At 26.6% G+C, this 57,671-nt stretch carries 65 protein-coding genes (2 of these 65 cut by a window edge); 7 read left to right on the top strand and 58 right to left on the bottom strand.

The window, feature by feature from the left end; all coding sequences use genetic code 11:
- The 29 genes from ABVS04_RS05775 to ABVS04_RS05635 all read right to left on the bottom strand — a co-directional run.
- On the bottom strand, positions 1–1,364 hold the 5' portion of the coding sequence (locus ABVS04_RS05775; protein ID WP_368029716.1) for a BatD family protein. It extends 100 nt beyond the left edge of the window; the window shows 1,364 of its 1,464 coding nt (coding positions 1–1,364); the start codon lies at positions 1,362–1,364; its stop codon lies beyond the left edge, outside the window.
- A 1-nt stretch (position 1,365) separates the two neighbouring features.
- A complete protein-coding gene (gene flhA, locus ABVS04_RS05770) occupies positions 1,366–3,477 on the bottom strand; it encodes a flagellar biosynthesis protein FlhA (protein ID WP_368029715.1) in 2,112 nt (703 codons plus the stop codon).
- 126 nt (positions 3,478–3,603) lie between these two features.
- Positions 3,604–4,908, bottom strand: a complete 1,305-nt coding sequence (fliI, locus tag ABVS04_RS05765) for a flagellar protein export ATPase FliI (protein ID WP_368029714.1) — start codon at positions 4,906–4,908, stop codon at positions 3,604–3,606.
- Entirely contained in the window at positions 4,908–6,902 is a 1,995-nt protein-coding gene (locus tag ABVS04_RS05760; protein WP_368029713.1) for a tetratricopeptide repeat protein, read from the bottom strand. The genes fliI and ABVS04_RS05760 overlap by 1 nt, the downstream gene beginning before the upstream one ends.
- Positions 6,903–6,905: 3 nt before the next feature.
- On the bottom strand, positions 6,906–7,955 hold the full coding sequence (flhB, locus tag ABVS04_RS05755) for a flagellar biosynthesis protein FlhB (RefSeq protein ID WP_368029712.1): 1,050 nt from the start codon (positions 7,953–7,955) through the stop codon (positions 6,906–6,908).
- 15 nt (positions 7,956–7,970) lie between these two features.
- Positions 7,971–8,720, bottom strand: coding sequence for a flagellar biosynthetic protein FliR (locus ABVS04_RS05750; protein WP_368029711.1), 750 nt, complete (start codon positions 8,718–8,720; stop codon positions 7,971–7,973).
- Complete coding sequence (locus ABVS04_RS05745) at positions 8,720–11,272, bottom strand: flagellar hook-length control protein FliK (protein ID WP_368029710.1); 2,553 nt, start codon at positions 11,270–11,272, stop codon at positions 8,720–8,722. Before ABVS04_RS05745 ends, ABVS04_RS05750 begins: the two co-directional genes overlap by 1 nt.
- Before the next feature lie 6 nt (positions 11,273–11,278).
- Positions 11,279–11,740, bottom strand: coding sequence for a flagellar basal body rod protein FlgC (gene flgC, locus ABVS04_RS05740; protein WP_368029709.1), 462 nt, complete (start codon positions 11,738–11,740; stop codon positions 11,279–11,281).
- 12 nt (positions 11,741–11,752) lie between these two features.
- On the bottom strand, positions 11,753–12,049 hold the full coding sequence (fliE, locus tag ABVS04_RS05735; RefSeq protein WP_368029708.1) for a flagellar hook-basal body complex protein FliE: 297 nt from the start codon (positions 12,047–12,049) through the stop codon (positions 11,753–11,755).
- 10 nt (positions 12,050–12,059) lie between these two features.
- A complete protein-coding gene (locus ABVS04_RS05730) occupies positions 12,060–12,392 on the bottom strand; it encodes a hypothetical protein (RefSeq protein ID WP_368029707.1) in 333 nt (110 codons plus the stop codon).
- A 72-nt stretch (positions 12,393–12,464) separates the two neighbouring features.
- Complete coding sequence (locus tag ABVS04_RS05725) at positions 12,465–13,283, bottom strand: P-loop NTPase (protein ID WP_368029706.1); 819 nt, start codon at positions 13,281–13,283, stop codon at positions 12,465–12,467.
- Between the two features lie 4 nt (positions 13,284–13,287).
- Positions 13,288–14,439 carry a flagellar biosynthesis protein FlhF gene (flhF, locus tag ABVS04_RS05720; protein ID WP_368029705.1) on the bottom strand — a complete coding sequence of 384 codons (1,152 nt, stop codon included), beginning with the start codon at positions 14,437–14,439 and terminating at the stop codon, positions 13,288–13,290.
- Positions 14,436–14,831 (bottom strand): hypothetical protein, encoded by a 396-nt coding sequence (locus ABVS04_RS05715; RefSeq protein ID WP_368029704.1) that lies wholly within the window; start codon positions 14,829–14,831, stop codon positions 14,436–14,438. Before ABVS04_RS05715 ends, flhF begins: the two co-directional genes overlap by 4 nt.
- The gene (locus tag ABVS04_RS05710) at positions 14,815–15,192 is read right to left on the bottom strand and encodes a hypothetical protein (RefSeq protein ID WP_368029703.1); all 378 of its coding nucleotides are present in this window, start codon (positions 15,190–15,192) and stop codon (positions 14,815–14,817) included. The genes ABVS04_RS05715 and ABVS04_RS05710 overlap by 17 nt, the downstream gene beginning before the upstream one ends.
- 11 nt (positions 15,193–15,203) lie before the next feature.
- Positions 15,204–15,509 (bottom strand): rod-binding protein, encoded by a 306-nt coding sequence (locus ABVS04_RS05705; protein ID WP_368029702.1) that lies wholly within the window; start codon positions 15,507–15,509, stop codon positions 15,204–15,206.
- A gap of 2 nt (positions 15,510–15,511) precedes the next feature.
- Positions 15,512–16,288 carry a flagellar motor protein MotB gene (locus ABVS04_RS05700; RefSeq protein ID WP_368029701.1) on the bottom strand — a complete coding sequence of 259 codons (777 nt, stop codon included), beginning with the start codon at positions 16,286–16,288 and terminating at the stop codon, positions 15,512–15,514.
- A gap of 9 nt (positions 16,289–16,297) precedes the next feature.
- Positions 16,298–17,053 (bottom strand): motility protein A, encoded by a 756-nt coding sequence (locus ABVS04_RS05695; protein WP_368029700.1) that lies wholly within the window; start codon positions 17,051–17,053, stop codon positions 16,298–16,300.
- A gap of 3 nt (positions 17,054–17,056) precedes the next feature.
- On the bottom strand, positions 17,057–17,944 hold the full coding sequence (locus tag ABVS04_RS05690; protein WP_368029699.1) for a FliM/FliN family flagellar motor switch protein: 888 nt from the start codon (positions 17,942–17,944) through the stop codon (positions 17,057–17,059).
- A gap of 10 nt (positions 17,945–17,954) precedes the next feature.
- On the bottom strand, positions 17,955–18,266 hold the full coding sequence (locus ABVS04_RS05685; protein ID WP_368029698.1) for a flagellin: 312 nt from the start codon (positions 18,264–18,266) through the stop codon (positions 17,955–17,957).
- 75 nt (positions 18,267–18,341) lie between these two features.
- Positions 18,342–20,339 carry a tetratricopeptide repeat protein gene (locus ABVS04_RS05680; RefSeq protein ID WP_368029697.1) on the bottom strand — a complete coding sequence of 666 codons (1,998 nt, stop codon included), beginning with the start codon at positions 20,337–20,339 and terminating at the stop codon, positions 18,342–18,344.
- A gap of 13 nt (positions 20,340–20,352) precedes the next feature.
- The gene (locus ABVS04_RS05675) at positions 20,353–20,682 is read right to left on the bottom strand and encodes a hypothetical protein (protein WP_368029696.1); all 330 of its coding nucleotides are present in this window, start codon (positions 20,680–20,682) and stop codon (positions 20,353–20,355) included.
- Between the two features lie 127 nt (positions 20,683–20,809).
- The gene (locus ABVS04_RS05670; protein WP_368029695.1) at positions 20,810–21,097 is read right to left on the bottom strand and encodes a FliM/FliN family flagellar motor switch protein; all 288 of its coding nucleotides are present in this window, start codon (positions 21,095–21,097) and stop codon (positions 20,810–20,812) included.
- Between the two features lie 73 nt (positions 21,098–21,170).
- Entirely contained in the window at positions 21,171–21,830 is a 660-nt protein-coding gene (locus ABVS04_RS05665) for a FliH/SctL family protein (protein ID WP_368029694.1), read from the bottom strand.
- On the bottom strand, positions 21,830–22,834 hold the full coding sequence (fliG, locus tag ABVS04_RS05660; RefSeq protein WP_368029693.1) for a flagellar motor switch protein FliG: 1,005 nt from the start codon (positions 22,832–22,834) through the stop codon (positions 21,830–21,832). The genes ABVS04_RS05665 and fliG overlap by 1 nt, the downstream gene beginning before the upstream one ends.
- Positions 22,835–22,864: 30 nt before the next feature.
- Positions 22,865–24,586, bottom strand: coding sequence for a flagellar basal-body MS-ring/collar protein FliF (gene fliF / locus ABVS04_RS05655; protein ID WP_368029692.1), 1,722 nt, complete (start codon positions 24,584–24,586; stop codon positions 22,865–22,867).
- A gap of 17 nt (positions 24,587–24,603) precedes the next feature.
- On the bottom strand, positions 24,604–25,011 hold the full coding sequence (gene flgB, locus ABVS04_RS05650) for a flagellar basal body rod protein FlgB (protein WP_368029691.1): 408 nt from the start codon (positions 25,009–25,011) through the stop codon (positions 24,604–24,606).
- Positions 25,011–25,730 carry a flagellar hook-basal body protein gene (locus ABVS04_RS05645; RefSeq protein ID WP_368029690.1) on the bottom strand — a complete coding sequence of 240 codons (720 nt, stop codon included), beginning with the start codon at positions 25,728–25,730 and terminating at the stop codon, positions 25,011–25,013. The genes flgB and ABVS04_RS05645 overlap by 1 nt, the downstream gene beginning before the upstream one ends.
- Before the next feature lie 3 nt (positions 25,731–25,733).
- Complete coding sequence (locus ABVS04_RS05640) at positions 25,734–26,816, bottom strand: hypothetical protein (protein WP_368029689.1); 1,083 nt, start codon at positions 26,814–26,816, stop codon at positions 25,734–25,736.
- A 14-nt stretch (positions 26,817–26,830) separates the two neighbouring features.
- Complete coding sequence (locus ABVS04_RS05635) at positions 26,831–27,202, bottom strand: response regulator (RefSeq protein WP_368029688.1); 372 nt, start codon at positions 27,200–27,202, stop codon at positions 26,831–26,833.
- Between the two features lie 160 nt (positions 27,203–27,362).
- Between ABVS04_RS05635 and flgG the strand changes: the two genes are divergently transcribed.
- Genes flgG through ABVS04_RS05620 form a run of 3 tightly spaced genes read left to right on the top strand, consistent with a single transcriptional unit; the run spans position 27,363 to position 29,532 of the window.
- Positions 27,363–28,151 carry a flagellar basal-body rod protein FlgG gene (gene flgG, locus ABVS04_RS05630; protein WP_368029687.1) on the top strand — a complete coding sequence of 263 codons (789 nt, stop codon included), beginning with the start codon at positions 27,363–27,365 and terminating at the stop codon, positions 28,149–28,151.
- A 15-nt stretch (positions 28,152–28,166) separates the two neighbouring features.
- Positions 28,167–28,541, top strand: coding sequence for a hypothetical protein (locus tag ABVS04_RS05625; protein WP_368029686.1), 375 nt, complete (start codon positions 28,167–28,169; stop codon positions 28,539–28,541).
- 10 nt (positions 28,542–28,551) lie between these two features.
- Positions 28,552–29,532, top strand: a complete 981-nt coding sequence (locus ABVS04_RS05620) for a hypothetical protein (RefSeq protein WP_368029685.1) — start codon at positions 28,552–28,554, stop codon at positions 29,530–29,532.
- Positions 29,533–29,566: 34 nt separating this feature from the next.
- On the opposite strand, the gene rimM is transcribed toward ABVS04_RS05620, so the two are convergent.
- The 19 genes from rimM to rpsL form a co-directional block, all read right to left on the bottom strand.
- Entirely contained in the window at positions 29,567–30,100 is a 534-nt protein-coding gene (rimM, locus tag ABVS04_RS05615; protein ID WP_368029684.1) for a ribosome maturation factor RimM, read from the bottom strand.
- A 6-nt stretch (positions 30,101–30,106) separates the two neighbouring features.
- Positions 30,107–30,346, bottom strand: coding sequence for a KH domain-containing protein (locus tag ABVS04_RS05610; RefSeq protein ID WP_368029683.1), 240 nt, complete (start codon positions 30,344–30,346; stop codon positions 30,107–30,109).
- A 17-nt stretch (positions 30,347–30,363) separates the two neighbouring features.
- On the bottom strand, positions 30,364–30,591 hold the full coding sequence (gene rpsP / locus ABVS04_RS05605) for a 30S ribosomal protein S16 (protein ID WP_026803962.1): 228 nt from the start codon (positions 30,589–30,591) through the stop codon (positions 30,364–30,366).
- Between the two features lie 87 nt (positions 30,592–30,678).
- Positions 30,679–32,031 carry a signal recognition particle protein gene (ffh, locus tag ABVS04_RS05600; protein WP_368029682.1) on the bottom strand — a complete coding sequence of 451 codons (1,353 nt, stop codon included), beginning with the start codon at positions 32,029–32,031 and terminating at the stop codon, positions 30,679–30,681.
- Between the two features lie 151 nt (positions 32,032–32,182).
- Positions 32,183–32,941 carry a pseudouridine synthase family protein gene (locus tag ABVS04_RS05595; protein WP_368029681.1) on the bottom strand — a complete coding sequence of 253 codons (759 nt, stop codon included), beginning with the start codon at positions 32,939–32,941 and terminating at the stop codon, positions 32,183–32,185.
- Positions 32,932–34,080, bottom strand: coding sequence for a lipid IV(A) 3-deoxy-D-manno-octulosonic acid transferase (gene waaA, locus ABVS04_RS05590; protein WP_368029680.1), 1,149 nt, complete (start codon positions 34,078–34,080; stop codon positions 32,932–32,934). The genes ABVS04_RS05595 and waaA overlap by 10 nt, the downstream gene beginning before the upstream one ends.
- A 2-nt stretch (positions 34,081–34,082) precedes the next feature.
- Complete coding sequence (locus ABVS04_RS05585; protein ID WP_368029679.1) at positions 34,083–34,805, bottom strand: zinc ribbon domain-containing protein; 723 nt, start codon at positions 34,803–34,805, stop codon at positions 34,083–34,085.
- Positions 34,798–35,553: a Nif3-like dinuclear metal center hexameric protein gene (locus ABVS04_RS05580; RefSeq protein WP_368029678.1), complete on the bottom strand. Its 756-nt coding sequence runs from the start codon at positions 35,551–35,553 to the stop codon at positions 34,798–34,800. Before ABVS04_RS05580 ends, ABVS04_RS05585 begins: the two co-directional genes overlap by 8 nt.
- Before the next feature lie 9 nt (positions 35,554–35,562).
- The gene (glyQ, locus tag ABVS04_RS05575; protein ID WP_368029677.1) at positions 35,563–36,501 is read right to left on the bottom strand and encodes a glycine--tRNA ligase subunit alpha; all 939 of its coding nucleotides are present in this window, start codon (positions 36,499–36,501) and stop codon (positions 35,563–35,565) included.
- Positions 36,502–36,735 (bottom strand): glutaredoxin family protein, encoded by a 234-nt coding sequence (locus ABVS04_RS05570; RefSeq protein ID WP_368029676.1) that lies wholly within the window; start codon positions 36,733–36,735, stop codon positions 36,502–36,504.
- A complete protein-coding gene (purE, locus tag ABVS04_RS05565; protein ID WP_368029675.1) occupies positions 36,735–37,229 on the bottom strand; it encodes a 5-(carboxyamino)imidazole ribonucleotide mutase in 495 nt (164 codons plus the stop codon). The genes ABVS04_RS05570 and purE overlap by 1 nt, the downstream gene beginning before the upstream one ends.
- 36 nt (positions 37,230–37,265) lie before the next feature.
- The gene (locus ABVS04_RS05560) at positions 37,266–38,528 is read right to left on the bottom strand and encodes a glycosyltransferase family 9 protein (RefSeq protein ID WP_368029674.1); all 1,263 of its coding nucleotides are present in this window, start codon (positions 38,526–38,528) and stop codon (positions 37,266–37,268) included.
- Positions 38,529–38,545: 17 nt separating this feature from the next.
- Positions 38,546–39,832 (bottom strand): peptidase U32 family protein, encoded by a 1,287-nt coding sequence (locus ABVS04_RS05555; RefSeq protein WP_368029673.1) that lies wholly within the window; start codon positions 39,830–39,832, stop codon positions 38,546–38,548.
- Between the two features lie 121 nt (positions 39,833–39,953).
- On the bottom strand, positions 39,954–42,866 hold the full coding sequence (locus ABVS04_RS05550; RefSeq protein WP_368029672.1) for a cache domain-containing protein: 2,913 nt from the start codon (positions 42,864–42,866) through the stop codon (positions 39,954–39,956).
- Positions 42,867–43,023: 157 nt separating this feature from the next.
- Complete coding sequence (locus tag ABVS04_RS05545) at positions 43,024–44,553, bottom strand: AAA family ATPase (protein WP_368029671.1); 1,530 nt, start codon at positions 44,551–44,553, stop codon at positions 43,024–43,026.
- A 3-nt stretch (positions 44,554–44,556) separates the two neighbouring features.
- Positions 44,557–45,423, bottom strand: a complete 867-nt coding sequence (locus tag ABVS04_RS05540; RefSeq protein WP_368029670.1) for an NAD(+)/NADH kinase — start codon at positions 45,421–45,423, stop codon at positions 44,557–44,559.
- Between the two features lie 173 nt (positions 45,424–45,596).
- Positions 45,597–47,702 (bottom strand): elongation factor G, encoded by a 2,106-nt coding sequence (fusA, locus tag ABVS04_RS05535; protein ID WP_368029669.1) that lies wholly within the window; start codon positions 47,700–47,702, stop codon positions 45,597–45,599.
- 9 nt (positions 47,703–47,711) lie between these two features.
- Positions 47,712–48,179, bottom strand: a complete 468-nt coding sequence (gene rpsG, locus ABVS04_RS05530; protein ID WP_172127417.1) for a 30S ribosomal protein S7 — start codon at positions 48,177–48,179, stop codon at positions 47,712–47,714.
- Positions 48,180–48,190: 11 nt separating this feature from the next.
- Positions 48,191–48,574 (bottom strand): 30S ribosomal protein S12, encoded by a 384-nt coding sequence (gene rpsL / locus ABVS04_RS05525; RefSeq protein WP_172127419.1) that lies wholly within the window; start codon positions 48,572–48,574, stop codon positions 48,191–48,193.
- A 281-nt stretch (positions 48,575–48,855) separates the two neighbouring features.
- On the opposite strand from rpsL, the gene ABVS04_RS05520 reads away from it, so the two are divergent.
- Positions 48,856–50,001 (top strand): MFS transporter, encoded by a 1,146-nt coding sequence (locus ABVS04_RS05520; RefSeq protein WP_368029668.1) that lies wholly within the window; start codon positions 48,856–48,858, stop codon positions 49,999–50,001.
- Positions 50,002–50,024: 23 nt separating this feature from the next.
- Here the strand turns inward: ABVS04_RS05520 and ABVS04_RS05515 are convergent, their stop codons facing one another.
- The 3 genes from ABVS04_RS05515 to ABVS04_RS05505 are packed head-to-tail and all read right to left on the bottom strand — an operon-like array spanning position 50,025 to position 51,579.
- Positions 50,025–50,216: a YwbE family protein gene (locus ABVS04_RS05515; RefSeq protein ID WP_368029667.1), complete on the bottom strand. Its 192-nt coding sequence runs from the start codon at positions 50,214–50,216 to the stop codon at positions 50,025–50,027.
- Positions 50,216–50,716: a hypothetical protein gene (locus ABVS04_RS05510; RefSeq protein WP_368029666.1), complete on the bottom strand. Its 501-nt coding sequence runs from the start codon at positions 50,714–50,716 to the stop codon at positions 50,216–50,218. The genes ABVS04_RS05515 and ABVS04_RS05510 overlap by 1 nt, the downstream gene beginning before the upstream one ends.
- 47 nt (positions 50,717–50,763) lie before the next feature.
- Positions 50,764–51,579: a DUF2971 domain-containing protein gene (locus tag ABVS04_RS05505; RefSeq protein ID WP_368029665.1), complete on the bottom strand. Its 816-nt coding sequence runs from the start codon at positions 51,577–51,579 to the stop codon at positions 50,764–50,766.
- Between the two features lie 196 nt (positions 51,580–51,775).
- Here ABVS04_RS05505 and ABVS04_RS05500 point away from each other — a divergent pair, with 196 nt between their 5' ends.
- On the top strand, positions 51,776–52,372 hold the full coding sequence (locus ABVS04_RS05500; RefSeq protein WP_368029664.1) for a hypothetical protein: 597 nt from the start codon (positions 51,776–51,778) through the stop codon (positions 52,370–52,372).
- Between the two features lies 1 nt (position 52,373).
- Positions 52,374–52,640 carry a hypothetical protein gene (locus tag ABVS04_RS05495; protein ID WP_368029663.1) on the top strand — a complete coding sequence of 89 codons (267 nt, stop codon included), beginning with the start codon at positions 52,374–52,376 and terminating at the stop codon, positions 52,638–52,640.
- An 81-nt stretch (positions 52,641–52,721) separates the two neighbouring features.
- Here the strand turns inward: ABVS04_RS05495 and ABVS04_RS05490 are convergent, their stop codons facing one another.
- The 3 genes from ABVS04_RS05490 to ABVS04_RS05480 form a co-directional block, all read right to left on the bottom strand.
- Positions 52,722–53,084, bottom strand: a complete 363-nt coding sequence (locus ABVS04_RS05490; protein ID WP_368029662.1) for a type II toxin-antitoxin system HigA family antitoxin — start codon at positions 53,082–53,084, stop codon at positions 52,722–52,724.
- Positions 53,085–53,086: 2 nt separating this feature from the next.
- Positions 53,087–53,380, bottom strand: coding sequence for a type II toxin-antitoxin system HigB family toxin (locus ABVS04_RS05485; RefSeq protein WP_368029661.1), 294 nt, complete (start codon positions 53,378–53,380; stop codon positions 53,087–53,089).
- A gap of 130 nt (positions 53,381–53,510) precedes the next feature.
- The gene (locus ABVS04_RS05480; RefSeq protein ID WP_368029660.1) at positions 53,511–54,386 is read right to left on the bottom strand and encodes a hypothetical protein; all 876 of its coding nucleotides are present in this window, start codon (positions 54,384–54,386) and stop codon (positions 53,511–53,513) included.
- Between the two features lie 255 nt (positions 54,387–54,641).
- On the opposite strand from ABVS04_RS05480, the gene ABVS04_RS05475 reads away from it, so the two are divergent.
- Positions 54,642–54,959, top strand: a complete 318-nt coding sequence (locus tag ABVS04_RS05475; RefSeq protein ID WP_368029659.1) for a hypothetical protein — start codon at positions 54,642–54,644, stop codon at positions 54,957–54,959.
- Positions 54,960–55,003: 44 nt separating this feature from the next.
- On the opposite strand, the gene ABVS04_RS05470 is transcribed toward ABVS04_RS05475, so the two are convergent.
- The 4 genes from ABVS04_RS05470 to rpoC form a co-directional block, all read right to left on the bottom strand.
- Positions 55,004–56,221, bottom strand: coding sequence for a tyrosine-type recombinase/integrase (locus ABVS04_RS05470; RefSeq protein WP_368029658.1), 1,218 nt, complete (start codon positions 56,219–56,221; stop codon positions 55,004–55,006).
- Positions 56,222–56,374: 153 nt separating this feature from the next.
- Positions 56,375–56,662: a YciI family protein gene (locus ABVS04_RS05465; protein WP_368029657.1), complete on the bottom strand. Its 288-nt coding sequence runs from the start codon at positions 56,660–56,662 to the stop codon at positions 56,375–56,377.
- Between the two features lie 75 nt (positions 56,663–56,737).
- Positions 56,738–56,866: a hypothetical protein gene (locus ABVS04_RS05460; RefSeq protein ID WP_368029656.1), complete on the bottom strand. Its 129-nt coding sequence runs from the start codon at positions 56,864–56,866 to the stop codon at positions 56,738–56,740.
- Positions 56,867–57,172: 306 nt separating this feature from the next.
- A protein-coding gene (gene rpoC, locus ABVS04_RS05455) for a DNA-directed RNA polymerase subunit beta' (RefSeq protein WP_368029655.1) crosses the window boundary here: on the bottom strand, positions 57,173–57,671 show its final stretch. It continues 4,025 nt past the right edge of the window; 499 of the gene's 4,524 nt are visible here — the last part of the coding sequence; its start codon lies off the right edge, out of view; its stop codon occupies positions 57,173–57,175.

Here is a 57,671-nt window from a genome sequence, read left to right as displayed (position 1 = left end):
TCTATTTTTAAATAAACAGCTAATGTTTTTAGTAATTCATCTTTTGTTTTTGACTCTTTAACTTTTTTTACTAAAGGTTTATCTTCTTGTTTTTTTCTTTTTGAAGTTATAACATAAAAATATAAACTTATTATTAATAAAGAAAAAACTATCCCTAAAAAGAAGAAAATAACTCTATCTAAAGTTGAAGTTTTTTCAATAACTTTTATTATCTCTTTAGTATCTTCTTCTGGTATTATTTTTTTAGTTGCTTTTTCTAATACTACATCTTTTTTTATTTCTTCATCTAAAATTTGAATGTCAAAGCTATTTGTCTGTTTGGATATTGTTTTAGATAAAGTTTTATCAAAATAATCAATTTTAACACTTGGAATTGTAAAAGATTTATTTGCAATAATTGAAAATACTTTTTCCCATCCCCCAAGATATTCATCATTTGAAATTTGTGTTTTAATAATTGGTTTATTTTCATAAATTGTAACTTCATCTATAGGAATTTTAATATCATGAATATCATCTATATTTCCTTTTCCTTTAATACTTAATTTAAAAGAAACTGCTTCACCTTTTTTTACTGTTTGCTTATCAACAGAAGCATTTATATCAAATTCTCCAATTAAATTAATATTTGCAGGTAAACTTTTAATATTAAAGTTTAATTCATTTGAATATATTTTTTTATTTCTCGTTGATGAGAAAATCGAATAAGAGTTATTATCCATAATTTTAGCATTGATTCCAAGTGGTTCAATTTTCCGATCACCTTCTTTTAATGCAAACATTAAAAATTTTATTTCAAAAACAGTAAAATCACCATCTTCATATTTTTTAGAATTATCAATTTGTTTATACCAAAAATTCTCAAAATTTGGTTTATCAAAAGATAAATCAAGAATATCAATATCTTTTTTATATTTAAAAGTCATTGTTAAAATAAAATTCTCGCCAATATATAAATCATTCTTATTTGTTTTTATACTAAAATCAAAAAAATTAGATTGTGTTTTTAAAGCTTTTTGGATACTTATTTTCTCTTCATTTGTTTTATAACTTTTTCCATCAATTATTGTTTCAAAAGAAGGCAAAATAAAATCTTTTGTTGGATAAAAAGAATAAGTTTTTTTTATTTGTTTTGTTATATTTCCATTTATAATATTTGTGGAGTTTGAACTTGCAACTTCCTGAACAATTTGGCCATCTATTAATGATATATTTGGAAAAGTTATATCATTTCCATATGCTTCTAAAACAAAAATAAAGGCTTCATTTTTAACTAAAGTATGAGAAGGAAGATATAGTTTTACATCTGCAAATAATGTGCTTACAAATAAAAAAAATAAACTTATAAATTTAAATATTTTCATCTTAAAACTCTAAGGTACCTTCAATAGCAAAGTTTGCCTTTGAATCAAGTTCTGCATGGGATAAAACTGAAACTTGCAAACCAAATTTTTCATAAATTTCAGAAATTCGTTTTCTTAATATTGGATCTACAACCATAGTGATTTTTGAAAAACCTTTTACTTCAATAGTATCAAGAAGTTTTTTTGTTTTTGTAACTAAATTATTAATTTCTGCAATTGAAAGCATTAATTGAGATACTCCATGATGTTCTTGAATTTTTCCTATAAATTGCTGTTCTAACTCTGGTTTAATAGTAATAATATGTAAAACACCATCAGTATCTTTAAATTTTTGAGTAATAAGTCTATAAAGTTTAGCTCTTACATGCTCCAATAATACCTCAGGAGCTTTTGTAAATTCTGCAATATCTGCCACTGCTTCAATGATTGTTAGCATATCTATAATAGGGATTTTCTCATGTAATAAATCTCTACATACTTTTAATAAAGATCCATAAGAAGTAACCTTCATAGCCTCTTCAATAACAATTGGGAAATCTTTTTTCAATCTATCTATAATATCAACAATATCTTGTCTAGTAATAATATCTTCAGCATGTTTTTTAATAATTTCTGAGATATGAGTTGAAATAATTGTTGGAGCATCAACAACAGTGAAACCTTTCATTAAAGCTTCTTCTTTTAAAGTTGAAGCAATCCAAGTTGCATCTAAATTGAATACAGGTTCTTTTACTTTTAAACCTACTAGTTTTTCATTAGCTAATCCACCCATTGCAAGAAGTTTATCAACTTCAACTTTTCCTTTTACAAGTGGGATTCTTTTCAAATATAATTGATATTCATTTGCAGCTAGATTTGAATCATCTGAGATTCTAATTTGGGGAATTACAAATCCTAATTCACTTGCAATTGTTTTTCTAATAGCTTTAATTTTATCTAATAACTCTGAATTTCCTTGAACCAATTGTAAAAGTCTTATTCCCAATTTTAATTCTAAAACTTCAAGTTTCATTATAGTTTCAATTGTTTTATTTTCATCAGGAACAGCCATACTTTTCTTTTTATCTTTTAAAGTAGAAACATTTTCATCAATTTTTACTTTTTGCTCTTGTGGTTTAAAGAATCTAGTAATTGCATTATCTTTTTCAGCTTCAATCATGCTTATTACATACCCAATAAACATCATTAATAAACCCATTATCATCAAGATTCCAGTAGGAAAACCTGGAATAAATCCAAAAAGAATCATTCCAATACCAACTAAAATTAAAGAACGACTATCTTTAACAAGTTGAGCAACAGATTGATTTGCAAACTTATCTTCATCCATATTTGAACGTGTAATAATAATAGCTGTTGCAGTTGATAAAATTAAAGCTGGAAGTTGTGCTACTAATCCATCCCCAATAGTTAAAATTGTATATATTTCTCCTGATTGAGCAACTGTCATATCATGTTGAAAAAGACCTATTAAAAGTCCTCCAATAAGATTTACCATAGTGATAATAATACCAGCAACAGCATCACCTTTTACGAACTTAGATGATCCATCCATAGCTCCATAAAAGTTGGCTTCAGAAATTAAAGATTTTCTTCGTTGTTGAGCCTGCTTATCATCAATAAATCCTGCATTTAAATCAGCATCAATGGCCATTTGCTTACCAGGCATTGAATCAAGTGTAAATCTTGCAGTTACCTCAGCAACCCTTGTTGCACCCTTAGTTACAACCATAAAATTAATTAATACCAAAATAACAAATACGATAATACCAATTACCATATTTCCACCAACAACAAATTCCCCAAAAGCTGCAATTATAGAACTAACAGCCTCAGGTCCATTATGACCTTCACTTAAGATTGATCTGGTTGTTGCAATATTCAAAGAAAGCCTAAAAAGTGCGAGTATTAGGATAATTGTAGGAAATGTAGTTAAATCAGATGGTTTTTGAATATATAAAGATATCAATAAAATTAGCAATGATAAAGATAAAGATATAACTAAGAAAAAGTCTAGCATTCCTTTTGGTAAAGGAACAATTATAATTGCTAATATTGAAACAAATAATGCAACAACAATTAAATCTTTTGAGAATATTTTTTTAAAATTCATTTATTACTTATTATTTTATTAGTTAATTAAAAAAATCAACTAATTGTAGCTGATTTTTTTTTCTTTGATGTTTTAATACAAAAGTTTTTTTATTAATGATGCTAATTATTTGTTGTCTTAAATTAATCATTGTAAAACCTTTTTAAACATAGCAACAGTTTCATTAAAACCTATAATCTTTTGAGTATCTTGAGTAAGAAAATCTCTTATCTTCTCTTTTTTTGCCATTGCATTATCAAGTTCAGAATCCATACCTGGCTTATAAGCACCAACTCTTACTAGAACTTCATTCTCTTTTATCAAAGATAATACTCTTTTTAACTTTAAAAAGTCATTATAATGCTCTTTATCAACAACCTTGTCCATAACTCTTGATGCTGATTTTAAAAGGTTTATAGGTGGATAAAAGCCTTGTTCTGTTAATTCTCTTGTAAGAACAATATGTCCATCAAGGATAGATCTACTTTGATCAGCAATTGGATCATTCATATCATCACCATCTACTAAAACTGTAAAAAAAGCTGTAATGGAACCTTTTTTATTATTTCCTGCCCTCTCCATTAATTGTGGTAATAAAGCAAATACAGAAGGTGGATAACCACGACTAACAGGTGGTTCTCCTGTACTTAATCCTATTTCTCTTTGTGCCATAGCGAATCTTGTTACTGAATCCATCATTAATAATACATCATGACCTTTATCCCTAAAAAATTCTGCAATTGCCATTGCTGTAAAAGCTCCATATTTTCTCATTAATGCAGACTCATCAGAAGTAGCTGCAATAATTACTGTATTTTCTAAATTATTATCTAAATTATAGTGTATAAACTCGGGGATTTCTCTTCCTCTTTCCCCAATTAATGCAACTACTTTTATTTGAGCCTCACAACCTCGGACAATCATTCCCATTAAAGTAGATTTACCAACTCCTGAACCTGCAAAGATTCCAACTTTTTGACCTTTTCCACTTGTTAACATTGAATCTATTGATTTAACACCTGTTGCAAATTTCTCATCAATAATACCTCTTTCTAATGCAGGCATTGAAACTTTATTAATTGGAGCGTTTTGTTCTAAATCTTTAATTTTACCTTTAGAATCAATTGGCTCACCTAAGGCATTTACAACTCTTCCTAGAAGTCCATATCCACATTTAACTGATAAGCCATCTTTTTGTAAATATACCTTATCATGTATTCTAAAGCCATCAATAAATGAAAAGGGTACAATTGTAAAAGATGAATCATTAATGGAAGCTACCATTCCTAAAACTGAACCTAGATGCAAAACCGATTCGATTCTTACAATATCACCAACAGCTACTTCAAGACCTGTTGCATTTAATGTTGTTGTTGATATATTTACAATTCGTCCAAAAGCAATTGAAAGATTTGTTGAATCAATATTATTTAATATTTTATCTATATCCATTACATCTCATCGCACATTTTTTTATACAAACTATCAACACTATCTTTCACTTCTTTACATTTTAAAACATACTCATCTTTTTTAGATTTATTTCCTAAACTATCATATAAATTTAAAATATCGTAATATATTTTAACTTCATCGTTTGCTTTTATTTTTCTTGTATTTTTAAGAGCCTCAAGAAGATAATCAATAGATTTTTGTTTGTTATCTAACTCTTTTTCTTGTTTAGATAATTCAAGTTCTACAAAAGGCGAATAAATAAAAGCTTTTACTGCTTTTTGTTTGTCATATAATTTTTTTAATATAATATTTGCATTTGTTTTATCATTGTTTTGTAATAAATAAAAGTAGTAATCATTGTAAAAATCAATAATTATTGGATTTGATTCATTTGATTTTATAAAATCAGGATTTAATTGAGTATAAGAGAAGAATTTCTCCATATCAATACTATTTCCTTTAGATTTTAATATTTGATATCTATATAAAAACTCTTTTGAAAGAACATTAATATCATTTACCATTTCAACCTTTGCTGAATAATCTAAGGCTTCATCTTTTAAATTTAGAGAAAAAGCCATTCTTTCCAAATATAAATATATATTTGCATCCCTAGTTTTATTAAAAGTATCTTTTATTTGTAAATATGCTCTTTCATATGGTGCTTCGACTAAACATTCAAAAAAAGTATATTTAGTACTTTCATCTTCTATTAATTTTTCTAGTGTTTCATTTCTTGAAGTTTTTAATATATCATTTAATTCAAAACATTTTCCTTGAGCTAAATAATCTTTAATTAGTTCAATATTTATTTCATCAAAAATCTCATTAATAGTTTTATAACCAAATCTCTTAGTAATTTCATTTGAGATCTTTTTGTAAACTTTTTCAGTTTTCATTATTAATTCAAACTTTTTATCTGTTTTATAATTCATTAGTTCTTGTAATAATGCTTTCTGCTGCATTGCTTCACTCTCTAAATATTTTGCTGCAACAACACTTGGCGTTAAAAATCCTTGTCTCATTAAAATTTCATCAATATACATTTTTGCATTTTGAGCATGTATTCCTTGAGGAAAATCATTTATTATATCTTTATATAAATCTTTTGCTTTTTCTAAATAATAATTAGTTTTGTCATACATCAACATATATGTATTTGCTAGTTTATATTTAAAATCTTCAATTGAATCTTCTTTAGTTGTTCTTAATAGTAGTTCTTTTAAAATTTCTGAAGCATGTTCTGGCATTCCAGCATCTATGAGTTTATTTATTTTCTTATTAGCTAAATAAGAATCATTTGCATAAAATTCTATATTTGTTTTTAAAACTTGTGATATTAATTCGTTTGCTTTATCTAATTTTCCATCTAAAATATAAATATCAAAAAGTTCATCTGCAACCAATGTCGCTACTACTTTATCATGAGTTACTGTTAAGATTTCATATAAATATTTTATTGCTCTTGGATAATCTTTTTGATATTTATAAACTTTTGCAAGAGAAATTTTACCATATGTTTTTGTTACTTCGTCATCAAAATTATCAATAATTATTTGAGAAAAATATTTAGCATCATTTATTTTATTTGTATTAAGTTTTAACTCAACCAAAAGCATATATGCCTTTGCTAAATCTCCTTGATTTATAGAAGATGCATTAATAGCTGACTCAAGTTCTCTCTCTGCATCAATAATCAATCTTTTTGATTGCTTTTTTAAAGACAATTCAGCATACAAAATATTGATATCTGATGTTAATACTTTTATTTTATTTTTTTCTTTAAAACTTTTTATTTCCGCATAAGCTTCATCTATTTTATCATCACGAGCAAGATTTCTAGCATTTTGTAAAATATCAAAACCATCTGAAATAGATTGTTTTCTTTGTTCAGATATTTGCGTTCCAGATGAATCTATAAAGCTATAATAAAAATCTTTTTTTGCATATAAAATATTTATTAATAAAAATAGTGTTATAAATAATTTCAACTTTTACCTTTTTCTTTTTAATTCATATACATAAGAGAAAATCTCAGCCATTGCTTTATAAAATTCACTTGGTATTGCTTTATCAATATCTATTTGATCATATAAAGATCTTGCGAGTGCTGGGTTTTCTATTATTGGTATTTTATTTTCTTTTGCTACATCTTTGATTTTAAGTGCTAAGAAATCTATACCTTTAGCAACTATTTTTGGTGCTGTATCAACTTTATTATCATATTTTAATGCAACTGCGTAATGAGTTGGATTTGTAATAACAACATCTGCTTCAGGAACTGAACTCATCATTCTTTTTTGCGCCATTTGCATTTGAATTCTTCTAATTCGACCTTTAACTTGAGGATCTCCCTCCATATTTTTATATTCATCTTTAATTTCTTGTTTACTCATTCTTAAAGATTTCATATAATAATGTCTAGAAAAATAAAAATCTATTATAGCAAAAATAATAATAATTAGCAGAATAGTAAAAATAAAATAAACTGCTAGTTCAAGCATAGATGAAATAGTAGCTCCAGTTTCCTGATTCATCATTGCTAAAAATTCTTTATTAGTCAATAAAAATAGTATACACATAACAGTTATAATCACTATTAATTTTAAAGTTAACTTAAAAGCTTCAATCAACTTCTTAAAACCAAAAATATTTCCAAAACCTTTTATTGGATCTAGCTTTTGCAAGTCAAATTTTAAAGGAATTGCAACTAAACCAAATTGTGTAAAATTACTAGCAAATACTAGAACAACTATCAATATAAATAATGGTGCAAGTGCTTTTAAAAGTGTCATTACAACACTATAAGTTATTGAATAATAAACAGTTGAATCCAATTCTTGACCTATGAATCCATAACAAAACATCATCAATTTTTTAATTTCCATAGTTGAAAAAGATGAAAAGAATAATAAATAAATAGATCCAAAAAATAAAATAGCTGCTCCTGTCACTTCCATTGATTTAGAAACATTTCCTTCTTTTTTTGCATCTTCTATTTTTTTGGAGGTGGGTTCTTCGGTTTTTTCTTCTTCATCAGCCATTTTTAACTATCCTAATTATTGAAATTTATCTATAAAATAATTCGTAAATGCTTCAGTAAATGTTTCCATTCCTAAAATTAGAAATATAAAGATTAATGCAAATTTTAACTGAAAAGTAATTACAAAAGGAGAAAATGAAGGCATAGATCTTGTACCATATCCATAATATATATCTAAAATAAATCCAATAAAAAATAAAGGAAAAGCAAAAGCAAAAGCAAAAGCAAACATTCTTTTCACTTCATTAATTGCTAATTGTATTCCATCATAGGAAAAAATATCAAAAGTTCCTAAATTTATCATTGTAAAACTTTTTACCAAAATAACTAAAGTCATTTCATACATACCTGTTTGAAAAAACAACATCAAGGCTATCCAAAAAAGAAGTTTTGCAATTAAACCTTCTTGCGCACCTGTGGTTGGATCAAACATAGCTGCCATTGATAAAGCAGTTGAGTATTCTACAAATTCACCTATTATTTTCACGGCAGAAAAAATTATATTAATTAGCATTGAAGCAACTAAACCAAGAGTAATTTCAGAAACCAATGCCATTATAAAATTATCTTGATTTATTGTACTTGATATCTCAACTAAAGGAAAAATAAATATTGTAATATAAAAAGCAAATGCTATTCTAATAGTTGGACTAATTGCTGCATGACCAAAAACAGGCATAAAAGCTACAAAAGCCAATATTCTAGCAAGTAAGAGAAGAAATTGAAATAAAACTTCTTCATTTAATAAAGATAAAAAAGCTTCCATTACATATAGTCTATACTTTTTTCTTCTGTGTCTTTATTTTCTTCTTTTAATTCTAATATTGATTGAGTATCTATTTGTTGTTCAAATTTATTTTGATTACCTTGGTTGCCTTGATTGTTTTGGTTACTTGATTGATTATTGTTTTCATTTGATGAAGAAAAATTAAGATTAAACTTTGTATTCTCATCAAAACTTTTATTTAATGAAGTTTTTAAAACATTTTGATTATCAATTAATGCATCTAAAGTAGTATTGTTAGAAACATTCATACTAATTGACAATGAATTATTTTTATCATTTTTCATTAAAATTGCAATGCTACCCAACTCTAAAGGATTTAAATTAATTTTAAATACTGTAACAGGCGGTTTATAGTTTTCATACATTTGTCTTGCAATATCTGACATCATAGTTGACATTTGCTGTCTTGCACCTATTATTTTTGATTGAATATTATATGATAATGGTGAATTTACATTTACAACTGTATCATCTGAGATTTTTAAAGTATCATCAAGCAAAGCACTACTAGCTTCTACTGATTTTGTAATTAAATTCTTTACGTCTACATCAACAATATTTTTACTTATCAATAAACTATCTAGAATAGCTTTTTTTGCAACTAAATCAAGAGTCTGCTTAACAGGTTTTTCTACTGTTATTTCTGTTTCACTAAGTTGATCTACACTAATATCTTCTAAACCTAAATCTAGCATTTGAGCACTTGTTTTAACATCTTTTATATTTGATGCATCTTTTAATAAATTTACCGCTTCATTTTTATTAAAAAGATTTTGTGTATTTATAGAATTTTTTTGAGTGCTTAAATATATATTTGAAATAAAATCTTTTGATGCACTTTCTCTTTGAATAATATCAATTTTATCTGGTAAAATAGATTCAATATTTTCACTATTTTTTTGAATTAATTGATCCATTAGAGATTTTGCTTGTGTATTTTTTGAAGATATAATACTTTCATCCAAATTTAAAGTATCACTTAATGGAATTGAAATAGTATTTGAAATACCTATTTTATTTACATTTGAAATATTCTCTTCCGAAATTTTACTATTATTTATTTCTGAATTTTTGTCAAAATCTATTCCTATATCATCTATATTAGATTCCATATTAATTTCTGTATTAATTTTTTCATTATTTTCAAAAGAGATTATTTTTTCTTCTACTTCATTTTTTGTTTTTTCGATTTTTACTTTTTCTTCATCTAATACTGGTACTTTTGCAACAAGAGATATATTTGATATATTTTTATTTTCAATATCTATTTTTTTATTTGGATTTATAAGTGAACTGTCACTATTTTTATTCTGATCTTTGTCTTGATAAACTAAATTTTTATCTAAAATATTTAATTCTTCTTGATTTACTATTTTTATTTCTTTTACTGAACTAAAAGTTTCTTTTGCTTTTACTATTTCTTCTTTTTGATCAGTACTTAGTAAATTTATTTTTAAATCACTAGTTATTTCTTCTATATTATCTACATTTTGTGTTGAAGTTATCTTCTTATCTAAACTTTTTAATTGTTCTTGATCTATGTTTTTTACTTCTTTTTTTGCCTCTAAAACCAGCCTGTCTAACAGTGAGCTTGTACTTGATATTTTCTCTTCTTTTAAAGTATTAGTATTTTTACTATTTAAATCTTTTGCTAAATCCAAATCTTTTTGTGTTTCTTCTTTATCTCCAACACCCGTTTTTACATCACTTTTTGTTTGTTCTAGTTTTGATTCTGGATTTATTTCTTCTATATTATTTAAATTTACTGTTATGGTTGTGTTTGATTTATTATCTAAACTTTCTAATTCTTTTTGATTAATTATATTTATTTCTTGATTTAAATCAGATTGCGATGTTTTTTTATTATCTATCAAATTTAAAGGATTCTTTATTTTTTCTTTTTCTTCTATATCACTATTTATTTCTTCAGTATTATTTAAATTTTGTGTTGAATTTGTTTTATTATCTAAACTTTTTGATTCTTCTTGATTTGAAGTCTTTATTTCTACATTATTTACAGTTTTAATCAAATCATTAGCTTTTAGTTCTGATTTTAGATCACTAGTTATTTCTTCAGTATTATTTAAATTTTGCGTTGAAACTATTTTATTATCTAAACTTTTTAATTGTTCTTGATTTACAGTTTTTACTTCTTTTTTTGCTTCTAAAACCAATCTATCTAACAGTGAGCTTGTACTTGATATTTTCTCTTCTTTTAAAACACTAGTATCTTTACTATTTAAGTCTTTTTTTAAATCTATCTTTGTTTCTTCTTCATTTTGCAATAAATCTGAATTATCTTCTTTTTTTTCAATATCTATTTTTACATCACTTTTTGTTTGTTCTAGTTTTGATTTTGGATTTATTTCTTCTGTATTATTTAAGTTTGCTGTAGTATCTGATTTATTACCACTTAATAAAGAATCAAAAAGTGAAGGTTTATCTTTAATTACTTGACTTTCAGAAGCAGAAGTTAAACTATCTGAATCTAAAGATTTAGTTGGTTTTAAGAAATCAATTATATTTGACATGACAGACTACATATTTAATATATCTAAAGTTTTAGAATCAATATTTTTATGAGTATTAAACGAAGCAACATTTGCTTCATATGATCTCGTAGCCTCTATTAAATCAACCATTTCAATTACAGGATTTATATCAGGATATGCAACATATCCCTGCTCATTGGCATCAGGATGTGCTGGTTCATATCTCATTACTGGTTTTGCGTCTGATTGGATTATTGATTTTACACCAACTCCTCTTAATGAAATATCTGAATTAGCGTTATTTGTAGCTTGAACGTCATTAGAATTTGTTTTTTTACCACTTGCTAATAAAACATCTTCAAAGACTACTTGTTGCTTTTTATAAGGTCCACCCTCAGCTGTATGTGTAGTTTTTGCATTAGCAATATTTGCACTCACAACATTAATTCTAGTTCTTTGAGCACTCATTCCTGATGATGATACATTATATCCGTCAAAAAAACCCATAATTAATCCTTTCTAGATTGACATTTTCATTACTTCTTTATAAGCGTTTAATGCCTTATTTTTTACTTCTAATGCTAATTTTAGAGATAATTCAGCTTCTTCAATTTTTTGTACAGCTTCCTGAAGATTAGTAACTTTTCCTGAAGCTATACTTTCCATAGAATTATATCCTTCTACTTGATCATTATTTACCTCAGAAATAGCATCATTTAACATACTTTGAAATGATTTTGTACTCTCGTCTTCAACTTTATTAACATTAGTTAAGCCTAATGTACTTAGAGAATTACCTATTGAAGATATATTCAAAATTTACTCCTTAATTAGCTTTCTTTAAATTTTTATTAACATCTATTACTTCTTTAACACTCAGCTCATTCAACATAACTTGTATTTTTTCTTCATTATATTTAAAGTCAAATTCACTTCTTTTATTATCAAGACTAAATAGACTAATTATTAAAGATAACATAATGTTACTCATACCTTTTAAAATTATCGTTATTAATATTGTACCTAAAATCATCTCAAAAGGAGTAAAGAGTTCTGCATTAACTACAAAAAATATTAAAGTTGCAAAAAAACCTGTTGCAATATATAGTCTAAAAATTCCACTGTTTATTACAGTTTGGGAGAATCGCTCTATTATCATAATATAGCTATCTTTGTAACATTACGATTGGAAAAAATAACTAAACTTACTTTTTGCACTTTAGAACAAACCTTAATGAATATTTTTTAATAACTTATCTATAATCATCTGTAATTGTTTTGTTGTTTCATCAGATGAAAACTCATTGGCAAATAATTTTCTAAGTCGACCAGTTGTAGAAATATTTGCAGAACTTGAAACGTTTCCTATATATTCTACCATAAAATCTTCATTTAAGCTATTTTTTTTTCCTAAATTCATTAAAGAATTAGCGATGGTTTCGCCAATTTGATAATTTCTTGTATGATTAAAACACACCATCAATTTATTTTTATTAAAAGATAACATCTTCATCAAAGAATAAACATCAGTTAGCGCGCTAGGATCAGTTGTTGTAACTGCTAATATATTATCAGAAATAGATAAGAATTCTCTTACATAATCATTAAGTCCAGCTCCCGTATCTATTAACAAAATATCAAACTGATTTAAAGAAATAATATCTTTTACAACTCGTGAAAAAATAAAACTATTTGTATTTGTTGTATATTGATAACCACTTTTTCCTGCAATTAAATATACATTTTCATAAATAGTTTTTGTAATTATCTCATCTAAAGTTTTTATACCATCGATATATTCAAAAAGTGTGTTTTGTGGTTTTAAGTCAAATAATACTTGCATATTAGCTAAGCCAATATCAGCATCTAAAACAGCAACTTTAAAGCCTCTACGAGAGAGTAAAAAAGCCATATTAGCAGTAAAGGTCGATTTTCCAACACCACCTTTTCCTGATGTAATTGTTATAAGTTTTGTTTTAGAGTAGTTTTTTTTTACTCTATTAGTCAAACTTATTAATTTACTAGCTTGAGAAGAAATAGCATCAAACAAAACTCTATCTCCTAATACATTGATGATTCATAAAGCAATCTATTAAAAAAGTAGAATCAGATACTATTAAGTCATCTGGTACATTTTGTCCGATTGAAAAATATGTTATTGATTTTTTTGTTTTATGAGCAAATGAAATTAAATTTCCAAAACTTCGTGTTTCATCTAATTTTGTAAATGTTAGATAATCAATATTTAATCTTGAATAATTTTTATAAATTTCTAATAAATCACTATGTTTTACATTTGCAGGTAAAACTAAAATCTTTTCAATGGGTAATTCTTCAACTCTTTTTTGATATTCATTGATAAGCTCTATTTTATCAACATCGTATTGACTAGAACCTGCTGTATCTATAAATATATAATTACAATCTTTTAATCTTAAAAGTGCTTCAGATAAACCTTCAGGCTTTTTTACAATTTCCAAAGGTAATCTCATAATATTTGTATAAGCTTGTAATTGCTCAATAGCACCTACCCTAAATGAATCAAGTGTTACAATTCCTACTTTATAGTTTTGACCTAGTTTATAAGCATAACGAGCTGCTAATTTTGAGATAGTAGTAGTTTTTCCAACACCTGTTGGTCCAACCATCATGATAATTTTTCTTTGATGTTTTCTTAATGGGACTTCATGTTTGATTGGTATTACTCTTCTCAGAATCAATTTAAAAAAATCATTTACTTTTTTTGGATTTGATTTTAAGGCAATTGGCAACTGTTTTATAGTTTTTTTCATAATTGTATATGTCATCTCTTGATCAAATTCATTTAACTCAAAAGTATTATACATAGATGCAAACTCAGGTGGAATTGTTAAATCATAAAGTTGGCTTTTTGGATTCCATATTGATTTTTGAACTTGCTCTAGTACCCCTTGCATTTTTAGAATTTCTTCTTTGAAATCATATACATGTGTTTTCATTTGCGAAGAATCTTCACTTGCTTTACTTATTGCAGATTTTGTGTAGATTAAGTTTTTCTTTTTATCTTCATCTTCAATTGCAACAACTACTTCATACATACTTTTGCCGTTACTTCTAGAATCAGATATTTTTTTTGTAGAAATTACAATTGCTTCTTCACCACATTCATCTTGAGCAAGTCGCAAAGCAATAGTTGGCGTTTCTCCTAAAAAAGAGAGCATATTCATTTTATTCTTCCATCTTTATATATTTGCTCAATTGATCCATCCAAATTCTTTATTCGAATAAACTCATCATTTTCATATATAATTTTTCCTTTTTTCTCAATTTTTACACCGCCAAAATTGAAAACAACTCCTGTATCTTTATAATCTTTTACATCTTTTTGACAAATAATAGTATTTTTATTTATAAAATGAGTAGTTACATAATCTTTATTTTGTATATCACTAAGTTTTAAAGGTACACATGCTTTTGATATATCATTAACATTTTGCACTCTAAATTTAGAGATATCTATTTTTTCCTCAAAATTAATTGATTCTTTTGCTATTAATACACTAATAGCAAAACTATTTACAGATAATAATAAACATAAGAAACTAAACCTTAATATCAAAAAGTTGTCCTCCCTTTACTGCTGTGATTTCAGAAACTAAATCTTTATACATTTTTTGAACAGGTAATACTATAGAAGCCAATTTTTTATTCAACACATAAAGTTCTTTTAAATCAACCTCAAGGGTATCTACACTTTGTCTGTATATATTAACATCTTTTCCCTCTTGAAGTAAAGCCATTAATTCCTTATTTAATTGCATTTTTAAAACCATTATTTCATCAATCATAGAATGTTTTTGATCATTTCTTTTTAAAAGTTCTTCGTGTTTAGCTTCTTTTATATCTAAGATATCTTGATTAATAGAACTTTTAAGTTGATCAACTAAATCAGTCATATCCTTAACTATATTTTCTATCATAAGAACTCCCTTTATTTATTGTTTTTGGTTAAAAATTCATACAACATAGAACTAATACCCAAGCTACCTGTTGAGTTGTCTGCTACTGCTTGTATATACATACTTTTAATAATATCAGATCCAGTACCCTCACCTGCTATATTTGATGAACGCAAGGAAACATCAAGTGTTTGATTTAAAAAGTATGACTCAAAATCATCACATACTTGTTTTAGTTGTTTTTCATCTTTGTTTTTAAGTTCAGCACTTTTAACATTTTCAAACTTATTTGTTTGTAACATATCTTTATTGATTAAATTGCTAGTATTTATTTCCATTGTTACTCCAATCTATCAAAGAAATTCTCTTCACTTAAAATATCTTGTTGATTATTTTCAGAAAAGAATCTCATTTCAACTCTTCTATTATCTGCTGCTACATCACTTTTTGGATGAAAAGATCCATATGCAGAAACTTTAAGAATTGCTGGATCAATTCTATTTTTTATCAACTCTTTTACAACAGATATTGATCTAAGTGCTGATATATCCCAAGAATCTCTAGGAATTGTTGTACTTTGAATTCTATTTGTATCTGTATGCCCAATTATTTCAATATTAAAAGTTTGTGGCATAGTTCTAATAACCCTTGCAATTTTTGAAATAAATATTTTTGCACTTTGATTTGTTAACTCATATTGTCCATCATCAAACATTATAGTGGAAGGGATATCTAAAACAAATTCATTTTTCCCTTTTTCCATTTTAATTTCTTGACTTTCAATACTTTGACTTGAATTAACTTCTTCAACTATTTGTGAAACATCTTGAGCCGTACTATCAAAATCACTTTCATTTGATGAATTATCTTCTTGAGTTGAAGAGTCATTATTTTGAGTAGAATAAGCATCACTTTGAGTTTCAACATCAGTGGAAGCATCAATAAAACCCATTGCTTTTTTCATAATATCAAAATACTCTTCAACTTTTTTCTTATCCATTACTGCCATTGAAAGCAAAAGAATAAAAAAAGTTAGAAGTAAAGACATTAAATCCCCAAACTGTACCAACCAACCAGGTAAGCATTTAGGGCATTCAGGACATTTATTTTTTGCCATTATTTTACTTTATTCATTAGGTTCAACTAAAATTGCATTTAGTTGCATTTTTATATTACCTATAGATTCCTCAGCAGCAATCATTGTTGCTCCTTGAATAATAACTTCACAAGCAGTAACTTCAACATTATGTTTTTGAGATAACTTACTTTCAAATATTCCTGCAAATAATGTTCCAGTAAGTGCTCCATACATTGTTGTAAGTAATGCAACAGCCATTGCAGGACCAACAGCAGCTGGATCTGAAAGGTTTGCAAGCATCGCAACAAGCCCTACAAGAGTACCAATCATTCCCATAGCACCCGCAGTTCCTCCAATATTTCCAAATATTGAAATCATTACACTATGTCTTTTATTCATATGCTCTAACTTTAATTCCATTAAAGGCTGTAATACATCAGGTTTGGTTCCATCAACAAGCAGTTGAAATGCTTCTTTAAAAAATGGATTTGTTTCTTGAAGAACTTTCTGCTCAATTTGCATTACACCATGTTTTTTTATTTCTGTGGCGTAAAAAACAATTTTTTCTACTAATTCATTTAAGGGTTCAACCTTAACATTATTCATAGCAACTTTTATTGCCGGAACAACTCTTTTTAAATCAGCAGCCTCAAATTGCCCTGCTGTTACAGCAATAGTACCTCCAAAAACAATAACTACAGATGGAATATCTATATAAGGACCAAATCCTACTCCACCTAAAATTATTGCTAGAGCTACTAATCCCCATCCAGCTCCCAATCCGCCTGCGGTAGTTTTATCCATAAATTACAATCCTATTTGATTTAATCTAAAATCTTCATTTCCGATTTTTTTTATTTTAAGTCCAAATTTACCTTCAACAATTACAGCTTCACCTTCACCAATTTTAACACCATTTACTAAAATTTCTAAAGGTTCATTTACCATTTGTTCTAATTCAATTATTTCTCCGACATCCCATCTTAATATGTCTTTCAAAAGAACAACTTTTGTACCAAGTCTCACACTTAATTTTAATTTTACATTATATAATAATTCAAGATTTTTAGGCGCTTGAATTATAGGAGATGAAGACATTGAAGTATTAGTTGGAACATTTACAGAAGAAATAGCTGGACTAGAACTTGGTTTTGTAAATGAATCTTCTTCTAATCCAATTCCAGTAATTGAAGAAAAAAATGGTAAGATAAATTCATCAAAACATACAAGTATAGGTAATTTTTCACTATCTAAAGAAAGAATAAACTCAAAAGTATTACTTTTCGAAGATAATACTGATCCATCTATTATTTTTGAACTTTTAATTTCTGATTTAATAGAAGTAATATCAGCTAAACCTTGTGCATTAACTGAAGTACAAAAACTTCCGCAAATATTTGAAATTATTTCATTAATAGCATCAGTTATTTCATCATCAATATGTTCTTTTAAATCACCCATTCCACCAAGCATTAAATATTCAAATTTAGTTGCACTTAGTGTTGGAACAAAAAAAATCACTTCAGAAGAGACACCTTTTATATCAAATTTAACTATACATTCAACAAGTTGAGTTGAGTCAAAACTATCATTTGATAATTTTACTACTGCTTCAACTTGAGAATTCTTTGATAATAATTGCTCTAAAGTATTTGAAAGTTCGTCTTTAAATATGTTTGATAAATCTGATGCCAATTAAACTACCTTATTCATTTCTTAGTGCTAATTCTTGTAAAAAATATGCTTTCATTTTCATCATATCTTCTGTTGGATATTTATATTCTGCTTCACTTTTTGTAATTTTAACAAAAAAATCTTTTGAATCTTTGTTATAACCAAATTTAACATTATCTAATATAACCTCATTTTTACTAGCAGCAGCATCAGGGCTTAAAGCTTTTTTATATTCATCTTCTGGATCTACTTTATTCTTTTCATCCAGATTACTTATTTTTGATAACTTTTCAATATTATTCGTTTTTGCATTGTCTATTTCTGCAACTCTACCAATTTCCATAGTATCCTCCTAAAAATAACAAATTTAAGTTATTATAGCAGAATAAAATTAAATTATTTAGATTTTAAAATTAAACTATAGAGATTCTAAATACTCATCAAAGCCAATTAATTTAAAATCTATTAGTGAATCTAAATATGGATTATTTAAAAATTGTTTTGCACTTGAAATTTTAAGCTCCTGAATAAGTTGTACCGCTGTTAAAAAATCTGCATCTTGATCATTCAAAATTGCTTTTATCAAAGATATTTGAAGTGATGCATCATTATATCTTCCTGCTTCTAATAATGCAGCAACCATCAAATACATTGTATATTTATCTTCAAGCTTATATTCACTTTGTAAATATTCTAAAGTTTTGATTGTTTCATCAGGAGAACCTAAATGTAAATCACTTAAAGCTTTAGTTCTAAGATAAGAGGGTGATTTGCCACCTGAAATTCTTAAATCAGCATTTGTTAGAATTCCTAAAGCCTTTAATATATCAATATAATACCTAGTAATAACCAAAGGTCCTTCTAAAAAATTATCATTTAAAGTAAGAGGAATAGAATCTTGTAATCTTGCAAAATAAGAAAAATCATTTTCATTCTCTTTTCTTTGAACTAATCTAATCAAAAAAGTCAATGGATCTTTAAAATGCTCATCCAATAGCATATGATTTGAAATATCTTTATTTTCATTCATAATTTTTAAAAAATCGATAGCTTTATAAAATATAGTAGATTCATAATTTAAAGGTTTATCTGAAAAAGTATATAATGAATTAATAAATAGTTTATAAATTTCTTTACCAAAATAATTATATAAACCATTATCATTTTTTATTGTTGTTTCAATATATTCTTTGTCTTGAATTTTTATATTTAATCTATTAGCTGTAATAAGATACATTGTTGAATACAATTTATTACCAGGATTTAATTTATACGCTTTTTCAAAATATTTAAAAGCATTATTAAAATCATTAATTTGTGCACAAGATAATGCTAAATTATAAAAGATATATGACTTTGTATCTTTTGTCAACATTTTCTTTAATTCTACAACTCTAATAATTGGATCTGCTTTAACTATATCTAAAAATTTTGCATTATATTCAACCATTTCCTCAAGGTTAACAATACTTTCTTTTTGATTATATATAAATCCTTTTTGACTATCATAAATTATTTCTTGTGAATCGGAAAAAATAAAAGGTGCAAAATAATAAATAAAATCTATTTTTCTTGATTGATCAAATTTCAATACTGAATTTAAATATTGCTTAGAAGTATATTTGTTTTGATTAAAAAATATTTCTAATGGTAATTCAATATTTGATTTAAATGTATTTTTTCTTGTATTAATTTCATCTAAAGTTTCTTTCAATTGCTCTAAATTATTCAATTTCAAATTAGTAAAACTCGTAAACCATAATATTTTATCAATTGTATTTGGATTTACGTTATCATTTTTTGCTTTTTTTAATAATAGATTTGCTTTTTCATAATCTTTTAACTTTATATAAATTAATGCTTTTTTTAAATCCATAGCATAATCCATAGTTTCCAATACAGATAATGCATTTTCATACTCTTTTAAAATTATGTAAGTATCAGCAAGCATTCTTTTACTATGTTCTGATAAGTCTGTAAATTTTTTTGATATTTTAACAATAGTATCAAGATACTTATTATCTTTTGATATTTGATAGAGATAAAAACATGCAGACATATATGAGAAAGTATGGATTTTTGAATTTTCTTCTTTTTCATAAATTTTATTTAAATAAACTATCGAATTATCAATAGAGTTTAATTTGTAATAGGCAATACCAATATTTAAATAAGAAGGGATTTCTAAAATTTTTGCTGTTTTTTTAAAAAGCTCAATTGCTTCATTATATTCATTTTTACTAAGATGTAATACAGCTTTATTAAAATCCACCTGAAGAGCTAAGTTTTCTTGAGTTTTTTTTAATTTTTCAAATTGAAATATAATTTCTGGTTGGGATTCGATAACATCTGCATTAAGATATAAAATAGTATTAAAAGCAAAAGTTCCTAATAATATTTTATGTAATAATTTCATTTAATATTATACCTTAAACCATAGTATTAACTTGAGCATAAAGCTCTTCATTTCTTTTTTCTAAATCTTCAACTCTATTTTTTAAGTTTATATTTTCAATTCTTAATTGCTGTAAATCATCTCTTGCAACTTGTAAATTATTTTGATTTGTTTTTAAAGTATTAGAACTTATTTTAACTTGTTTTTCATATCTATCCATCAAAGCTTCTAATTTAGTTAAATCTTCTTGTAAAATATTTTTTTCTTCATTTACTTTTTTATATAATGATTTATATACATTAGCACTTGAAAAGAAATATAATAATAAAACTCCAATAACTGTAATTAGTAAAAAATTTTCCAAATTTGTCCTATTTAAAATATAGACAAAGAAATATTTGCTTTGTCTAAAAAATTATTTTTTAGATTGATTAGACTATTTAACAACTTATACTTGTATTATATCTTGCAAGTATTAGCTATATAGTTTATTATAAAATATGTTCTTCAAAAAAATATCTAACAACATTATCAGAATCCATTGAGTCTTGAACTCTAACAGCTAGTTTATCATCAATAACTATGATATCACCTGTACCAATAATCCTCGAGTTAACGTAAATTTCTCCACCTGAACCTGCTGCTTTATATAAAGATATTATATCCCCATCACCTAATTTTAGAAATTCTGATATACTAATATTAGTACTGCCTAACATTACATCAACAACAATTTCCGTATCAACTAATAAGTCATAATCTCTTTCACTAATTTCCATTTTAATACTTTTTTTTCATTTTGATAAATTATATCATAAAGTTATATTATTTCAAAGAAATAACATATCCAAACTAAATAACCAAATCCAAAGATTCAAGCATTGATGAAACTTTTGATTCTATATTACCATCAAAGTTTCCAAGATCACTTGCAATTACAACTCCACCTGCTGTAACATTTGCATCTTGATGCAATTCAATAAAAGGTTCTAAATTTAATTGACCTTTTAAAATTTCATAATCTTTTGGATTTAAATGAATTTGTACTTTTGAAGCTGTTTTTATTTTATCTAAAAGATGCGTTATTGTTTGCTTTGCAATTTTAGCTGAATTTTCTCCAACTTCAATACTAATGATTTTTTGAGCTATTGAGATTGAAGTTTTTAGAAGTTTTGTTTCCATTTGAAAAGTAGCTTGTTCAAAAAAAGCAGCATAATGCTTCAAATCTCTTATAGCTTGAACAACTTGTGCATCTATATCCTTACCTTTTATTCCATCATTTTCTATACTAGTTACTTTTTGTGAAATTTCATTTATTTTTGTACTTAGATTTCTAATTTCAATTAATAAAGGATCCGTTCGTCCATTAATTTCTCTATCATCAAGTATGGTACTAGAGTTTGATACAAGATTATCTTCTATCTTATTATTAATAAAATTGCCTAATTCATACTTTTGAACTTCTTCATTTTTACTTAAAATTTTTGCACTTGAGTATACATTATCAGCCATTATGAATTCTCTCTATCAATAATTCCATCTTCAATCATTTTTTGTGCAACATCAAGCATTTTTCTTTGTGCTGTTTCTATATCTTTTATTTTAACTTTATTTAACATTTCAAACTCTTCTTTAAATCTATCTCTTGCCCTTTGACTCATAGAACTAGTAATTTTATCCATATCTTCTTCAGGTGCATTTTTCATGGCAACTACAACATCTGCTGTTTCAACATTTTGTAAAATTTTCATAATATATTCACTATCAAGATTTAATAAGTCTTCAAATACAAACATATTTTCTTTTATTTTAGTAGCTAATGAAGTATCAATACCATTTATATTTTTTAATATATCTTGTGCTTTTGGTCCTAGTTTATTTAACATATCAGCTACAACTTTAACACCACCGACATCTACAATTGAAGATAATAAAGATTCGAGTTTTTTCTCTAAAACTAAAGAAATAGTTCTTACAACATCAGGAGAAACATCTTTTATTGTTGCTATTTGAATAGTAACTTTTACTCTAATTTCTTCATCTAATTGCATTAAAACTTCAGCTGATTTATTAGGATCCATATGAGATAAAATAACAGCAATTGTATGTGGAGATTCATCTTTAATAAAGTCACTTAATTGTTTTGGATTTATACCATCTAAATATGAAAAAGCTTGCGAAGCTAATTTCATTCTTGACAATTTTGCTAAAACTTCATCAGCCTCAGCTTTTCCAAGAGATTTATATAAAATATCTCTTGCAAAATCATAACCACCTGCACTAATAAAACTTTTTGATTTAGTATATAAATGGAATTCTTCAAGTATTGCTAGAGATACTTCTTTATTTATTGATGTTACTTGTGTAATTGCAGTAGAGATGTTCTCAACAGTATCTTTAGGTAGATGTTGAAATATTTTAACAGTTGACTCTTCTCCAATTAAGACAAAAAATCTTGCGACTTTTGCCAGCATTGACATGCCTTTTAAAACATCATTTTCTTTTGTTTCTGCCATTTAAAACAACCTTTTTATTTAAAACTACCACTATTTTTTAAAATTACTATTACCTTCACTTAACAACATCTCTATCATTCTTGCGATTTCTGCCGGATTATTATTTATTTCTCGATCTAACTCTTCTATAAAAACTTCATATCTAGCTGCTGACTCTTCATCTAATCCATCAATATTATTTAACATTTGACTTTTGACTTTTGACTTAAGTCTGCCTTGTGCGGTATTTGTATCAAATTCATTCTCATAATCAGTTAGCATATCTTTTACTAAATTTTCGTCATTTACGTCAACATTTTGTTTTGAGCCATCACCTAAAATAACAACTTCATTTGAAGCTATAAATTTTTTATAAAAAATAAATAATAAAACTGCAGCGATTAGATATTGAATATATTCACTAAAATCTTTTAATACAGATTTGATCATGGAGATAGTATCAACAGGTCCATTATCTACAACTATTGCATTTCCATTTTCATCTACTGTTTGTCCAACTTGGTCTATTGGTTTAACACCAATAAATTTAAAATCTTTAACAGTTATTTTATCGCCTCTTACTTTATCATATCCAATTGTATCTTGAACTATAGATTCTAAAGATAAAATGAATTCATCTTTATTAGGAATATCTTTTAAAACTGACGAATCAAAAGTAACAGCTGCTGTAATTCTTTTTATATTTGTATAGTTATTATCTTTTTGCGTAATCACTTTTTTTGATATTTCATAATTTGTTACTGTGTTTGTACCTTCACTATTTGAAGCAATATTAGTATTAGCAGCTCCTGTTCCTGGTGTTTGAATATTATTATCAACACCCGCTACTCCACCAGTATTTGAAGGCATTCCTTGTGAGTTAGAAGTATTTTCAATTGTTTGTTGAGATCTAATACTTCCTTCTGGATTATAAATCTCTTCTTCTACATCTTTTTTAATAAAATCTAAAGAAATAGTAACTTTTGCAACAACTCTTCCAACTCCTACAAAAGGTTCAAGAAGAGCTACTACTTTTTTTTCATAATCTTCTTCTAAATTTTCTTTATATTTATTTTGAGTCGATGATTTTTGATTATTTATATCATCAGCTGATAATTGTAATAAACTACCATCTTGATCAATTAATTGAATATTCTCTTCTTTTAAATCTGGAACAGCTGAGGCAATAAAATTTTTAATTCCATCAATTTGTTTTTGCGTTAAAAATATTCCTGGTTTTAGTGAAACCATAGCTGAAGCAGTTGTATCATTTTTCTTTTCTGTAAATATTGTATCTTTTGGAATAGCAATCTTTACATTTGCTCTTAAAACTCCACTTAAAGCTTCTAAAGATCTTGATAATTCACCTTCTAAAGCTCTTAAATATTTTACTTTATTTTCGAAATTTGTTGTACCTAATGAAGATTTTTCAAATATCTCCCAACCTACGTGTTTACTAGTTGCTGCTTCACTTGTTACCAATTTTATTTTAGCAATATTTATAAAATCTTTTGACGTTTTTAAAGTTAAATTATTTCCAGTACCAATTACTGCAAATTGAATACCTGAAGCTTCAAGCTCATCACTTGCTAGCATAACTTGAGATTTTGTAAGATTTGTAGCTATAGTATAACTTAATTTTTTGTCTTCGGCTTTTACACTTGAATAAACTAATAATCCAACTAATAAAATAAATAATAGAGAGAATCCTCCTATAATTACAGCTCTTTGTGCCGTGTTTAAATTATTTATAAACTTTAAAAGTTGATCCATAAACTATATTATCCTAATTAATTTTTTGCAGAAGATTCAACCACAGAACGAAACAGTTTTGAATCTCTTTTTATTGATGATTGAATAGCATCAAATAATATCTTATTTTTAGACATTTCACCCATTTGAGTATCTATATTTACATTATTACCATCATTTTGCTCTTCTAAATTTTGAACTTCCATTAATTTAGGATTAGAATTGGATTGAAATGAATCTATATTTGTCATATGTTTTGAATTTGTAATTTTCATTTGTAAACTATTTTTATTTATTGAATTATTTAATTCATCTTCAAAAACTAACTCTTTTGTTTTATAACCAGGAGTATTAATATTAGCAATATTGCTAGAGATTACTTTTTGTCTTTCACCTCTAAAGTTTAATTGCTCAAAAAGTTTACTTGATATACTACTTGCTTCCATTATTTAGTATTACTTCCTATTTTATCTATCACACTTGAATTTAGCTCATCAATTGTTTTAATTGCTTTTTGAGATTGCTCAAATCTTCTTTGAGCATCAATTAATTCAACCATTGCTGTAACAGAGTTAACATTTGACTTTTCAATAGCACCCTTAACAATCATATTATCATTGTTTTCAAATATTTCAACTTGATTTGCATCTTTTAAAGTATATGTATTATCTCCTATTTTTTCCAAATTAGAATATGCTGTTTTCACAACTCCAATCTGAGATACAAAATTTTCTTCGATTTCAATTGGCTCATTATCAGCATTTAATACATTATTGCCATTAGAATCTACTAAGAAATTATCCAGATTTTTAAATGCACCATCTCGCGTATATACAATATCACCATCAGAATTTTGAATTTTAAAAAATGTATCAGGTGCATTCATTGCAAAATCTAAGTCATTACCTGTCATAGTAATTGGTCCCATTTCAGAATTAATAAATTTTGCATCAATTTTTGGTATATTATTTGTTACAGTATTAATTTTAGTTGGAAGCTCATTATTCGCTTGTGCTCGTTCTAAATAATAATTAAAAGTTGTTTCAGTTGTAGCTTCTTGCTTAAATCCATTTGTGTTAATATTAGCTAAATTATTACTAATTTGATCTAAACGATTAATTTGATTAATCATCGATGCAGCAAGAGGATAAGTACCTTGATTCATTATTTATTCCTTGTGATCTGAAAACTCAGCAATTAATTTATCTAGATCATCTCCTGCTAAATCAGTTGAATGATCACCATGAATATGTTTTGCAACGGCTACATTATTAGCACTTCCATCATCTTCAAATAAATTATTTAAGTACATAGACAATTTTCTAATAACAGACATTACACGCTCTATTTTTTGCCTATTAATGTCATTAAACTGCATTAATTCCATTGCTTGGAAAATTTGTGTATCTTCTACATTACTTTGTTGTTTCAAATTATTTAATGTTTCTGATACTGTTTTAACACTATTTAAGTGTTCTGCAAAAACTTCAATATTTGGAAATCTATTATTTAACGATTCTAATAAACTAGCTTGAGAATTAATAAATAATTCCATTGATTTAATTGAATTTCTAAGCTCATTATTATTGTCTAAAGTCAAACTTAATACATCAAATATTTGTGAAACTTTTTCTTCAGAATCATTTGCAACTTGATTTAACTGACTTACTACTTTAGTGTCTTTCTCCGCAGGTAAAGGAAATACCCCCTCTTCTATCTTAGAAGTGGTCCAATCTTTTCCTATATCATCATCACTTTTATCTTCTTTTTTTTGAGAAATATTTTTTTCTTTTGTATATTCTTCTTTGATCTCAGGCTTAGATATTTCTTCTACAGATATTTTTTCTTCAACATCTTGATTTTCTGATTTAAGTTCATTTTCTAATTTATCTAAAGAAACTAAATTTATATCTTGTAAAGAGTCTTCATCAAGTTCTTCTTTTTCATCATCTTGAGATTTAGAAGAGTTTGTTTCTATGTCATGCAGTAATTGTTCAATTTCATCTGTTTTCACACGAGATTCTTCTTTTTTACTAATTATCTCTTTTGAATCATTGATACTAACTTTACTCTCTTCTTCAACTTTTGATTTAGAATCTTCTTTTTTATAATCTTCAGTTTGCGCTAATAATTCTTCAATTTCTTGTGTATTTACTTTTGTAGTTTCAGATGATTCTTCAGAATCTGAAGTATCATCCTCTATATCTAAACCACTCATTAAAGCTTCAATTTCTTCCTGACTCATACTCATGATAAGACCTTATATTATTTTTTTAATACTCCATCAAGCTTCTCTTTTAAAACTTCTGCATTAAAAGGTTTTACTATATAGTTATTTACTCCTGCTTTTAACGCAATAATAACTTCACCTTTTCCACCTTCTGTTGTAATCATGATAATTGGTGTTTTTTGGTGTGTCCCTTCTGATCGAACTTTCTTTACTAATTCCAAACCATTCATATTAGGCATATTCCAGTCTGTTAATATTACGTCATAATGCGCTTCACTAAGTAATTTCCATGCTTTAACACCATCTTCAGCTTCGTCGAAATTATCTTTTGCAAATCCTAACTGCATAACTACATTTCCAATGATTCTTCTCATTGTAGAGCTATCATCAACTATCAGAATTTTCATTAACTATCCCCTGTATATATAAATATTTTCAATAATTATGCATTATATATGATTTGTTTTAAATTTACACTTAATCATCAAAAAATAACCTAGTTGATTTATCTAACTTTAATTGTACTTAAAATATAATTGTTATATATGCAATTCAAAAGGATAGCCCATGATGAGAGGACTTTACACAGCAGCAACTGGTATGAATGCAATGCAACATCAACTTGATGTTACTTCAAATAATATTGCGAACGTAAATACTGCAGGATTTAAAAAAGATCGTGCAGAATTTCAAGATTTGATGTATGAAACATTGAATTATACAGCAGGTCAAACATCGCAAACTACAATGAATCCAACAGGTATTGATGTGGGACTAGGAGTTCGAATTTCTGGGATTCAGAAAAATTTTACAGAAGGTGCTTTAAATACAACATCAAATACTCTTGATTTAGCAATTTCAGGAAAAGGTTTTTTCCAAATTACTCTTCCAAGTGGTGAAATTGCATACACAAGAAATGGTGAATTTAAACTAAATTCAGAAGGTACTATTGTAAATGGTAATGGTTATGCATTAAGTCCTGAAATTGTGGTTCCAGATGATGTGGAAGATGTATCAATTGCCCAAGATGGAACAGTGACAGCAACAAATGCAACAACAGGAGAATCACAAGAATTAGGAAATATAACATTAGTCGATTTCATCAATTCAGCAGGACTAATACCTATTGGAAATACAATGTTTATGCAAAGTGATGCATCGGGTGATCCTACAGAAGGAACTCCTAATGAAGATCAATTTGGCTCAATTCAACAAGGAATGATAGAGCTATCAAATGTTGCACTAGTTACTGAAATGGTTGATTTAATCACTGCACAAAGAGCTTATGAAGCGAATTCAAAAGCAATTACAACTGCTGATACAATGTTAGGTGTTGTAAATACTTTAAAAACTTAATAAATAAATTTAATAATGAATTTAAATGAATTAAAAAAAAGAAGAGAACAAAATTTTTTAGCTCATAAAAAAAAGAAAAAAGAGTATTATTTAAAAAAGAAACAAAAAGTTAAAAAAGAGATAGATTATCAAGAAGAATTAAAAGATGATAATTTTTCTCTTAAAATAAAAGAGATAATAAAAGCTCAGAAAAACTATGTAGATAATAGAAAAGAACTTATAGTAAAAAAAATAAAAGAATACAAAGATATAAAAAAAGAATACTACGAGCAAAATAAAGAAAAAAGACTAGAGTATGATAAAGAGTATAGAGAAAGAAAAAAAGAAGAACTAAAGAAATACAGAAAAGAGTATTACAAAAGATTAAAAGAAAAACAAAATAAACTTTAAAAGAGCATCAATGGCAGAAGAAAGTAAAGTAGTAGAAGACTTAAAAATCAAAGATGAGTTATCAGATGCTAACACATTAACTATTGAAAATGAAGATAATGATAAAATTAGCAATGAAGATGACAAATATAAAGATATTCTTGAAGTTAAAGAAGATATTACAAAATCAAAAAAGAAATCTCTTCTTAGTAAAATATTAATTGGATTGATTATTTTTTTATTTTTACTTTTAGCTGTAGGTATATCTTTATACTTTTTAGGTTTTTTTACACCAAAAGAAGACACTACACCAGTTGTAGAAAATTCAATGCCTGTTGAAGTAAAAGAAGAAACTTATAAATTTGATATAAAAGACATAAATTCAAAAAAACTAAATGAACAATTATCTTTTTTAACTAATAAAAATATTAATAAAGAAAAAAACGAAGAGTTAGAAAAATTAGAAAATGAAAAAAGAATAATTGAAGAAGAAAAAAGAAGAGAAGCAGAAGCCTTAAAAATTAAAGAAGAAGCATTATTAAAAGAGAAAGAAGCTATAGAGGAAAAGAAAACTCAATTAGAAAATGAAAAAGCTGAACTCGAAGCTATGAAACAAGAAGCTTTAATGCTAAAAGAACAACTAGAAATGAATAAATCTAAATTAGAAGCTAATACTGAGGAAAATAAAAACACTGTTATTCCTGTAGCAATAGAAAAAAAAGAAAATGATATCCCAACTTTAGTATCAAAAGATAAAAAGTTCTTAAAATTTATTAACGTTGCAAAAATAAAAGGTAGTTTATATAAAAAATATCTAGATAAGGTATCTTCTGTTAATCCAAATGCAATATTATGTAGAGATGATAAAAATAGAATAGAGATATATTTTGGTCCATTTGAGGATGATGAAACAAGAAGTAACTTGTTAGATAAATTAATTAAAAATAAATTTCAAGAAGCTTATGAAGTTGAGTTTACTAAAGATGAATTTGACAAGAGATGTAATTATTAATATTTATTAATAATTATACTCAGTAATTTAAATATTATGAGTTTTCTAATATTTCTAAAGATTTAATAACTTTAATAACTTTAGTTTCAATATTTATATCAATTACATATTTATCAAATATGTGTGGTATTAGAAATACTTTTGGTAGGCCTTTATTAACAAGTTCTTCACTTGTAATAATCTCTAAGTAATCATTTAAAGGGTATCTTTGAATCTCTTTTACAATACCTAGTTTTAAATCATTTTCATAAACTTCACAAGATATTAAATCAAACCAGAAAAATTCATTTTTTCCTAACTTACAATATTGCCTTGTTTGCTCAAATGTAGAATAAAGTTCTTGATTAGTTAGTTTTTTTGCAGTATCTACATCATCATAGTTTTCAAATCTAATTAATTCTCTTGATGAGTTGTATTCTAAAACTTTTAATTGTAGATTTCTATTTGTGCTAAATATAGCACCAGCTTTAAATTGCTCAGGGAAATCTGAGTCTATAAAAAGTCTTAAATGACCTTGTAATCCTACTGCTTTCCCTAATTTTGCAACAAATATTTTATTATTATTCATAAATTACTATTTCACCACTACTTGTATTTTATAAGAGATACCATCTTTTGCTTTACAACCATTTGCCATAGTTTTTAAAGCATTAATCATATTTCCATTTTTACCAATAAGTTTACCAATATCAACACTATTTACACTTATAATAATTTCAGCAAAATTATCATCTATAAGCTCTTTTGTAACGGTTACATCTTCAGGTACACTAACAATAAGTCGTGCATAGTTTTCTATAAATTTAATAATCATAATATTTTCTATTAAAATTATTTAGAAGCTAATTTTTTAACTTTTTCTGATGGTTTAGCACCAACACTTAACCAGTAGTTATATCTTTCTTCATCAATTTTTAATACTTTTGGCTCTGCAACTGGGTTGAAATAACCAATAGATTCAATCCATCCTGAATCTCTTCTTTTTCTTGAGTCTGTTACAACGATTCTGTAAAATGGTTTTTTGTTTCTTCCCATTCTTGTTAATCTAATTACTGTCATATTTTCTTTCCTTTTTTGATTATAGTATTGAATTCTGAACTCCAAAACAAAAGTTAAAAGTTCACAGCTCAATACTATTTAATATTTTTATCTAGGGATTTTTGGCATCCCACCAGGTCCCATTTGAGACAACATATTTTGTAAACCTTTCATTCCACCCTTGCTTGAAAGTTGTTTTGCCATTTTAGAAGCATTTTTAAATTGTTTTAAGATTTTATTGATTTGAACTTCAGAAACTCCAGAACCAATTGCGATTCTTCTTTTTCTACTTGGGTTCATTAAATCTGGATTTTCTCTCTCTTTTGGAGTCATAGACCCAATTAACGCTTTAATTCTTTTTATCTCAGCAGAGTTTTCAAAGTCCATATCTTTAATTGGACCAGCCATTTGAGAAAGACCAGGGATCATTCCAATAATAGATTTCATAGAACCTAATTTACTCATCATTGAAAGTTGATCTAAAAAGTCATTAAAATTAAATTGACCTTTTTTAATTTTTTTACTAACTTCTTTTGCTTTCTTTTCATCAATAATTGCAGATGTTTTTTCAGCAAGTCCTTCAATGTCTCCTAAACCTAATAATCTCGAAACAATTCTATCTGGAATAAATACTTCAAGATCTGGCATTTTTTCACCAATACCAATAAATCTTAAAGGAACATCTACTTGATGAGCAATAGAAAGTGCAACTCCACCTTTTGTATCACCGTCATATTTAGATAAGATAACCCCATCAATTCCAATCTTTTCTTTAAATGTTGTTGCTGTTTTTGTGGCATCATGACCTGTTAAAGAATCAGCTACATAAAAAATCTCGTTTGGCTTAATTGCATCTTTTATATCTTTTAATTGAAGCATTAAAGCTTCATCAATTGCAAGTCGTCCAGCTGTATCTATTAAAAGTACATCATAATGCTCTTTTTTTGCTTTTTCTTTTGCAGCAAGTGCAATTTTAATTGGATCTTTTTCAGTATCATCAAAATAAATATCAACATCAATTTGAGCTGCAATTTGTTTTAACTGTTCAACTGCTGCTAATCTTTGTAAATCACACGCTGCTACTAAAACTTTTTTCTTTCTAGTTTTTAAATAGTTTGCTAATTTACCAGTTGTAGTTGTTTTTCCAGAACCTTGAAGTCCTGTCATTAAAATTGTTGTTGGAGGAGTACTTGAGAAAACAAAACCTTGATTTCCAGTAGTTGTTAAAAGATTTGTTAATTCACTTTTTAAAGCTTTTAGAAAAGAATCTTGCCCTATTCCTGCATTTTTAGTATTTAACTCAATAGCTTGAATAAGATCTTTTGTAGTTTTATGATGAACATCTGCTTTTAATAAAGCTTTTTTTAACTCTGACGTTGCTTTTGTTAATGCTGCAACATCATCTTGATGTCTTATTTTATTTACTGCGTTTCTAATCGAACCGGTTATTGAATCAAACAAAATTAATCTCCACAATTTTTAAATTGCGCAATTTTACTTTAAAAATACTTTATTCTAGGTTAAACGATTATGAATACTTTAAGTCAATATTTATTTTCATTTATTTAAGAAAAGCCCTTTGTATGGGTTTTCTTAAAATTTCAAACCTTAATTATGATTGAAAGTCATACACTCTAAACTCTTTTGGTTCTTTTGATTCAAATACATAATCAAATATTTTTGTAACTTTTGAATGTAATAAAACTCTATTTATATTTGAAGCTGTTCTTCCATATATTGCATCTCCAATGATTGGAAGCCCAACAGAATTTAAATGAACTCTAATTTGATGTGTTCTTCCTGATTCAATAACAACTTTTATTTTAGATTTATGCCCTTCAACTAAAATTGGATAAACAGTACTTTTTGCAGGTTTTCCTCTTTTAACATCTATTTTTGATTTAGCCATTCCTCTATCTTTTGTAGTTAAAATTGGCTTATCTATAACAATCTCTTCCACAACTTTTCCATCTACAATAGCTACGTACTCTTTATATACTCTATTTTGAGAAAATTCAGTAATTGCTTTTTTTTGAAATTCTTCATTTTTAGCAAACATCATTACACCACTTGTTTCTTTATCAAGTCTATTTAATAAAATTGCGCCAGAAAATCTTTTAGCTACATCATCTGCAGTTAAAAATGCTGGTTTATCAACAACTAAAATATTTTTATCTTCAAAAATCACTTTTATCTTTTCAATTTCTTTAATTGTAAAGTGAGTATCTGTTCTAATTTCACCACGTGCTATTAAAACTTTTTTATCTCCAACTTTAACAACACCTCTATCTATTAACTCTTTTGCTTTTGAGTTTGAGATTCTTTCTTGTTGTGCTAATAATTTATATGCTTTATCATATTCTACAGCCATTTGTTTATTTCCTTTATTATAGGTTCAATTGAACCTGCTTTTGTTAAAATTGCTTTATCTAAATTAACTATATTATCTAAATATTTTTTCAATTCATCATCATTTATTAAATAGTAGTTTTTTATACAATCAAAAAGTGATTTTTGATTAAATATATTTTTACCGCTTATTATTTTACAAGAAAAAAATGCTGGTTCAACTGGGTTGTGACCACCGATTTTTTCAAATGCTCCACCTAAAATTACTAGATCAGAAATTGCATAAATATCATTTAGCATTCCCATTTTATCAATCAATATTATATCAGAATCAAAATTTTCTTTTTCAGAGTATTTATGATATGTGATATTTTTATTTTTAATATACTCAAGAACAAGAATATCTACTTTTTCGAATCGTTCAGGATGCCTAGGAACAATTATTAATTTTCCTTGATTTTTATTATAAGCACTTAAAATCAAAGCTTCTTCATTTTCATGTGTACTAGCAGCTGTTATTACACACTCTTTTGGTTTTTTTAAATCTAGTTTTTTACTTGGCAATTGTGCTAACTTTATATTTCCAATTACTTCTACATTAGAAGCACCAAGTTCTTCTAATCTTTTTTTATCAACATCACTTTGTGCAAAAACTTTATCAATATTTTTAAATATCTTTTTATAAAAAAAAGAGAATTTTTTATATGATTTATAAGATTTATCTGAAATTCTTGCATTTATTAAAAAAGTTTTTGCACCTTTTTTCTTTGCAAATAAGAAAAGCATATACCAAAGTTCGGCTTCCATAACAACTAAAACTTTTTGTTTATTTATCCAAAAAGGTAAGAAAATTTCAAAAGGAAGATATCTTACGTTAGAACTAATAGTTCTAGCCTCTTCATACCCTGTATTTGTAATAACAGAGATATTTGCAAGTTCTTTATAGTTTTCAATTAAAGGTTTAATAGCCTTCGTTTCACCCATCGAACATGAGTGAAACCAAATACCATTTTCTTTAAAGCTAGAATTATCTTTTAAAAAAAATTTTGCTGGAATTGCTTTTTTGTATTTAGTACTTCGTGATTTCCATACTAAATAAGGAATAGCAAGTATATAAATAACACTTAATAATAAGTAATAAAATATACTAAAAAGGCCCAAAATTAAGCCTCTACTAGTTCTTCATCATCTTTATAAAGAATTCTTCCACAATGTGGACAGTTAATGATCTCTTCTGCTTTAATAACTTCTGCATAAGTTTTATCATTAATTTTCATATAACATCCATAACACGCTTGTTTTTTTACAGGAACAACAGCTGAATCTTTTGCCCATCTTTTGATTTTTTCGTAAAAAGTTAAAATTTTATTATCAAATTTATCTAATAATTCACTTCTTTCTTGGTATACAACATTTCTTTCTTTATTAATCTCTTCAATTGTAGTATCAACTGCAACTTGAATCTCTTTAATATCTTCTTCTTCTGCTGTAAGTTTTTCTTGTAATTCTTTTAAAGTTACTTCTTTATTTTTAGCAAGATTATCTAATCTTTCGATTTCTTCATTTGCAAACGAAATTTGTTCTTTTGCGATTTCTTCTTCTAATTGTAAAGCTTTTAACTCTTTATCATTATGAACATCTTTGTTCTTTTTTGCAATATTGTCTAACTTAGTTTTTAATTCTGCTAAGTGAATATTGTTTTTTGTTCTTTTTGATTTTACATCATCAATTTCTAAATAAATTGAATTAATTGATGCCTTAATTGATTCTGCTGTTTCAACAAATGTTGCCAACTTTGCTTTTTCATTCTCAATTTTTGGTTCAAACATACTAATTGCTGTATCAAATTTTGACAATTTGATTAAATCCTGTAAATACTTATTCAACCGTTTCTCCTTCTATAAAAAACTCAAATGGATTTTTCGAAGCTGTTATTATAGCTTTTAATTTATTTTTTTTCAAATATTCTGAAAGAAGTCCCTCTATTAAGGGAGCAAAGCATCTTTCACTCTCATAATGTCTAATGTCAATAAGTGATAAACCTCTTGCTTTTGCTTCCATTGCATCATGATATTTTATATCACCTGTTAAGAAACAATCAGCTTTTACCTCATCAATTAAAGACATACCTGAACCTGTTACAACTGCAAGAGTTTTTATAAAATCACTACATCTTACAGCTTTAATAGTTTTCATAGCTAGTTTTGAAGAAATATGTTTAATTAAATCATCAAAGTTCATATTAACTTCACAATTAGAGATAAACTCTTTTGTATTAATAATATTAAAACCTAAAATTTCTTCTATAAAATAGCTATTTAAATGTGTTTTATCAATATTCGTATGCATTGAAATTAAAGAAATATTTTTTTTAATTAATTCTCTTAATAATTTTGTGCTATATGTATTATAATTAACTTTTTTTAAACCTGAAAATATTAAAGGATGATGAGTTATAACTAATGAATTCTCTTTAAAACTAGATACTAATTCTAAATCTAAATCAATACTAAGATATACATTTTCAATTTCATCTTCAAATGAACCCACTAATAATCCTGCATTATCCCATTTTTCTTGTAATTCAAAGGGAGAAAGATTATTTAATACTTCATAGATTTCTATTAATTTCAAAATAAAGCCCTAAACAAATAATTCAGGATTTTTAGCTTTTAAATTATCTAAAGCTTTTAAAGAAGCTGGACTTCCAATTCTTGCTAATCTTGCAGGTTCTTGTTCTTTATATAAAACTGCACAACTTTGAGATAGCTCTCGTACCTTTAAAATATAATTTTGTCTCTCAGTTACTGAGATAGCTTTTCTTGCATCTAAAGTATTAAATGCATGTGAAGCAATCATACATTGATCATATGCAGGAAGAGGAATCTTTGCTTCTAAGCATGATTTACACTCGTTAAAGGCATCATCAAAATGCTTAAATAACATTTCAGTATTCGCAACTTCAAAGTTATATGTTGAAAATTCAAATTCTGCTTCTTTGTGAACATCTCCATATGTAGTAATTCCATGTTCATTTTCATTCCATACAATATCATACACTGAATCAACACCTTGTAAATACATAGCAAGTCGTTCTGTTCCATATGTTATTTCAACAGCGACAGGATCACAAGCAAGACCTCCTACTTGTTGGAAATATGTAAATTGAGTAACTTCCATACCATCAAGCCAAACTTCCCAACCAAGTCCCCAAGCTCCAAGAGTTGGAGATTCCCAGTTATCTTCCACAAATCTAATATCATGTTTAGAAATATCTAAACCTAAAAATTCTAATGATTGTAAATATAAATCTTGAATATTATCAGGACTTGGTTTGATTAGAACTTGGAATTGATAATAAGCACCTAATCTATTTGGATTTTCTCCATATCTTCCATCCGTGGGTCTTCGACTTGGCGCTACATAAGCAGTACTCCAAGGAGTTGAATCTAAACTTCTTAATAGAGTTGCAGGATGGAATGTTCCTGCACCTGCTGGAATATCATAAGGTTGTACAATATTACACCCTTGTTTTGCCCAAAAATCTTGTAATTTTAATAGAATTTGTGAAAATGTTACCATCTATTTAATCCCTAACTCTTTATTTATTTTATTTTTATCAAAACCACAAATCCAAGAGTTACCTATTAGAATTACAGGTGCACCTTTACATCCATGCTTTTGACAATCTTTTAACGCTTCTTTATTTTTTGATAAATCAATGAGGTTATATTTTAGTTTTTTTACTTTTAAATATGCTGCAGCTTCTTTACACCATTTACAATTTGGGATAGTAAATAGTGCTATTGGCTTCATTATAAAAGTACTTCTATATCTTTTGAATCACTCTCAACCGCTTTTGCTTTAACAATTCTATCTTCTTTTAATTTAACCGCTAACTCTTTGTCTGTTATAGCTAAAATCTGCATTGCTAAATAAGCTGCATTCATAGCTCCTGCTTTTCCAAGAGCAACTGTAGCAACTGGCATACCAGCTGGCATTTGAACAGTTGAAAGCATGGCATCCATACCATCCATTGCACCACCTTTCATAGGTACTCCAATAATTGGTTTTGTTGTTGTTGCAGCTAATGCACCCGCAAGATGCGCAGCCATACCAGCAGCAGCTATAAATACAACAGCACCTTTTTCTTCTGCTTCTTTTACATAATCTTTTGTTCTTTCAGGACTTCTATGAGCCGATGAAATAATCATTTCATATTTTACATTAAATTTTTCAAATGTGTCTGAACAGTTTTTCATAATTTCATAATCAGATTTACTACCCATGATAATAGATACAAAATTCATTAATTAGCCTTTTTTGTTTTTTAACCTATTATTCTATCAAAACTTATCTAATAGTTTTATAATCTGCTTTATCTTTATTTTCTTCCATGATTCAAACTTATAAAAGGTTAAACTTTCATTTTCATATATAAATTTTGAAAGATTTTTTGATTTATCTTTTATGTAAATAACTTTTAAATATTTATAATATTTACTTTTTAATCCAAAATCATTTTGAGTAAATAAACCAATTGTAGGAACCATAAATGCATCACTAATATGATACGTTGATGTATCTGTAGTTATAATTTTATTCATACAAGAAACTATATAAATAAAATCATTTAAATTTTTTGATTCTTTTGATAAATCAATATAATTATCCTCTTTTATTTTAGAATCTATTTGTAAAGTTGAGATAATAATATAGTCATCAGCTTTCAGTAATAATTCTTTTAAAAAAGAAGCAGCAATTGCTTGAGGAATTGATTTATTTATATTTGCAGAATAAGGATGGAATAAAAGTAATTTACCTTTTAATTTTGCCTCTTCAATTTTTTTTATAAGAGAATCGGAAACTTTATAATTTGAAATATTAAGTTGATTATATTTTTCATTTTCATCTATCTTTTTATAATCAATACCAAATTTATAAAGCCATTTATCTACATTATTCAAAGGCAGATTTAAAGCAATTTTTATATCAAAACTATTATCAAAGAAATAATCATATTCGCAAAGCTTTTTTGATGTTAAACTCAATGGAAATACATTATTTATAAAATCTTGAGTTTCATAAAGTTGTTTATCTCTTGTATAAAAGCTATTATTTGATGCATTTATAAATATATCAAATTTAATATTTTTATATACTTCTTTTAATTTCTTATGTAAAATTCTTAAAGCTGTACATGAAGAAATAATATCACTAATACTAGAACCTACTCCACCAATAAACGCAAACTTTACTTCATTTTTATCAATAGCTTTCAATTGTTTGAAGATATCTACAGGTTTTATATTTAAAAATTCTAAATAAGCTTGGTTTTCTCTATTTTCTATTTCATTGATATTTGGAATTCCAAGTTCAATAGGAAAAGTTGAGATTGAACGAATAGTTTCTTCATTTAAAGTTTTTGCAAAATATTTTTCTTTATCAACTTTTGCAAAAATATTTTTTATATCTTTAAAATCATCATAAGTTGTAATATATACTGTCTCATTTTCTAAATTTGATGGTACTCTTAATTTAAAGTAATTAACCAAAGTACCATCTGTAGTTTTAATATTTATATTTTGAGTAACTCTAAAAAATATCATATTTAAAAAAATACTTATTATTCAATTGTTTCTGTAACGTTTTCAACTCTAAACATTGTTAAATAAGGAAGTTTTCCTGGTAATTTAATTTTATTTACATTCCCACTATGAACTGATTCTAACTCTTTATTTGTTTCAGTCAAGATTTTTTTGAAGTTGATATAATAAATATCATCTTTTTTAAAGATTTTTCCAATTTCATTTTCACACTCTTCCAATGTATCACCTGTTGGAGTAAAAATTTCAATATCTTCATTTGGATAAACTTTATATTTGCATAAGAAATGTTCTTCATCTTCTGTTACTAAACCTGTAACTTCATATGAACCTTTACTTAAAGCATAATCATGATTTTGAGAATCTGTTTTTTCAAATGGTCTATGAATTAGATATGCATCAGTAAAACCTCTATTTTTTGTAGTATGAAGTTCTCTTTGATATTTATCTGCATCATATTTATTATCATAATAATCATCAATTGCGCTTCTATACGCTTTTGCTGTTACAGCTGCATAATATGGTGATTTTGTTCTTCCTTCAATTTTAAGAGAATCTACAGCTCCCGAATCAAGTATTTCTTGTATATGTGATGCTAAATTCATATCTTTAGAGTTAAAAATATATGTTCCCACACCTGGTTCTTCTTCTAATCTAAATAAAGTATTATGATCTTCATTTACAGCATATAATGTGTATTCAAATCTACAGTCATTTGCACAGCTTCCTCTATTTGGAACTCTTCCCATTTGAACAGCAGATACTAAACAACGTCCTGAATATGCAAAACACATTGAACCATGTACAAAAATTTCTATTTCCATATCTGGTAAATGTTTTTTAATTTCAACAACATCTTTTAAAGATATTTCTCTAGCAACTACAATTCTTTTTACTCCCATATCCCAAAATACTTGCGCATCAAGATAATTTAATACATTTGCTTGTGTTGATAAATGAATATCAATTTGAGGAGCAATTTCTCTACATAATTTTACAACTCCTGGAGCTGCAACTATAAAACCATCTGGTTCAAGTGCTGCCATTGTTGCTATATGTTTTTTTAGTAATTCTATTTGAGAGTTAAATGGAAATCCATTAATTGTAGCGTAAACTTTTTTTCCACGTGCATGAGCATAATCAATTCCTTCTTTAAATGTTTCAAAAGTGAATTCTTTTCCGGCTCTAATTCTTAAACTAAAGTGACTAACTCCTGCATATACGGCATCTGCACCATATTTTATAGCTATTTTTAACTTTTCTAGATTTCCAGCAGGTGATAATAACTCTACTTTTTTATTGTTCATAAATTTCCTTTAAATACTTTCTTATAAATATATTTGTTTTTTTAGTTTAATATTATACCTATTTTTAAATAAATATAAAAGAGGATAGTTTTGATCTTATTTAAGTGAGAAAGGAAAGCTTTTAAAAGCTTTCCCATTCGTCGTCATCTTTTTTAGAAGGTGTAATTACATTTGATTTTGTTTTTTCAGAAACTATTGTTTTTGTAGGTGCTTTATAAGCATCTTTAGAAATTTCTTTTTTTTCCGTTTTTATAAGTGGTTTTGATGAAAAATCTTCACTTGTTGTTTCTATTTTTTTTACAAAAATATTGTCTTTTTTTAACTGATCTAATGATTTAAATACATTATTTGTAGCACTATCTAATGTATTAGAAAAATTATTTAAAAGATTTGTATCGGGTTGAACTTTACAATATTCGTTAATATAATCTTGCACGCTAGAATGTACTAAATTATGATGAACTTTTAACTGTGACCAATTATCTGTTTTTGTAAATGATTTTCCTGAATTTTCTTGCTCAATTAACCATTTACCTAATGCACATTCAGTTGGTTTAGTAACCGTCCAAGGTGTTTTTGTTGTTCCTACTTTTTCAAAATTTACCATTTTAAATTTTATATGATCATTTTTAAGTTTTGAAATATTAAATACTAAATCAATATCTTGAATTTCTTCTTTTGTTGATACTTTAAATTTAGCTCTATCTGCAATTTGAAGTAAGGTATCAGATAATTTTGAAACTTCATTTGCTAAACCGCTAATAGTAGTTGCAGAGTTTGCATTAACTTGTGTAGCTTGATCAAGGGCGTTAACAGCATCATTAATTTGAATAATTCCTTTTTCTTCTTCTCTACTAGCTTGAGAAACGTCTTCTATTAATGTAATTGTTTCATTAATTTTACTATTTAAACTTGTATAACCACTAATCATATTATTTGCAATTACTTTACCTTCATTTGCTTTTGAAGTAGCAGATGCAACTATATCTTTAATTTCTTTAGCAGCTTCTGCACTTCTAGCTGCTAGGTTTCTAACTTCAGCAGCAACTACGGCAAATCCTCTTCCTGCTTCTCCAGCAGTTGCAGCTTCAACAGCTGCATTAAGTGAAAGTATATTTGTTTGAAACGCGATTTGATCAATTACAGTAATTGCATCGTTAATTGATTTTACTTGACTATCTATATCATCCATGGCTCTTGTTGTTTTTAGTGCTAATGTTTCTCCATCTTTTGAAGAGACTTGCAATTCATTTGCTAATGTTGACATTTGATAAACTTTTTGAACACTTGATTTAACTATTGAAGTTATCTCTTCAACAGCTGCTGCTGTTTCTTCTAATGATGCAGCTTGTTCATTTGCAGATGAAGATAATCTATTTGCAGATTTTGATAATATATTTGTATCTTCATTTAATTTTTTACCACTTTCAACAATCATTGATAAAAATTCTGAAACAGAAATTCCTATTAACTGTGAACTTGCAATCAATGAAGAAATAATTCCATTTGCTTTTGATGATTCTTCAATTTTACTGTTTGGGGTAAAGTCTGAATTACCATACTGCATTAAAATATTATTTAAATTACTTAAATTTTCATTTGTTTTTGAGATCATAGAATTTATAGAATCTCTTAATTTCATTACTTGAGTATTTGATGAAGTTTTTTCAATTTTATATACATAAAATCCATTATTAACTTTTTCAATAACAGAATCAACTTCTTCTATAACTCTTGCATCTTCTTCATAACCAGCTTTTAACTTTCCTATATAACCATTAAAGCTATCTACTAAATGTCCAATTTCATCATTTGAAGTTTTTTCAATAATTTCACTTGATGAATTATCTGAACTAATATCTATTATCGCATCATTTAAATTTTCAAGTGGTTTTATTATCATTTTTTTAATCAAATAACTATATATTAAGTATACTATTATAATAGCTATTATTGAAAAAAGAGATACACCTAAAATTATATTATTTATTTCTTCTTTTGTATTTTCTTCCATTGCTACAATATCTGATTCTATATCATCAACATATGCTCCTGTTCCAATAACCCAATCCCATTTTTCAAATCTTTGCACATAAGAAAACTTTTGCTGAGGAGTATCTTTCCCTGGTTTTTCCCACATGTATTTTACAAGACCACCCTCTTTATTTTTATTTGCAACTTTTACAATTTCTTGATATAAATATAAACCTGTAGGATCTTTTAAGTTTGTCATATCTTTTCCAGCTAATTCAGCTTTAACTCCATGCATTTTTACAATATGGTTAGAATCATTAATCCAAAAATAACCATCTTTTCCATATTTCATATTTGATATTGCTGTTAATGCTTCTTCTTGTATTTTAGAAGATACATCAGATACATATTCACCAGTTCCTACTACCCAATTATAAGGTTTAAATAATTTAATAAAAGAAACTTTTGGTTGTGGTTTATCAAATCCTGGTTTTGCCCATACATAATCAACAAAACCTTCACCATCTTTTTTTGCAAGTGCTGCAAATTCAGAAAATATTTGTTTCCCACCTTCATCTTTAAATGAAGCTAAATCTTTTCCATTTAATGCGGGTTTAATTGGATGGATAACCATTACAGCATTTGTATCATTAATCCAAAAATAACCACTATCTCCATATCTTGTAGCATCAACAATAGATTTTAGTCTTTGTTTTAAAGCATCTTCTGAGAGAACATCTTTTAATTTAGTATATTCAGATTCTAATATTGAAAATAAGAAATTAGTCTGCTTTTTTAAATCATCTTGAACTTCAATTTTAATCTTATCAATTGCAGTTCTTTCATTATAAGCTTCAACTGTTTTCATTGCTAAAGAAACATAGTTTTTTAACTCTTCTTCTTTTTTAGCATAAGATTCTTCTTTATATCTATTAATATTTTCATTTGAAAGTTTATTAATAGAATAAATTGAATCAATAGCAATAGACAATGAAACCACAATAATAGTGATCAAAGAAAGTAATAACAACTTTCCTTTTATTGATATATTTCTAAACATTAGGATTCTCCATATATTAATTTTATATAATATATTACCTTTTGTAAGATTAAAATACAACTGTAATTTAATTATTTTAAAGAAAAAAGCTATTATTTACTTAAAGTAAGCATTGTTATTAAGTAACTTTATATAAATTATCAAATATTAAAATAAATTATTTTAACAAATTCTTTGCAAATTCTAGGGCTTCACTCGTAATATTTTCACCACTAATCATTCTTGCAATCTCATTTATTCTTTCTTTTTCATTAAGTAATTTAACACTTGAATTTCCATTATGTTTATCTACTAGAAAATGCTGATTTGCAGATGAAGTCAACTGTGGTTGATGCGAAATTGCAAATATTTGATAAGATTTACTCAACTTTATTAATACTTTTGAAATAGCATCACTCTCTTTACCACTTAAGTTTGCATCAATTTCATCTAAAAACAAGATTCCATTATCAACAATATCAAATTCACTCATAGAAGTTAAAAGAGCAAGCCTTAGTCTATTATATTCTCCTGAACTAATTGTTTCTAAAGAAACTCCATTCAATTCAAAAAGAATATTATCAATACCTGAATTATCTAATTGTTTTTCTTCTAAAACAATTTTAGCGTTACTTAAATATAAAAATTTAAGATATTCATTTATTTTATTTTCTAATATTACTGCACTATCTTTTCTATATTTTGAAATTTCTAATGAGAGTAGTGATAACTCTTCATTTATTTTTTTATAATCTTTTTCTAATTTTTCTTTTTGAAAAGATATATTTTCATAAGACTCTAACTCTTTTTTCTTTTGCTCTTTATATTTTAAACACTCTTCAATTGAACCAAATCTTTTTTGTAAAGCTGATAATTTCTCAATTCTATCTAGAACATTTTCAATATTTATATCTTCAAGCTCATATAAAGAATCATTAAATTTTTCAAAGACATTATTAAGTTCATTCATGGCTTCATCAAAAAAAGAAGAATCCACTTCCATCAATTCTAAAACATTTGTAACATTTTGATTAAATTCCATAATACCTGAAGCTTTTTTTATAGCAACTTCAATTTTCTCTTTTTTTGATAATCTTTTTTTTATTAAATTTAATTCTTCATACTCATCAATACTTGGATTTATTTGCTCAATTTTGTCTATTTCAAATTTTGCAAACTCTTTTAAATCCTCAAGTTTATTTTCATCTTCTAAAATCTTTCTTAATTCTTTTTTTATTTGAAGAAACTCTAAATATAACTTGTCAAATAAATTTTTTATTTTGCTAAATTCTTTTTTATTTTTTAAAGTTAATTTATCTAAAAAGTTTATTAATTTGTAGCTATCAAATTCTGATGTATCTTTTAAGTTTAAATGTTTGATAAGTCTTGATGATAATTCATTTAAATTTTTCTTTGAAATTGTTTGATTATTTAAAAAATATCTTATTTTATCTTTCTTTATACTTTTAATTACAATATCATCATCAAGTGAAATATCGTATGATTCATCAGTAAAATTTAAATTGTCTAGCTGTATTTCTCCTAAATTTGCTTTAACATCTGATAGGGCAAATAAAGACAATATGGCTTGCATTAAGATAGATTTTCCAGCACCACTTGGACCTGTAAAAATATTTAGTCCACTTTTAAACTCTAAATCAACTTCATTAAAAGATAAACAATCTTTTAGATAAACTCTTGTAATCAATTTTTAGTTACCCCATCTTAATTTTTCATTTAATACTTCAAAATAGTTTCTTTGAATTCTATGGATCATTTTTGCTTTTTTTGATGCAATTTTTATTTTTATAGATTGATTTTGTTCAACTTCATAAATATCTTGACCATCAACTATCACAACAGCACCTTGATTATCAGCAATTTTAAACTCTATTTCAAAATCCGCTGGCATCACAAGAGGTCTTTGTGTTAAAGAGTGAGGTGCAACTGGAGTTACTATAAATGCTTCAGTTAAAGGATAAACAATAGGTCCTCCAACTGACAGATTATAAGCAGTTGAACCTGTTGGTGTTGAAATAATAACACCATCACCAAAATATGTATTAAAATGTTTTCCATCAATTTTTGCAGAAATTTTTATCATAGATGAAATTGATTTTCTAGAAATTACAATATCATTAAAAGCAACAAATTTATTTAAATTTACACTTCCTTCTACCATCATTCTATTATCAATTTTATATATATTATTTTTCAAATCTTTTATAAAATTAGGTAATTGCTCCATTGAAATATCAGTTAAGAATCCTAAAGTTCCAAGATTTATTCCAAGAACTGGCTTATCGTACTTAAATGATTTCCTAACAACTGAAAGTAATGTTCCATCCCCACCAACAGAAATTAAAAAATCGACCTTGTGACATAACTCATCTAGAGAAATACCTTCTAAACAGATCATATTTGCAGAGTTATCTTCTAATAATATCTCAATATCAGCTTTTTGAAACAACTCTTTTATTTTTAGATATGTAGTTTTAAGTTCAGGACTTGAAGGTCTTAATATAATACCTGCTGTTTTAATACTTTTAAGTAGTTCAAAATTTTTTTCAATTCTCAAAAATCACCCATCTTTTTTTATTTTTAGATTTATTTAAAATATTTTAATATTTTAGCTGATTATTTATAATAACTTAAATAAATTTAAAACAAAAAAAAAGGGATATGCTTTTGCATATCCCTTTTTAATATAAAAGTTACTTGATATATATCTTTCACTCTTACTTTACGTAATTAACCATTTCTTTTTTTGATGATTTCTTCAGAAACATTTTTTGGTACTTCTGAATAGTTATCGAAAATCATAGAATATGTTGCTCTACCTTGAGACATAGATCTTAAGTCAGTAGAATAACCGAACATTTCAGATAATGGAATCATTGCAACAACTAGTTTTACACCAGCTCTGTCATCCATAGATTGAACTTGTCCTCTTCTTTTATTACAATCCCCAATAACATCTCCCATATAATCTTCAGGAGTTTCAATTTCAACTTTCATAATTGGTTCAAGAATACAAGCACCAGCAGCAGCTGATCTACAACCTTGTTTGAATCCCATAGAAGCAGCTAATTTAAACGCCATTTCAGATGAGTCAACGTCATGGTAAGAACCATCATAAACAGATACTTCAATGTTAACCATTGGATATCCAGCTAAAATTCCACCTTGCATTGCTTCAAAACAACCTTTTTCAACAGCTGGAATATACTCTTTTGGAATTACCCCACCTTTAATTTCGTTGTTAAATTTAAAGTTTTCTTCGCTTCCAACTAATGGCTTAATGTCTAAATATACGTGACCGTATTGACCTTTACCACCTGATTGTTTTGCGTATTTGTACTCTTGTTTAACAGCATTTTTAATTGTTTCTCTATAAGCAACTTGAGGAGCTCCAACTTCAGCTTCAACTTTAAATTCTCTTTTCATTCTATCTACAAGAATTTCAAGGTGTAATTCACCCATTCCTGAAATAATAGTTTGTCCAGTTTCTTCATCAGTATTAACTCTGAATGATGGATCTTCTTCAGCAAGTTTACCTAATGCGATACCCATTTTTTCTTGGTCAGCTTTTGTTTTTGGCTCAACTGCAACAGAAATAACTGGTTCTGGGAATTCCATTCTTTCTAAGATAACAGGATCTTTTTCAGAAGCTAATGTATCTCCAGTAATTGTATATTTTAAACCAACAACAGCACCGATTTCACCAGCATAAAGCTCTTTAATCTCTTCTCTGTTATTAGCATGCATTTTAAGTAATCTTCCGATTCTTTCTTTTTTCATTTTTGTTGAGTTATATACGTAAGTTCCAGATTCTAAAACCCCTCTATAAACCCTAGCAAATGTTAACTGTCCAACAAATGGGTCAGTCATAATTTTAAATGCTAATGCTGCAACTTCACCTGCATCTGTTGAAGGAACGATAACAGCTTCACCATCTTGAGTTTCACCATTAATATCAGCAACTTCAGTTGGAGCTGGTAAATACATAGCAACAGCATCAAGTAAAGTTTGAACACCTTTATTTTTAAAAGCTGTTCCACAAGTCATAGGAGTAATAGTCATATTTAAACAACCAGCTTTAATTCCTCTTGTGATTTCTTCTTCAGTTAATTCTTCACCTTCAAGGTATTTTTCCATTAACTCTTCGATTGATTCAGCAGCTGATTCAATCATTTTTTCTCTATATTCTTCAGCAATTTCTTGCATATCAGCAGGAATTTCTTCAACGTGATAGTTAGAACCCATTGCTGCATCTTCATCCCAAACGATTGCTTTCATTTGTACTAAATCAATAATACCTTTAAAGTTTTCTTCAGAACCAATTGGTAATTGAATAGGAACAGCGTTTGATTTTAATCTTTCGTTAACTTGTTTTAAAACATTGTAAAAATCAGCACCAGTTCTATCCATTTTATTAACGAATATCATTCTTGGTACTTTATATTTATTAGCTTGTCTCCAAACAGTTTCAGATTGTGGTTGAACCCCACCAACTGAACAGAATACTGCTACAGCTCCATCAAGAACCCTCATAGATCTCTCAACTTCAATTGTAAAGTCAACGTGACCTGGAGTGTCAATGATGTTAATCATTAATTGCTCTTTAGTTTTTGGGTGAGTCCAGTTACAAGTAGTAGCAGCAGAAGTAATTGTAATACCTCTTTCTTGCTCTTGTTCCATCCAGTCCATTGTTGCAGCACCTTCATGAACCTCACCAATTTTGTGTGAAACACCTGTATAGAATAAAATTCTTTCAGTAGTAGTTGTTTTTCCTGCATCAATATGAGCAGCAATACCGATATTTCTAACTCTGTTAAGTGGTGTTTTTCTAGCCATTTATAATTCCTACCATCTGTAGTGTGCAAATGCTTTATTAGCTTCTGCCATTCTATGCATATCTTCTTTCTTCTTGAAAGATGAACCTCTTTCGTTAGCAGCTTCGAATAATTCGTTAGCTAATCTTTCTACCATAGTTCTTTCATTTCTTTTTCTAGCATATTCAACTAACCATCTTAATGCTAAAGTTTGTCTTCTTACAGCTCTTACTTCAACAGGAACTTGGTATGTAGCTCCACCAACTCTTCTAGATCTTACTTCTAAAAGTGGTTTAACATTTTCAACTGCTTTTTCGAATAAGTCAATACCTTTTTCTTCACCTCTTGCATCAAGGTTAGCAATTGCACCATACATGATTTTTTCAGCAGTAGATTTTTTACCATCTTGCATTACTGTATTAACAAATTTTGTGATCACTTTACTATTGTAGATAGGATCAGCCATTATTTCTCTAACTGGAGCTTTTCTTCTTCTCATTTTCTATCCTTCTACTTTTTCTTAGCTTTTGCTTTTTTAGTACCATATTTAGATCTTGCAACAGTTCTGTTTGCAACACCAGCAGTATCTAAAGCACCTCTTACGATGTGGTATTTAACCCCAGGTAAATCCTTAACTCTTCCCCCTCTTACTAGAACAATTGAGTGCTCTTGTAAGTTGTGACCTTCACCACCGATATATGAAATTACTTCATATCCAGATGTTAATCTAACTTTTGCAACTTTTCTTAAAGCCGAGTTAGGTTTTTTTGGAGTTGTAGTATATACTCTTGTACATACTCCTCTTCTTTGTGGACAACTTTCTAACGCTGGCGATTTAGATTTTTTTATAACCTTTTTTCGCTCATTTCTTACAAGCTGATTGATTGTAGGCATTTCTTTCCTTTATATAAATTGGTTTGAGTAATTATAGCCTTACCCATGCTTCTCGTGCAAATTCAACATTTTAGTTGAAACGATACTCCCATTCTAGGAAACATAAATTGTTTTAGTTTTCTAAAAAAGTACGGGATTATACTAAAACTATACTTAATTATTCTTTATTTGAATTCACATAATCTATTTTAACTTTTAAACTTCATCTATTTAAGTATAAAATAAATTATTCCTACTAAAATTCAAAAAAATTTATTCAAATTTCAAGAAAAGATATTATTATGACAAAACAATTATTCCCTTTAGCCTTAGGTGGTTTAGGAATTGGAACTACTGAATTTGCAATAATGGGATTACTTCCTGATATTTCAAGCTCACTTAATGTTTCTATTCCTATAGCAGGCCACTTAATTTCTGCCTATGCCTTTGGTGTAGTAGTTGGAGCACCAATTTTAGTTGCTCTAAGTGCAAAATTTCCTCCTAAAAATATTTTAATCATTTTTATGTTTTTATTTACTATATTCAATGCATTATCTATTGTGTCACCTGATTATAGTACTTTGTTAATATCAAGATTTTTATCAGGGCTTCCTCATGGAGCATTTTTTGGAGTTGCTACAATCGTAGCTTCACGTTTAGCAAAAAAAGGCAAAGAAGCACAAGCCATTGCCTCAATTTTTACAGGTCTTACTCTAGCAATTTTACTTATGGTTCCTTTAGTTACTTTTATAGGGCATCATCTTAATTGGAGATATTCATTTGGTGTTGTTTCTCTTTTGGGTTTATTTACTATTTTATTTTTATATATTTGGTTACCTTCTATGAAACCTCTACGAAGCGTTAGTTTTAAAGAAGAATTAGAATTTTTCAAAACAATAAAAGCTTGGCATATATTAACAATTGTTGCTATTGGTTTTGCTGGTTTATTTGCATGGTTTAGTTATATTGCACCTCTTTTAATTCATATTGCAGGCTTTAATATTGAAGTTGTATCTTATTTAATGATAGTTGCGGGTGCTGGTATGGTTGTAGGAAATATTGCAGGAGGATATTTAGCTGATAAAAGAGATCCAGTAATTGTTGCTATTTTTTTACTTTTTCTAATGGTTATATCATTACTTTTAGTATTTTTCTTTTCTGAAAGTAAAATTGTTTCCATTATACTTACTTTTGTTTGTAGTGCATTAGCTTTATCTTTTGGAAGTCCAATAAATATGATAATGTTAAAAAGTGCTAAACATTCTGAAATGTTAGCAGCAGCATTTATTCAAGCTGGTTTTAACGTAGCAAATTCATTAGGAGCATTATTGGGAGGAATTCCACTACTATATGGTTTATCTTTTAATTATCCAGCATTAGTGGGAGCAGGAATGGCTCTTTTTGGTGCTATTTTATGTTTGTTATTTTATAGAAAATATGAAAGATAAACTCTTTCATATATGAATCTATTTTATAAAATTTCTTGAACACGACCAACTTGTCCATCTTGTAGTTTAACTTTAATACCATGGGGATGAGTTGGTGAATTTGTAAGAATATCTTTAACAATACCTTGAGTTAATTTTCCACTTCTTTGATCTTGTTTTAAAACAATATTTACTTTTAATCCTTGTTTTATATTAAATCTTTTTTTTGGATCCATTAGATTTCTTCTTCTCTTTTGTAAGTTAAAATATCTTTTGCAAAATCTATATGATAAAAGAATATTATTTTATAAATCATTGAAACTTTTGTTTTTTTCTCAACAGATGTATCTAAAATAGAAAATGTAAAACCGAATAAATCTTCTTCTTTTTTTGGAGTTACTTTTATAGAAACAGGCTTTAATGTTCTCATCATATTCATAGTTTCTTTGTAATCTTTGGGATTTAAGCCATTTAACATATCTCCATCTCTTTCTTCTTTTCTCATGGCAGAGAATAGTTGATCTAAACTATCTTTAAATATTTGTTTATTCCAATTTAATTTTGCTTTTGCAAAGTGAAATACACAGCTTTTATTCAATAAAGCATGTGGTTTTTCTTTTTTTATATCTTCAATCATTTGAAGGAAGACATTAGTTCCTCCAATACTCATTGCAAATTGTTTTACTTCATCATGTAATTGATTTTTTCTTTCTAATGTTAATTCATTAAAATTCATATTATTCCTCTTGTTTTACTTTTTATTTTAATAGTATAGCTAAAATATCATCTATATGATGATTTTGAATTTTTAATATCCACATTATAGAATCCATTATTTGCTAAAAATATTTTTATCTCTTGATTAATAAACTTATTTTTAGGTCCTTTTATTATCTCTAAAATTGGTGGTTTACTTTCGCAAAAATAATCAAATTTTAGTTCAAAATAAGGTATTAAATTTCCACAAACAGCTCTAAACATCATTTGTGATAAATTGTTTTTAAATATAAATTGTTTGGTTTTTTCATCTTCTATTATTATTGGATTATGAATTAATCTAACTTCTTGCTCTTCCATAAAAAGTTCATTTTTTGATTTAGCTGATAAATTATTTATTTCATTTATAATATTTTCACAATATTCTTTAAACTCTTTTGATTCAAAATTTATTTTATCATCCAATTTTAATAATGGCTTCAAAATTTTTTCTATTTCTACTTCTTGTTGCTTTTCATCATATAAAACCTCTGAAGTTTTAATTAAATCATTTTGTTCAAAATAATCTGTATTAAAACCAATAGCTACTCCAAAACCATCATTAGCATAAGCTCTCCATTGGCTAAGTAAATCATCTCCTTGAGAAAATGAGGCAATATAGACAGTTGGTTGTTGATTTTCAAACAATTTAATGAAACTATTAAATTTTTCGTAAGAATTTTTATTTGTATACTCTTTTATTTTTTTTAAAACTTTATCTTTTATCCAGTGTATTTCTTTATAGTCATTTAGATTATAAACTGAACTAAGCCATATAGTTTTATTTTGAATTATAGCCTTGAATGAATCTACGTTACAATAGTGATATATAATTTTTCCCATAAAAGCTCCTGATAAAAATATTATACTATAAATTAAGAAAATTGAAATTACAATTAATTATATATTTTATATATAAATATATAGAATTATATATTAAATTATAATATTATATATTTATAAATCTTTTGATATAATTTATTTATATAAAACAATATAATATATAAATATATATAGAAATAATTTCAAGGAGCCCTATTTGTCATTTGTAGTATACAGTATTAAAGGTGGTGTTGGAAAGACAACTCTATCTGTACAGATTTCTCAAATGTTTGATTATACATATGTAACAAACGATTCTCACTCATCAGCTCATAATTTAATGCCAGAAGAAAAAGGTTTTTTGGTTTCAAGTGAAGAATATGATGAAATTCCATTTGATGAAAATATTGTATATGATTTTGGTGGATTTAAAGACACTAGAATTAACAATATTATCAAGCAAGCAAATAAAATTATCATACCAACATTAACTTCAATTGTTGATGTTCAAGCTACAATGGCAACATTAAAAGATGTAGCACAGATAAATAAAAATATCATAATTGCTATAAATAGAACAAAAAATAATAATAAAGCAATTGAGCTAAAAGAATACCTATCGGATGAAATAAAGAAATCATTTCAAGATTTGGATATTTCAATAGTTTTTGTTAGAGAATCTTCTGTTCTAGAAGATAGTTTATTCGATTGTGAATATGTTGAAACTAAAGCTGGAACTAATAGATTTAAAAGACATATTTATAGAAATGCCATAGAAGATATGATTATATTAAAAAAAGATTTGGAAAAATAAAATGGGATATGCTGATAAATTAAAAAAAAATAGTTCCAAAATACAAACTAGTGAAAAGGTACTAGAAGAAAATACAAAAAAAAAGCAATTAGGACGACCAAAAAAAGAACAAAATCAAGTAAGAAATACAGCAATTCCTGTAGCGTTAAATCAACTTGAGAAAGAATGGATTGAAGAACAAGCCTTAAAAATGTCACAAGAAATTGGAACAAAAATCACTACATCTGCTTGGATGAGAATGACATTGTTAAAAGATATGAACAAATAATATAAACTACTACTTTTGATTTAAAACAAAAAAATCATCTATCAGCCTAAAAGAGACTTCTTGTCTCTTTTAATAGTAATTTCAAATTGGTTTTACTAATATTTCCAAGGGAATATGTAAACCCTCAGATAGATTTTTAACCATAGAAAGAGATAAAGATATTTTTCTATTTAAAAGTTCTGATACTTTACTTTTATTCCCAATATAAACTACTAAATCCTTCTGTTTTAGATTCATCTCTTCCATTCTATATTTTATGGCTTCTATTGGGTCTGGTGTTGATATATTCCAATTTATTTCTTCATATTTTTCTACTAATAAAACTAAAATTTCAAGTTCATCACTTTGGGCTGTTCCTAGTTCTGGATTTAGCTCCATTAATTCATCAATTCTATTTAGAGCGTCATCATACTCTTTTTCATTTCTTATAATTTTTAATTGCATGGTTATATTTCCTTTGCATTTATTTTGTCATATTGGGCATGAGTACCAATAAATTTTACTCTAACAATTTTTCTTAAATAATCAATATGAACAATTAATCTATAGTCATTACCTTTAATATTAAAAACAACTCTATTATCTTCTAAAAAAGATGCATTTGAATACATTTTTTTAATATCATCAGGTGTTTTCCACTCAGCTTTTCTTGTATCAAGATGCCAAACTTCTAACGGAGTTTTAGCTTGTGGATGTTTTTCGTAAAATTCTATTAATGTTCTTTTGCTTATTACATTCATTTAGTATTGTACCTCTTGTTCCTTTATAGGGAACTTAATTTATAGTTTATTAGATGAATTTACAATATATTTAAACCAAATATTATCATGACTGTAAAAAAGCTGGTTTTTTACTAAATAATTTCAGGCTTTAGAAAGTCTGAATACCAAATTTAAGTAAATATTTTGGTAATACATCATCTAAATTCTGAATATCTTTATCCTCTAACTCTATCAAATTCAAGTTATACTTTTTATATATATCTTGTTTTTGTTTTTTTCGATTTAAATATTTTTCATCATTTTCATATCCCCAATACTCGATATAAACTTTTCCCGCAGGAATATAAAAATCAGAATATACATTTTCTTCTATAGGTAATTTTCTTTCATACGCATGAACTATTTCAAACATATATAACCAGTTATCAATTAACATTTCTGCTTTTGACCTAGTATAATGACCATCAGTTGCTCTATGTTTAGCTTCAAATTTTTCTCTAAAATCAACTTGTTCATCTTTAGTTTTATTTGGTTCTTCATGTTGACTATTTCCACTTAAATCTGCAATAGTTGATATTAAAGTTTTATTATTTAATATTTCAATAGGCCATTGTACATATGGAATTCCTGACTTAAAATCTTCTGATTGAATTCCACCAGCTTTTTTACCTTGTTCTGTTAAATTCCAACCTTTTAAACCTTTTTTTGTCCAACCTATTTCAGATAATATTACATTCATCTTTCTTGCTGATAAATCAAAATGTTGTCCTATTTTAGTTGCAGTAATTATTTCAATTTTGAAATTATTTAAATCAATATTTTCAGGCCAAGCGATATATCTACCATACTGTTTATTCTCAATATATTCTCCTCCAAGAGAAATTCCTTTTTCTGTTAAAGTCCAAGAATCTTCTTCATTTTTTTCAATAAATCCTAAACTATTAAATTTTGCGAATAAATCTTTTGGTGATAATGAAGAATTTTTAGCCAATGAAGTAGTAGAAATTAATTTTATATTTGACATTTATAATCCTTATTGTGTAATTAAACAAATTTATTATACTTTGAAAATGACTCTCAAATGACTCTTTTTTGTTAAATCTAAATAAAAATTAACTATTGAACAACAAAAGTATCCTTTTCTTTATATATTCTCAACAATAACCATTATTTTCTCACTTAGATTTAACTAAAAAATCACATCCACTAAAAATATCCATAAAAATTGTGAATAAAGATATTAAAACAAATAAAAAAAAATACACATAAGGGAAAAATTATGACAACAATAGATATTGGAACTTTATCAAATAATGATTTGATACATAATCACAAAGTTTTTAAAAAAAATAGAAAATTGGAAACATTAAGACTATACAATTTTCATCTTGAACGAAGCAATAAAATCCCTTTTGAAAAGTATAAAAAAGGTGTTGTTTCTTTAAAAATTTTAATTGATAATAATTGGGATAAGCTTATTGCAGTCACTTCATCAATTACAAAAAAAGAAGAGGAAAGTTCATTAAATTTTTTTGTTAAAAAATTTGAACAAGAAACAACTTCAACTGAAAAAAGAAAAAGAAAATTAAGAAGGTAAATCATAATAAAAGTAAAGAAATTTTGTCTCTTTACTCATCCTTATTAAATAAAATTATCCAACCAATCAGCCCACCATTGTATCAACTCTTTTTTTTCATCAAAATATTTAAACTTTGATTCTCTATTATAAGATGCTTTTACTCTATTCTTCTCTTTATGAGCCAAACAAGCTTCAATAATATCAGAATGAAATCCATGTTCTTTATACAATTCATGTGCTATTGTTGAAAACATACTTCTAAAGCCATGAAAACAGTGTCTATTTTGATAACCTAATCTATTTAAAGTATCAGCTAAAGTCGAACCCGTAACACCTCTATCACTTTTTTGAGGTGAAGGAAATACAAATTTACTTCTATGTCTTGTGTAAGGTTCTATTTCTTTAATTAATTTTATAGCTTGTTTTGGTAAAGGACAAACAAAATCCACATTCATTTTCATTTTTTCTTTTGGAATTGCCCATAGACCTTTTTCTAAATCTAAATCATCCCAACACATGAGTCTAATATTTTCACTTCTTACAAAAACATAAGGAATAAGTTTGAATATAAATATTGTACTTATATCACTTCTAAACCTATCTTCAATACTATTTATATCTTTTAAGAGCTGTTTAATATCTTCTTTTTCTGTAAGCGCAGGAAGATGTTTTTCTTTGTTTTTCAAAAGTGTAGCTTTTTTATCAATATCAACTATTATATTATGTTCAACATACCCATTAGTAACTGCAAATTGATATACTTTAAATACAAGAGATAAAATCCTTAATCCTGTTTCAATTCTACCTTTTTTTTGCACATTCAAAATAATTTCAATATAATCTTTTCTTTCAATATCTTTTATTGCAATATTACCAATCTTATCCGTTACATTTTTTAATATTCTTTGATTTGTTTTCCAAGTTGCTTCACTAGAATTTAATTTTCTAATTTCAAGCCATTTATCTATAACAAAATTAAGCGTAATTTCTTCAGTAATTTTATTAAGTTTTTTCTCAGAAATAGGATTTATATTATTTTCTAGTAGCTTTTTTGCATCAGCTGTTTTATCCCTTGCTTCTTTTAAAGAAGTTTGAGGATAAACACCCAAACTCATAGATAATCGCTTTCCACCATATCTAAAATCTAATCTAAAAAATTTAGAACCATTTTTACGTACGATAAAATAAAGTCCATCACCATCGCTTAGATTATAATCTTTTTCTCTTATTTGTGCTTTTTTTAATTCTAATTCTGTAAGTTTTTTACTTGTTCTTTTCATAATGACAGTACACCATTTTAAATATTTTTTGTACTGTCAATTGTACTGTTTTAAAACTGAGCTTTGAGTAAATTTATTGATTTTAGTTGAGACAAATTGAAACTTATAGAAGCCCAATTTGTCGATATTTATGAGTTGATTTGAGATTAATTGCTATTGTTTAGGAAGTAACTTCATAGGCACGATCTGGAATTCATCCATATTCCATACATTATTTTTTACATATGGCTCATTTTCTAACCATTCATCTAATTCTTCATCTGTTTCAAAGTCAATAAATAAAGTTGATCCTACCATTACATCGTCTTCTATTAAAGCACCTGCATTAATAATTTTACCTTCAGCCATAAGTTTTCTGGCACCTTCAATATGTGCTTCTCTTGACTCTAGTCTTCTTTCTAGAGCATTTTCATTGTCATAAGCGATAACTAAATATTGCATTTATATATTCCTTTTTATTTTTATATCAGAATCTTAGCATATTAGAATAAAAATAAAGTGACAAAATGAGATTTATTATAATCCAGCTGCAAAAAGAAATGTTAAGGGGTAAATAAATACATTCATATATCTAAAAACTAGATTCATATTAATATTCATTGGAATAATTTGATTAATATCTTTTCCATTTAAAAGTTTTTGCATTATTGTCAATTTAAAACTAATGTCTAAAAATTTTATTACTAAAATAGAACTCATCCAAAAACTAAAATTATTAAGATAAAAAGATAAAAATATTGTATAAAAAAATGTTGTATGTAGTAAAAAATATAAAATGATATTTTTATTAAAAATTGAGAAATTATTATATATTAAACCATATAAGGTATCAGATTTTTGCCATGTAGATTCAAAAAATTCTAATGCGATAAAGATTAAAAATAGAGATAAGAATGACATTTTATATTTTAAAGTATTTAAACAATAGAGCAAAAGCTCTATTGTTTAAGATTAATGTTCAGAAAATTTAATTTTTTGATTTTTGTATAGACCAGTTCCAACAGGAATTGTTCTACCAATAACAACGTTTTCTTTTAAGTCTTCTAACATATCCATTTTAGCAGATATAGCAGCTTCTGTTAAAACTTTTGTTGTTTCTTGGAATGATGCAGCTGAGATAATAGAATCAGATGTAACAGCAGCTCTTGTAATACCTAGTAATAAAGGTTCAGCAATAGCAGGTTCACCACCTAATTTTATAATTTTTTCATTTTCAATTTTAAATTTCTTTTTAGAAATCATATCTCCAACGATAAACTTAGTATCTCCTCCATCTAAAATAGCAACTTGTCTTAACATTTGAGATGTAATTACCTCAATATGTTTATCAGCAATATTAACCCCTTGAGATCTATATACTTGTTGTACTTCAGAAACAATAAAGTAATGTAAAGCTTTTTCTCCAAGAATTCTTAATACATCATGAGGAGAAACTTGTCCATCTGTTAAT

It is taken from the genome of Arcobacter sp. s6, assembly GCF_040884245.1.
Classification (GTDB): domain Bacteria; phylum Campylobacterota; class Campylobacteria; order Campylobacterales; family Arcobacteraceae; genus Aliarcobacter.
The sequence above is the reverse complement of the archived record's forward strand: the minus strand, read 5'-3'. Positions and strand labels throughout refer to the sequence as shown.

Bases quoted from the DNA above. Each gene is read 5' to 3' on its own strand.
- flhA (WP_368029715.1), bottom strand. From the start codon at position 3,477: ATGAATTTTAAAAAAATATTCTCAAAAGATTTAATTGTTGTTGCATTA.
- fliI (WP_368029714.1), bottom strand. From the start codon at position 4,908: ATGGATATAGATAAAATATTAAATAATATTGATTCAACAAATCTTTCA.
- flhB (WP_368029712.1), bottom strand. From the start codon at position 7,955: ATGGCTGATGAAGAAGAAAAAACCGAAGAACCCACCTCCAAAAAAATA.
- ABVS04_RS05750 (WP_368029711.1), bottom strand. From the start codon at position 8,720: ATGGAAGCTTTTTTATCTTTATTAAATGAAGAAGTTTTATTTCAATTT.
- ABVS04_RS05745 (WP_368029710.1), bottom strand. From the start codon at position 11,272: ATGTCAAATATAATTGATTTCTTAAAACCAACTAAATCTTTAGATTCA.
- flgC (WP_368029709.1), bottom strand. From the start codon at position 11,740: ATGGGTTTTTTTGACGGATATAATGTATCATCATCAGGAATGAGTGCT.
- ABVS04_RS05730 (WP_368029707.1), bottom strand. From the start codon at position 12,392: ATGATAATAGAGCGATTCTCCCAAACTGTAATAAACAGTGGAATTTTT.
- flhF (WP_368029705.1), bottom strand. From the start codon at position 14,439: ATGAATATGCTCTCTTTTTTAGGAGAAACGCCAACTATTGCTTTGCGA.
- ABVS04_RS05710 (WP_368029703.1), bottom strand. From the start codon at position 15,192: ATGATAGAAAATATAGTTAAGGATATGACTGATTTAGTTGATCAACTT.
- ABVS04_RS05705 (WP_368029702.1), bottom strand. From the start codon at position 15,509: ATGGAAATAAATACTAGCAATTTAATCAATAAAGATATGTTACAAACA.
- ABVS04_RS05700 (WP_368029701.1), bottom strand. From the start codon at position 16,288: ATGGCAAAAAATAAATGTCCTGAATGCCCTAAATGCTTACCTGGTTGG.
- ABVS04_RS05695 (WP_368029700.1), bottom strand. From the start codon at position 17,053: ATGGATAAAACTACCGCAGGCGGATTGGGAGCTGGATGGGGATTAGTA.
- ABVS04_RS05685 (WP_368029698.1), bottom strand. From the start codon at position 18,266: ATGGAAATTGGTAGAGTTGCAGAAATAGACAATGCAAAAACGAATAAT.
- ABVS04_RS05680 (WP_368029697.1), bottom strand. From the start codon at position 20,339: ATGAAATTATTACATAAAATATTATTAGGAACTTTTGCTTTTAATACT.
- ABVS04_RS05670 (WP_368029695.1), bottom strand. From the start codon at position 21,097: ATGGAAATTAGTGAAAGAGATTATGACTTATTAGTTGATACGGAAATT.
- ABVS04_RS05665 (WP_368029694.1), bottom strand. From the start codon at position 21,830: ATGGCTGATAATGTATACTCAAGTGCAAAAATTTTAAGTAAAAATGAA.
- fliG (WP_368029693.1), bottom strand. From the start codon at position 22,834: ATGGCAGAAACAAAAGAAAATGATGTTTTAAAAGGCATGTCAATGCTG.
- fliF (WP_368029692.1), bottom strand. From the start codon at position 24,586: ATGGATCAACTTTTAAAGTTTATAAATAATTTAAACACGGCACAAAGA.
- flgB (WP_368029691.1), bottom strand. From the start codon at position 25,011: ATGGAAGCAAGTAGTATATCAAGTAAACTTTTTGAGCAATTAAACTTT.
- ABVS04_RS05645 (WP_368029690.1), bottom strand. From the start codon at position 25,730: ATGAATCAAGGTACTTATCCTCTTGCTGCATCGATGATTAATCAAATT.
- ABVS04_RS05640 (WP_368029689.1), bottom strand. From the start codon at position 26,816: ATGAGTATGAGTCAGGAAGAAATTGAAGCTTTAATGAGTGGTTTAGAT.
- ABVS04_RS05635 (WP_368029688.1), bottom strand. From the start codon at position 27,202: ATGAAAATTCTGATAGTTGATGATAGCTCTACAATGAGAAGAATCATT.
- flgG (WP_368029687.1), top strand. From the start codon at position 27,363: ATGATGAGAGGACTTTACACAGCAGCAACTGGTATGAATGCAATGCAA.
- ABVS04_RS05625 (WP_368029686.1), top strand. From the start codon at position 28,167: ATGAATTTAAATGAATTAAAAAAAAGAAGAGAACAAAATTTTTTAGCT.
- ABVS04_RS05620 (WP_368029685.1), top strand. From the start codon at position 28,552: ATGGCAGAAGAAAGTAAAGTAGTAGAAGACTTAAAAATCAAAGATGAG.
- rimM (WP_368029684.1), bottom strand. From the start codon at position 30,100: ATGAATAATAATAAAATATTTGTTGCAAAATTAGGGAAAGCAGTAGGA.
- ABVS04_RS05610 (WP_368029683.1), bottom strand. From the start codon at position 30,346: ATGATTATTAAATTTATAGAAAACTATGCACGACTTATTGTTAGTGTA.
- rpsP (WP_026803962.1), bottom strand. From the start codon at position 30,591: ATGACAGTAATTAGATTAACAAGAATGGGAAGAAACAAAAAACCATTT.
- ABVS04_RS05595 (WP_368029681.1), bottom strand. From the start codon at position 32,941: ATGGCTGTAGAATATGATAAAGCATATAAATTATTAGCACAACAAGAA.
- glyQ (WP_368029677.1), bottom strand. From the start codon at position 36,501: ATGGTAACATTTTCACAAATTCTATTAAAATTACAAGATTTTTGGGCA.
- ABVS04_RS05570 (WP_368029676.1), bottom strand. From the start codon at position 36,735: ATGAAGCCAATAGCACTATTTACTATCCCAAATTGTAAATGGTGTAAA.
- purE (WP_368029675.1), bottom strand. From the start codon at position 37,229: ATGAATTTTGTATCTATTATCATGGGTAGTAAATCTGATTATGAAATT.
- ABVS04_RS05560 (WP_368029674.1), bottom strand. From the start codon at position 38,528: ATGATATTTTTTAGAGTTACTCAAAATATAAATATTAAAACTACAGAT.
- ABVS04_RS05555 (WP_368029673.1), bottom strand. From the start codon at position 39,832: ATGAACAATAAAAAAGTAGAGTTATTATCACCTGCTGGAAATCTAGAA.
- ABVS04_RS05550 (WP_368029672.1), bottom strand. From the start codon at position 42,866: ATGTTTAGAAATATATCAATAAAAGGAAAGTTGTTATTACTTTCTTTG.
- fusA (WP_368029669.1), bottom strand. From the start codon at position 47,702: ATGGCTAGAAAAACACCACTTAACAGAGTTAGAAATATCGGTATTGCT.
- rpsG (WP_172127417.1), bottom strand. From the start codon at position 48,179: ATGAGAAGAAGAAAAGCTCCAGTTAGAGAAATAATGGCTGATCCTATC.
- rpsL (WP_172127419.1), bottom strand. From the start codon at position 48,574: ATGCCTACAATCAATCAGCTTGTAAGAAATGAGCGAAAAAAGGTTATA.
- ABVS04_RS05520 (WP_368029668.1), top strand. From the start codon at position 48,856: ATGACAAAACAATTATTCCCTTTAGCCTTAGGTGGTTTAGGAATTGGA.
- ABVS04_RS05515 (WP_368029667.1), bottom strand. From the start codon at position 50,216: ATGGATCCAAAAAAAAGATTTAATATAAAACAAGGATTAAAAGTAAAT.
- ABVS04_RS05510 (WP_368029666.1), bottom strand. From the start codon at position 50,716: ATGAATTTTAATGAATTAACATTAGAAAGAAAAAATCAATTACATGAT.
- ABVS04_RS05505 (WP_368029665.1), bottom strand. From the start codon at position 51,579: ATGGGAAAAATTATATATCACTATTGTAACGTAGATTCATTCAAGGCT.
- ABVS04_RS05495 (WP_368029663.1), top strand. From the start codon at position 52,374: ATGGGATATGCTGATAAATTAAAAAAAAATAGTTCCAAAATACAAACT.
- ABVS04_RS05490 (WP_368029662.1), bottom strand. From the start codon at position 53,084: ATGCAATTAAAAATTATAAGAAATGAAAAAGAGTATGATGACGCTCTA.
- ABVS04_RS05485 (WP_368029661.1), bottom strand. From the start codon at position 53,380: ATGAATGTAATAAGCAAAAGAACATTAATAGAATTTTACGAAAAACAT.
- ABVS04_RS05480 (WP_368029660.1), bottom strand. From the start codon at position 54,386: ATGTCAAATATAAAATTAATTTCTACTACTTCATTGGCTAAAAATTCT.
- ABVS04_RS05475 (WP_368029659.1), top strand. From the start codon at position 54,642: ATGACAACAATAGATATTGGAACTTTATCAAATAATGATTTGATACAT.
- ABVS04_RS05470 (WP_368029658.1), bottom strand. From the start codon at position 56,221: ATGAAAAGAACAAGTAAAAAACTTACAGAATTAGAATTAAAAAAAGCA.
- ABVS04_RS05465 (WP_368029657.1), bottom strand. From the start codon at position 56,662: ATGCAATATTTAGTTATCGCTTATGACAATGAAAATGCTCTAGAAAGA.
- ABVS04_RS05460 (WP_368029656.1), bottom strand. From the start codon at position 56,866: ATGCAAAAACTTTTAAATGGAAAAGATATTAATCAAATTATTCCAATG.